This is a genomic window from Ochrobactrum sp. MYb379 (assembly GCF_037479515.1).
GTDB lineage: Bacteria > Pseudomonadota > Alphaproteobacteria > Rhizobiales > Rhizobiaceae > Brucella.
This window is the reverse complement of sequence record NZ_JBBGYW010000024.1, coordinates 1-57,671: the sequence shown is the minus strand read 5'-3', so window position 1 is coordinate 57,671 and position 57,671 is coordinate 1. Positions and strand designations below refer to the sequence as shown.

Genomic DNA, 57,671 nt, shown 5'->3' with positions numbered 1-57,671 from the left:
ATGAGGATACGATCTGCCGTTTCTGCTACGAAATCGAGCTGTTAGCCTTCACGCCGTGCGGGAGGCGCTTGGCGATGAGGCAGCGGAACGGATCGCGGGCAAGAAGAAGCCGGAGATGGCCGAAGCCGCAGAACAGTTTCTGGCAGGAACCGGATGGCTCCCGCCGATCCTGCGCACCGAGCGGCCCGCATGGCTGGTGGTGTACGAGCAGCGGCCATCGTGGCGATTGCATGCAAGGGGGTGCCGTCAGCAAAGGTGAAACATCATGGTCGTCGTCATGTTCATGAGCGTTGCCCTGGGCGCGCTTCTCTGCATCCTCGCCTACAATCTCGCCGTCTATGCGCTGCCTTTCACGCTTGGGCTGACCGCAGCACAATTCGCCTACGGGACAGGTGCGGGCCTGATCCGTGCGGGACTCGTCGGCCTGTGCTCGGCTGGTGCCGCCTTCGGCATTCTGGCCGGACTGTTTGAGACGATCCGTTCACCTGTCATCCGCTTAATTGTTGCGCTGATCTTCGGCGCGCCCGCCGCCGTCGCGGGCTATGCGCTGGTCTATCGCGTCACCGGGGAAGCTGTGCCGTCAGACATCTGGCGGCACTCTTCAGCATCGTCGGCGGCACATTCGTCAGATTCTCTGCATTGGCGCGTCTGGCGGCAGGTGTCGGACATCCCGCGAACTAAGGGCGCCGAACCGGGCGGCGGAGCAAGGCGACGGCCAATCTTGACACAATAAGGAATATTCCTTACATTCCGTTCGACCGATTTATGGAGGCCCGCCATGGGAGCCCTGCTGAAAGAAGAAAGCACTATCACCGCCAAGGGACAGACCACTGTGCCGAAATCCGTTCGGCAGGCCTTGGGCGTTGACTATGGCGGACGCATTGCCTTTCTCATCGATGAACAACACCGCGTCTATGTCCAGAAGGCCGAGATTGAAGAAACCGCTGATCCCGTGATCGACCGTTTTCTCGAATTTCTTGCGCGCGACATGGCCAGGCAGCCCGAGAAATCTGTTCTCCCGTTCCCGCAATCCTTACTTGACCGGGCTGTTGCCCTGACTGCGGGCATGACGGTCGATCTCGATGCCGAGATCGAGGGGGACGTTTCGATCTGATATGCTGACGTTCAATGGCTGGACCGTCCTCGCACACCCTCTCTTTCTTGATCAATGGGAAAAGCTGATCGAAGCGGTCGACGCGCTCAAAGCAAAGAAACCGGACGATTATCAGAAATCCGCCGACGCTAGGTTGCTCGCGTCCCTGGTACAACTCGTCACCGTCAATGTGCCATCGGACCCGACAGCGTCCATCTATCGTCAGGGCGCGACCCTTGGCGACGACCGCAAACACTGGTTTCGAACCAAGTTCGGCAATGGTCGTTTCCGACTCTTTTTCCGCTATAGCAGCACTGGCAAGGTCATCATCTTCGCCTGGGTGAACGACGAAAACAGCTTGCGAACCTACGGCTCCAAAACGGATGCTTACAAGGTTTTCAAAGGGATGCTGGATGACGGCAATCCGCCCGACGACTGGGACGCGCTGCACAAGGAGGCTTCCGATCCCAAGGCCGTTGCACGGCTGGATAAAGCCTCGCCTCCGAACCCATAACGAATGGTATTGAACGTCACAGGATTGGGCGTTGCCCTACGGGCCGTCCTTTCGCGGCACACCGCGCGCGGCTGGCCCAGCCGGACACGGCCAGCGTCGGGCAAGCCAAGTGCTAATCCGTAATCGGGGGTCAATATTGGATAAGTAAACGCGGTGAATATTCCGTTCCGATTGACAGCTTTCATCGCAAGAGAAAACTTTCAGGTAGAACCGGACAAGCGCTTGAAGCTCATCCGGTTCCTGATTGACTAAGCCGAACCGCACGGTGAATTCACACAGGAAATTGCAGAAAAATATCTGAGCTCAGCGATATGAGTAAATCGAGCTTCGAAGAGCAGATAATGCAGGGCGCCTCCGCCCTCTGCCGTCAGCGCGATCAATTGGCATCCGAAAAACGAAAATTGGCAAGGCAATTGCACTACGCCAGGCATTCGGCCCGGCTCAAGAGCCTTTCAGAGCAATATGATTTCGGGATGGTCTTCTTAGCTGCAATGGGAGCCGTTTCGCTCATCTTGTTCGACGCAAACAGCGGCTCCGTAGCCTGGATGAAACCGCTTAGCCTGTCGCTCATCCTGTTCGCGTGCGGCAGTGCATTGCCCGGCCCGAAGATGGTCAGCCGGATCGGAATCTTCAATGACCATTTTGGTGGCCGGCAGTTCTGACGGTAATTATTCAACCCACATTGATGGGTTGAATAACGTTGAGTAATGCATTATTTGAACCATTAAAAGGGTCAATTCATGCGCTTAACGCTCCAAACCCATTTTGACCGGAAGTGGCATCACGCTGCGACGTTGGAACTCAATGACGACGCGGCCGGCTTCCAGGGCGCGTCGATCGTCGATTACGATCTCGACTATTTCGTCACCGTGGCATCGGCGGAGTTTTCTGCTGGAAAAACGGTCCGGGGCCATCGTGCCTTATCCGTCCGTTGCCCCGTCGATCTGGAAAATCGATTTAGCCGCAAGTGGCCGCCCTTCCTCCTGGATCTTATGCCCCAGGGGCATGCACGGCGAAGGCTTGCCGGGCACCTCGGCCTTATTGAAGGCGCGCGCGCTTCTGATCTGCCACTGCTTCTCCGATCGGCGACTGGCGGCATAGGCAATATCCGCATCAAAGAAGCGGCAGCCGCCGAAGCGGAACGGCTGAGCGGTGTTGAGCGCCAGGGAGTTACAGAGGCGGAAATCCTTGAGCGGTCGGATCGCTTCATGGAAGTCGCCGACCGCTTTGGAATGCTGGCCTCCGGCTCAAGCGGCCTACAAGGCGAATGGCCTAAGGTCTCTATGACGCAGGCGAATGACGGGCTCTATTACCCCGACAGCTTCGTAACCGATGATGAGGCCGTGCGCCACGTCATCGTCAAGCTGGTACGCAGCAACGAGCCCGTGGACCGCCTGATCCTCGAAGGCGAAGCCCTCTATTCGCGGATCGCTCAGGAGATCGGTCTGAATGTCAGCGAACCTTCGACCTATACCGAAGGTATCCTTATCATTCCCCGTTTCGACCGGAGGACGAGAGAAGGCGGCGGAACCGTCCGGCTGGGGCAGGAAAGCCTCGTGTCCGCGGTCGGCGTTGCCGATTTCGGCCATGTCGGCACGCATGAGGCCTATATCGACGTTCTGCGCCAATATTCGGCCGATCCCTTTGCGGACATTGTCGAATACCTGAAGCGCGATATTGCCAACCTTGCGTTTGGCAATCTCGACAATCACGGCCGGAATTCGGCACTCAGCAAGTATCAGGACGGTACGATCCGCCTGTCTCCTCTGTTTGATTTCGCACCCATGCGGCTCGCCAAAGAGGGGATTGTTCGCTCCACCCGATGGGCGATGATGCGTGACGGCGGTGGCGATCATTTTCCCGATTGGAAGCACATTTGCGGTGAACTAATGCCTGATCCAGCTGAGCAGGAAGCGCTGGCAGCCAGGCTTGTCATGTTTGCCGAATGCCTGCGCCAGGCTCCGTCCATGGCGAAAGATATGAGCGCGCCTCCGGACATTCTGGATCGCGCGATGGGGCGCTGTATCGCGATAGCGGACAGTGTTCTGGCAGCGTGTCAGTGATGCGGGAGGACAGCTAAATGGCTCGCTGGAAGAAACCCACGAAAGACGAAATTCTTGATAATCGGCGAACACTGGCGGAGCGTGCTCGAACAGGGGATTTGAGGCTGCCTGAAGCCGTTGCAGATATCCGTAAAGGGTTTGGCATGACACAGGAGGAGTTTGCCAGGACGCTTGCACTTACAAGGCGTCAAATCGCAGAGATAGAAGCTGGCACAGCAAACCCCACGCTCGAAACATTGGCAAAAATAGGCAGATTATTTGGATTTGGAATTGGTTTTGTCCCGAGAGAGACGGATACAACCCAGGGGTATGGCTAATTAACCACCAGATCTTCCAGGATTCGCGTTCAAATCTTTTTTGCCAAGAGCGATAGACCGACAAATATGGGCACTGAAAATTGACCAGTCCTGACATTGTTGATTTTTGGGGGGCGGACGAAAACTTGGACTATCAGGGAGTTAGTTCATGTATTCCTACGAAGACCGGATGCGAGCCGTTGCGCTCTACATCAAGCTGGGCAAGGGACCAAAAGCGACTATTGGGCAGCTGGGCTATCCAAGCAAGAATGCTTTGAAGGGCTGGCACCTGGAATATGAGCACCATATTGATCTGCGTTTAGGATTTGGACCTCGAACCCCCAAGTTCACACAGGCGCAGAAGGAAGCGGCTGTTGAGCACTACCGCACGCATGGTCGTAAAGCCACTCAAGGATGACCAAACTTTTCCACTTTGTCAGCTCCCAGCTTTAAAGCTGCCATTCCGCTGTCGGCCCTTAAATGTCTTTCACGTGTTTGCTTGAACATCGGCAACTATACTAGCAAAAGCCTTTGCCGCAGAATTTTGAGCGTTCACCATAAGGCAAAGATCGAACGTCGATTCTGCTCCTTTGATCTCGCGGTAGACGATCCGATCAGGTCGGAAGCTCGCCATGCTTTGCGGCACGATAGACACGCCAGCTCCGACCGCAACCAGCGACAGCACGGCATGCATGCCATGAGCTTCCTGAGCTATCTGGGGCGCGAACCCAGCAGCGGAGCAAATCCGGATAACCTGAAGGTGGAAACCGCGCCCCTCGATCATCGGCCAGAGGATGAACGGTTCCACTGCTAGATCAGCCACCGTCAACCCACCTTTGTCAGCAAGAACATGGTCGACGGGCAGCGCCATGCAGAGGCGATCCCGGTCGAAGCTGTGCAACACAATGCTTCCCGCATCCGCCAGTGGCGGGATCACCACTGCTGCATCAAGTGTTCCATTGCGAAGGCCGGTTATCTGACTGGCCGTTGTGGCCTCGCGCAGTTCCAGCCGCACTTTGGGGCGCGCCAGGCGGAACGCCCGGATCGCGTCCGGCAGTCGCCCGTAAAGTGCACTCCCGACATATCCGAGCCGCACGAGACCTGTGCGACCCGCTGCCGTCTCCCGCGCCATGAGGATCGAATGGTGCGCCTGTCGCAGCGTCTCGCGCGCTTCGCGAAGAAATGCGCGACCGGCATCCGTCAGGCCGGTAATCCGGTTGCCGCCCCGCTCGATCAAGGCCACGCCCAGATCGGCTTCCAGCCGCTGTATCGCCACCGTCAGGGGTGGCTGCGACATGCCAAGGCGATGCGCGGCGCGATGGAAATTTTCTTCTTCGGCAACGGCAACGAACTGCTCCATCTTACGCAAGTCGATCATCCCGCGCGTGACTTCTGATACATCTGTCATATCATGGCTCCATCCATTCAGTATTGGACGTATCATAAGGGTGTCGCCATCTTCCGCTCAATAGAGGATGCCACAATGAACCAACAAGATTTCACCGGACGCACGGTGCTGATCACCGGCGCGGGCCGAGGCCTTGGACTTGCTTACGCGCGCGCGGTCGGCCAGCTTGGCGCAACGGTCCTGCTGCACGATGTCGGTGCCAACACAGACGGAACGGGAACGGACACGATGATCGCCAAAATCGCGGTCGCGAACCTGCGTCACGACGGGATCGACGCACATTCGTTCCACGCCTCAATCCACACCCGCGATGCCTGCCATGATCTGGTGCAAGACTGCCTTGCATTGAACGGATCCCTTGATGCCGTGATCCACAATGCCGGGTGGGTCGGCTACGAACGCGTCGAGGATGTGCAGGAGTCATCCTTCGATCACATGATGACGGTCATGGCGAAGGCACCGCTGTGGATCGCCCAGGCGGTATGGCCCGCGATGCGCGAGGTCGGATACGGCCGGATCGTGCTGACGACCTCCTGCCGCGCGCTTTATCCGCAATATGTCCAGAAGGGTCTTGTCTCCTACGCCGCTGCCAAGATGGCCGCCGTGGGTATCGTGAATGTACTCGCAGATGAAGGGGCCGAACACGGCATCGTCGTCAACGCGGTATCCCCCGTAGCAAAGACGCGGATGTGGGGAGTAGAAGGGGAGACGGAGGACCTGAAGCCCGAGGCGGTTGCTCCGGGTGTCGCCTTTCTGGCGTCGGAGGCTTGCACCGAAGGCGGCTGGATCTTGCGGGCCGCCAATGGGCAGTTCCATGCCACCCGCGCGGCTGAGGCCGAAGGGGTGGACTATCCGCGCGACCTCCGCGCCGTTCGGGCCGGCTCGCCGGCGGCAGTGGCGGCAGCATGGGACCGGATTGCCTTGATGGCACGGGAGCCACGGGCATGACCGGCCAGATCAGGATTGCAGCCGCCACGCAGGCAATCATCGGCGAAAGCCCCGTCTGGAGCGCGCGGCGTAAGCGCCTGCTCTGGATTGACATCCTTGGTGGACACCTCCACAGCTATGATCCGCTGAGCGGACAAAATACTGCTACCCCTGTTCCCACGCCTGCCGGACTTCTGGCGGAGGATCCCGAGGGTGAAATCGTTCTCGGCCTCGGTTGCGATCTCGCGCGTCTTGATGCGAATGGTGGAGTTAAGCTGTTTGCACGTGCGCCCCAGGCCGATCCCGCCTTCCGGTTCAACGATGGCAAGTTCGACAGGCAGGGCCGCCTGTGGACCGGGTTGATGAACATGGAGGGAAAGAAGGGGCGCGGAACCCTCTATCGGTTTGATCCGGACGGAACATGGCATGTTGCGGACACCGGCTTCGATTTGCCCAACGGCTTGGAATGGAGCAAAGATGGCAAAATCCTCTATTTCACGGACTCGCACAAGGGCGAGATCTACGCCTATGATTTTGACCCGGCCACAGGCGAGATCGGCAACCGCCGCCTGTTCTTCGGTATGGACCCAAGGGATGGAAAGCCCGATGGCCTCACGCTGGACCGTGACGGCCACCTTCTCAGCGTTTTGTTCGATGGATCGGCCCTCGCCCGCATCGAACCGAATGGCTCTCTCGAACGGCTGATCCCGCTGCCGGTGCCGCGTCCGACGAGTTGCGCCTTTGCGGGCGACGACAGAGCTTTGTTCATCACCACTGCGCGAGTGGGGCTGAGCGAAGATCAGCTTTCCTGCGCGCCGCAATCGGGGGTGCTTTTCGAGATCAATTACGACATTGCAGCGCAACAAAGACGTATTTCAGGATAATGTGAGGGTCTGCTTTTGCGCACAACGCGGATTGGCTGCTTCCCGGCTTTTTCCGAGCCGTGAGGGCGATCACAATGATTTGGCCATGCCGGGTGCGTAGGTTATTGAAGAGGCTCTTGCCAGACGGGGCGGTGTGTAACCCGTGGTGATTGGCACACCGGAACCTTTTTTAAACATTGGTTGGAAAGAAGAATTGGATGCTGTATTGCAAGCACTACGGCAGGTTCGGGAACGGTTTGAGGATGTCTTAACAATCGGTGCTGTCTCCATTGCTGCGACAAGTCGCTGTGCTGTCGCGCTGGCTACCCTTCCTATCATCGCGAAATATAATCCGTCCGCATGTGTTGTGTGGTTTGATTCCCATGGTGATCTGAACACCCGGCGGTCACATCAACTGGCTATCTGGGTGGACTGGCCTTTGCCGGCCCTGCAGGCCTCTGGGATTCAGGCCTGAGATCGGCCTTGAAACTGGATCAGATAGTGCTTGTTGGCTAACGCGATCTGGGCCCTTACGAGCAGGAACTGATTGATAGGAACGGCATCCCTCACATCAAGCCAAATGGTAATCAGGCCTCCGAACTTCGCGCCGCGATGGGAGGGCGCCCGGTCTACGTTCATCTCAATTGCGATGTGCTTAATCCGGGCGTCGTTCCGACCGACTATGTGCATGAAGGTGGCTTCTCCCTCAATGATCTTAGCATTTGCTGCGACGTTATTGCGGGATACCCATTTATAGGCATAGAGATTGCCGGGTTTCAGAATTCCTGGGAAACAGGTGGCGAACCGGTGTCACCAAATCTGTTGCTGGACGCGCTAGAAGCTCTTTTAACAGTCAAACCACGACGGTTGCAGAAGGCGGAAATTCTGCAACAGGCGCAAAAATTGTCAAATATCAGGTAGATTTTTGCGGCGAAAGCCGGGTGTCAAAGTTCGGCTTATCCTCTTTTGCTTTCACGTAACAAACAACTGCGTTCTCATCGCTGATCCACGCTAAGTTTTTAATTTATTTACATATTGAAGCGGGACATATCCTAAAAAAACAACTATCAGTCCGCCTATCGCTGTATCGACGAGACGCTGAACTCCATAATCAATATTGGCAGTTCCTGGAACTATGACATCAACAAGCATTAAAATCAGTGGTGTTAGAAAAACGGCTTGCAGAATGTAAGAACGCTGCATTGCCCACGGCAACATAGCGCTCAAAGCAGCCATCAGAGCAATGAACAAAGCGCCTTTTGGAACGGCTGCTAAGATTACAGCCCCGATTATGACGCCAAGGATTGTTCCGATGGTGCGTTGAATTGCACGGTCTCGAATTGATCCAAACTCTGGCTTCATTACCAGGCCAACTGTGAGGGGGATCCAGAACCAATGGGCATCATGATCAAACCAATGGGAAGAATAAGAAACACCAAGGCAGACCGAAAAAGCGATTGCGGTTGCTACAATTGATCGTTGAGTTGCAGCACGAGTTTGGGCTGAGGAATTATGAGTTACCTTTTTTGATTGAGCATCTTGTGAATGCCAACCGCGTATCAACGCTTCCAAACCGAGGACTACTGAATAGAGAAGAGTACCCACCAGATAAAGAGCCGCAGGCTGCCAAAATGGTTTAATAGCAGGAACTCCAAGTGCGATTGATGCTAAAAGTAGTGCCTGGAGCGTGCCGATGGATAATGTGCTGCTTTTGTTACTCAAATATGCTGCGCAAAAGCCGACAAGCATCATTGCAAAAACAACGAAAGCCCAAGGCAATATCCCAAGATAACCGAGGAGGTAGCCTGAAGCGCCGATTGGCGCAGAAATCAGCATTTTTTTAAATATTGAACTATAGCTGCCTGAGCCTTCGCCGGTCGCCATCATCAGGCACCCCATCGCGACCCACATGCCGGTCATTATATCGTTAAAGAACAAACCAACAGCAAAAGGAAATCCGATGCAAAAGGCTGTTCTTATCGCGCGCCAGGAGTTCCAGGTTGCTGGCTTCAATTCAAATAATTCTGAAGCAATATTATTTCTTGCTGATGCCTGATCCATGTCCCCACCCCAAAGCTAACTTAAAATAACTAATTATCATGTCACGGCTGAAATAATAAACATTCAGAATGAATTTTGTTTAAGAAAATCTTCGCACATTGAAGAGCATGCAACATAAGAGAAAACGGCTCATGTTCAGAATATTACGTTGAGCCAGGAATGGGCTTCCCCTTCAAAAGTGAAGGCTTCTGTTAGACAAGATTGACAGGAGACTTAGAATTGAAGCAGCGAGAATTTAAAGAGTAATTCAAACGCGAAGCCGTTCGGATTTTAACGACGAGTGGTCGCAGCATTTTATCGGTCGCGGCCGACCTAGGCATTGGCAAGTCAACGCTTGACCGCTGGCGTAGCATTTTTGCTGAGCAAGATTTGCTCTCTGGTCCGCATGAGGACATGAGCCAGGAACTTGCTCGCCTTCGCAAAGAAAACGAACTCCTGCGCCAGGAACGAGATTTATTAAAAAAAATAGCGACGGCCTTCTTCGCTCGGGAGACAAGTCGATGAAGTTTGCTTTCATCGATACGGAGAAGGCCCACATGTCTCTGTCGCGGCTGTGTACTTTTGCAGGCCTCAGCATCAGCGGTTATTATGCATGGAAGCATCGGCGCCCCAGTCGCCGTCAGCTTGATGACATGATTATCCTGGCTCATATTCGCAATCAGTTTGCGCTATCACGTGAAACCTACGGCAGCCCTCGTATGCATGTCGAACTGAGCGAAGAAGGCATTCGAGCCGGACGCCACCGCACAGCACGACTGAGTGCCAAGAAAATGGTTTGAAAGCTCGGCAGAAAACGCGCTTCAAACGCACGACCGATAGCAATCATGGTGAGCCTGTCGCTCCCAATGTTCTGGATCAGGACTTCACTTGTGACGGACCAGATCAGAAATGGGGTGTCGATATCAGTTACATATGGACCGCAAAAGGATGGCTGTGTCTGGCAATCGTTGTCGATCTTTTCTCTCGTCGTATTATCGGCTGGGAAGCACGGGACCGGATGAAAAGGATCTTGCGATTTACGCTTTGAAGAAGGCTATTGCAATCCGGCAACCAAAGCCGGGACTGATCCAACACTCGGACAGGGGAAGCCAATATGCCAGTTATGAGTATAGCAGAATTCTCGAAGCGTACAGCATGCTTCCATCCATCAGCGGAAGAGAAAATTGCTATGATAATTCGATGGTGGAAACCGTCTTCAAGACGATCAAGTCAGAACTGATATGGCGAACTGTGTTCTACACACGTAAGGTTGCCATCAACGCCATTGGTGAATACATTGACGGCTTCTATAATCCTGTGCGCAGACATTCTGCACTCGGGTATAAATCACCGATCCAGTTCGAGATGATAAACCGTATATTAGTGACAGAACCTCTCCACTAAATCAGGGCAAGTCCATGACTGCGTTAAGTGCGAATTTATTCAGAGAATACTCCCGATGACGAGTCGAGAAGAGGTATTCACGATACTCTCATGAGCCTGGCTTGAACGTGATGGCATATCGACTAAATTGATAGCATAGATGTCGATCTGCAGGAGGTGCTATCAGATGCCCGCCGTCACCATTCGAAACCTTTCCGAAAAGACCCACCGCGCCCTCAAGGTGCGCGCGGCACATCATGGCCGCAGCGCCGAGGCGGAAATGCGCGACATTCTGGATGCGGCGGTTCGCCTCGCTAACCGCACACGCATCGGTTCCGCTCTTTCGGCCTTGAGCCGCGATGCCGGGCTTAACAACGCCGATTCCGAGGTGCTGGAACAGGCTCGCGACCGCAATCCCGCCAAGCCATTGAGCTTTGAATGATTGTTCTCGACACGAATGTCGTTTCCGAGGCTATGAAACCGGAACCGGCTCCCGTCGTGCTTGGCTGGCTGGACGAGCAGGCCGCACTGACCCTTTATCTCTCCAGCGCCACCGTTGCGGAACTTCTTTTTGGCACCGGCGCATTGCCTGAAGGGCGACGGAAGTAAAAGTTCGCCGCCGCACTCGAGGGATTGCTTGATCTGTTTGAAGGCCGCATCCTGCCCTTCGATACTGAAGCCGCTCGTAACTACGCAGACCTGGCGGTCACTGCGCGCAAGGCCGGCAAGGGCTTTCCGACGCCGGATGGCTACATCGCTGCGATAGCCACCGCTCATGGTTTCTCCGTCGCCACACGGGATGCTAGTGTCTTTAAAGCAGCGGGTGTCCCCATAATCGACCCGTGGACGAACGAACACTAAAGACCGGGATAAAATCCTTCTCCAAAAAGCCCAGCTCATGCCTAAGGTGATCGTTCAGGACTTCATCAAGCCGGAAGCCGTGGAGATCGTTGTGCCGCTTTACCACGAGCTGGTCGAGAAGACTCGGCAGGAAGAGCTTTGCATCGCCTAAGATGTTGATTGCCATCCCATAGCTTCTACGTTGAAATCAACAGGAAGATGTTGGAAAGGCCGACGTCGACACCCCACGCCGTGCTCTTGGTGGACTTTTAGGGAATAGCGTCCGTTTCAATTGTTCAGATCGAGCCCTCACAAGAGAAATAGACCGACAAACAAGGGCCCTGAAAATTGAGAAGTCCTGACATTGTGACGTAAAACCAGTCCAAGTTTTCGTCCGCACCCCCCTTCAGTCGTTTCTGCTACAACGAGTAAATTTCAATAAGCAACTGCATTGTTCGGAACAAGCAATCTTATCAGTTTCTACAAATGCCCCGTTGACTGTACTGGCGGAATTTTATCGGTGGTAGAATGCTATTTTTGAAAATAAGTAATTAAATCTCTTCTCTAAAAATTGGTGTTTTTTGCCAATTTCCATTCATCGGTCGCGTCTAATTCTACTCGCTTATTGCCGCGATAGAAGATCGGCAATCCGGTTTTTCTATCCAATGAGAAACGAGTTGGTGCGAGTTTATCGTCTTCGTGGCCATTAACGGCAAGAGCGAGGGCTTCCTTGAACTTCCCTGCCTTACACAAGCTCTTGAATAGGGGCTGGTCCATAATTGTTATTTGTATCCTTCTTAACCACTTCAATGACCTCTTCTAACGGTTATTCCAGAATTAAGCCATATTGCCGATGAGTGGATCGGTTTGTTGACACTTCTACAGCTTTATCGGGATGCATTCTTACCTTGCTTATTGAAGCACTCACCCTGTCATTATTCCGATGTCTCCCAATATGGAAGTTTGCATTGTAAATACCCCTGTAGGTTAAGGTTGTGTAGGTAGGCTTTGACATCCTTCTTACTCCAACTCTGATCGGTTTCGTCCCAATCAATGCGGGAGGCATCATCGCCAATCAGTAGAACCGATGGCGCTTGGTAGATCGCCGTCACACTCTCCTTCGGCGTATACGCAGTACTGAACGGTTGCCATAAAGAAACCTAGTAGAAGGCAGGATAAACAGTACAACGAGAATAGGCCGAAAAAGTTTGCTAAAGTACCGAGCAGCGCGCCAATTAGACCCACACAGCATCCAGTTATGAATGTAGTCAGCCATCCATACTTATGAATAAGATATTACGTCGGCTAAACGGATATAAACGTGCCAAATATAGTTAATGATGACGCACTAACGACTTTTGCGTTCAACCAGTGTCATGGCATCGGTTTCGTCAAGATCATGATCAAAGATAATCAAATCACCGTCCCAATTTCCAAATTGGTGGTGATTACCAATAAAAATCAAACCGTTATGAATGCGAAACGCTTTTGGAATGCGGCAACTGCTCGATCGCCTGGTGCCACGTGGGCAGCACTTTGTTCGCATCTCGGCCAGGTGTTCATACAGCTTTAGCCCATATTCTTCCTTGGAATAGATGAAGTGATAGATGGTTTCTGCGCATAGACGTATCGCGCTCAGGCCATGGCTAATGAGCTGGCCACAGATCTGTTCCGGCGACCAGTGTGCTTCCAATTGTTCTATGACACACTTGCGCGGCTCTGGATAACGTCTGAGCTTGCGCAACCGTGTTCTGCGGTCTTTGCTGATATTGTCGGCAACAACGTTATGATAACGGTGCCAAGCCGCCAACACGGCCTGACCAATCCATCCAATTTGGTTTCTTGGGCGATAATTCAGGACGGGGATACATTACCATACAAATAAAATCGTTCTCATTTTGGAAAGAATAAAACCTTGTTTCTATTGTCTTATATCATGCCATGTAAGGCTTTTTTTGATTTACTACCATTATGGTTCCATTTTCGATAGATTAATTAATACTACGGCTTATTTTGCAGAAAAATTCATGAAAGCGGGTAAGCACATGTCAAAAATCGTTGGTTATCAAAAGATAATTAAAAAATACAGTAAAGAATACATAGCTTCATCTGCATTGTGTGGATTTTTATTCTTTTCTGTATTTCCAAGCACGTCATTTTCACAAGTTTTTGTAAATGATGGTAGGGATGACAACTGTTTTGTAATTGTGGATAATGGTCTGAACACGCAGATCACTAATACCCGTTCTTCTTGCAATAAGAATCTGACCAGTCAAACGGATCACTCAACATTTTTTGGTAATGTAGGATCCAAAGGATTATTGGGCTCAGCTAATCAATCTAAGAACTTAAGTCTTGGTGGCGTTCTCTATGTTAATGGCGGGGGAATAGGGCTAACTGACCAACAAGACAAATCATTTGCCACCCGAATTGGTAGCGTAGCCACGTTAAATGCTCGTGCTGGTCTTAATGCTATCGCGATTGGAGGATTCCAAACCTCTGTCAATGACATTGAAAATGCAAGGGCTACGATTGCGTTGGGTGATAGGTCAATTGCAGTGGGCTCGGGTGCAAGTGCTTTAGGTAAGTACTCATTGACTTTGGGAATGTACTCTACCGCTAAGGGTAACAATTCCATTGCAATTGGAAGCAATGCAGTATCTCAGTTGGATAATAATGTCGTTATAGGTGCAAATTCAACTGATAAGGCAGCAACTATTATTGATAATGTTACAATTAACTCGAAAACCTATAAATTTGCAGGTGTTTCCAAAGCTGGGGATGGAACATTCAGCGTCGGTTCTGCCGGTAAAGAGCGTCAGATCGTTAATGTTGCGGCCGGAGAAGTTAGTAAAAAATCAACAGATGCTGTAAATGGATCCCAGCTTTTCAGTGTAACTTCTGCCGTCGATTCTCTTGGAGAATCCGCCGTAAAAGTCTTTGGCGGCAATGCTGCTGTAGGCGCTGATGGCAGGATCAGCATGAGCAATGTTGGTGGAACCGGCAAAAACAACGTCAATGATGCCATTGAACATGTGAACCAGACAGCGAATGCGGGATGGAACGTTAAGGATGGCGCGGGCCATTCAGCGAATGTCGGTGCGACTGGCAATGTGACGTTCAAGGGCGACCGCAATGTTACAGTCAAACAGTCGGGCACAGATAATAATGGTAAGATCGATGTTGCGCTGAACAAGGATATTGATCTTGGCAAGGATGGATCTGTTACCACTGGTAAGGCATCTGTGAGCGATGCGGGCGTGCAGGTTGGCAAAGATGTTAAACTCACCGATAAAGGCCTGGAGTTTGGAGGTGGAGTAAAAGTCACCACCGACGGTATCAATGCGGGCAACAAAAAACTTACCGGTATTGCGTCTGGCGAGGTTAGCGCGACATCCAAAGATGCGGTTAATGGTTCGCAGCTTTTCAGTGTAACTTCTGCCGTCGATTCTCTTGGAGAATCCGCCGTAAAAGTCTTTGGGGGTAATGCTGCCGTGGGCGCTGATGGCAGGATCAGCATGAGCAATGTTGGTGGAACCGGCAAAAACAACGTCAATGATGCCATTGAACATGTGAACCAGACAGCGAATGCGGGATGGAACGTTAAGGATGGCGCGGGCCATTCAGCGAATGTCGGTGCGAATGGCAATGTGACGTTCAAGGGCGACCGCAATGTTACAGTCAAACAGTCGGGCACAGATAATAATGGTAAGATCGATGTTGCACTGAACAAGGATATTGATCTTGGCAAGGATGGATCTGTTACCACTGGTAAGACATCTGTGAGCGATGCGGGCGTGCAGGTTGGCAAAGATGTTAAAATCACCGATAAAGGCCTGGAGCTGGAAGGCGGAGTAAAAGTCACCACCGACGGTATCAATGCGGGCAACAAAAAACTTACCGGTATTGCGTCTGGCGAGGTTAGCGCGACATCCAAAGATGCGGTTAATGGTTCGCAGCTTTTCAGTGTAACTTCTGCCGTCGATTCTCTTGGAGAATCCGCCGTAAAAGTCTTTGGCGGCAATGCTGCTGTAGGCGCTGATGGCAGGATCAGCATGAGCAATGTTGGTGGAACCGGCAAAAACAACGTCAATGATGCCATTGAACATGTGAACCAGACAGCGAATGCGGGATGGAACGTTAAGGATGGCGCGGGCCATTCAGCGAATGTCGGTGCGACTGGCAATGTGACGTTCAAGGGCGACCGCAATGTTACAGTCAAACAGTCAGGCACAGATAATAATGGTGCGATCGATGTTGCGCTGAACAAGGATATTGATGTTGGCAAGGATGGATCTGTTACCACTGGCAAGACCTCTGTGAGCGATGCGGGCGTGCAGGTTGGCAAAGATGTTAAACTCACCGATAAGGGCCTGGAGCTGGAAGGCGGAGTAAAAGTCACCACCGACGGTATCAATGCAGGCAACAAAAAGCTTACCGGTATTGCAGGCGGCCTGGTCGCCGATGGTAGTCTGGATGCAATCAATGGCGGTCAGTTGTTCGGCGTTTCAAGATCCGTGACGACAGTGTTGGGCGGCAATGCTGCTGTAGGCGCTGATGGCAGGATCAGCATGAGCAATGTTGGTGGAACCGGCAAAAACAACGTCAATGATGCCATTGAACATGTGAACCAAACCGCGAATGCGGGATGGAACGTTAAGGATGGCGCGGGCCATTCAGCGAATGTCGGTGCGAATGGCAATGTGACGTTCAAGGGCGACCGCAATGTTACAGTCAAACAGTCAGGCACAGATAATAATGGTGCGATCGATGTTGCGCTGAACAAGGATATTGATCTTGGCAAGGATGGATCTGTTACCACTGGCAAGACCTCTGTGAGCGATGCGGGCGTGCAGGTTGGCAAAGATGTTAAAATCACCGATAAAGGCCTGGAGCTGGAAGGCGGAGTAAAAGTCACCACCGACGGTATCAATGCAGGCAACAAAAAGCTTACCGGTATTGCAGGCGGCCTGGTCGCCGATGGTAGTCTGGATGCAATCAACGGCGGTCAGTTGTTCGGCGTTTCAAGATCCGTGACGACAGTGTTGGGCGGCAATGCTGCTGTAGGCGCTGATGGCAGGATCAGCATGAGCAATGTTGGTGGAACCGGCAAAAACAATGTCAATGATGCCATTGAACATGTGAACCAAACCGCGAATGCGGGATGGAACGTTAAGGATGGCGCGGGCCATTCAGCGAATGTCGGTGCGAATGGCAATGTGACGTTCAAGGGCGACCGCAATGTTACAGTCAAACAGTCAGGCACAGATAATAATGGTGCGATCGATGTTGCGCTGAACAAGGATATTGATCTTGGCAAGGATGGATCTGTTACCACTGGCAAGACCTCTGTGAGCGATGCGGGCGTGCGGGTTGGCAAAGATGTTAAACTCACCGATAAGGGCCTGGAGCTGGAAGGCGGAGTAAAAGTCACCACCGACGGTATCAATGCAGGCAACAAAAAACTTACCGGTATTGCGGATGGTGAGGTTAGCGCGACATCTAAAGATGCGGTTAATGGTTCGCAGCTCAACAATGCTATGGAAAAAGCTGACGAAAATAACGAAGAGATAAAGAAGCTTGATGATCGTGCAGTCAAATACGATCTTGATGAGAACGGGAAAAAGTCCAACAAAGTAACATTAACTGGTGGAGATCCAAATAGCCCCGTTATTCTTTCCAATGTGGAAGCAGGGGTTCAAAAGAATGATGCGGTCAATGTTGGTCAGCTTAAAGAAGGCGTCGCCTCATCTGTTAAGAATTCGTACTCTTATACAGACCAAGTTTCTGTTAACACAATTAAGACGGCAAATAGTTACACCGACCAACAGTTTACAAAATCAAATTCCTATACTGACGAGAAGTTTGGAGAAGCTCAACAGTATACTGATGAAAAATTCGGTGTACTCAATGGCAAAATCGGTGACGTTAGAAAGGAAGCCAGGCAGGCAGCGGCTATTGGCCTCGCGGCTTCATCGCTTCGGTATGACGACAGGCCTGGAAAATTCAGTGCGGCAGTTGGCGCTGGGTTCTGGCGAAGTGAAGGTGCCTTCGCTTTCGGTGCAGGCTACACTTCGGAAACTGGTCGTCTTCGTACCAATTTGACAGCAACAACGGCGGGGGGGCACTGGGGTGTTGGTGCAGGAATGAGTTGGACTTTTAACTAAGGAAAATACTATGGGTAGCGAAACTAAGATTGCTAAAATTCTACACATAATCGGATGCATTGTAGGGTGCATATTTATCAATATCGCACAATCCGACGCTTCCTCTTATAGGATAAAGCAATCAGAAGTTTCGCTACCAAAGGGAGCTTCATACGGATTATACAGACGAACGATTACCCCATTCGAGTTTTGGACGTTGATATGTGACGAAGATGCCATGAAAAAGCAACGCATATGTAATGTGACCCAAAATATTGAAGATGCGGAAGATTCATTTGTATTTAGTTGGTCACTCGTTGGCACGGAGGGCGGAAAGCCAGTATTTATTCTTCGTGCACCGGCAGCACTTGGTGCTAACCGTGTCATTCAATTAAGACTTACCGGAGAGAAGAAGCCTGTAGATATTAAGACGACCGCTTGTGATGAAAACATTTGTTTGGCCACGCAACCTGTCGGGCCAATCTTGAGAAAGCACCTTGAAAAAGGTTCTGAAGTGGTAATATCTTTCAAAGAGGCAGGAAAGAAAAATACGACAATCAATACAACTCTTCAGGGTGTAACGGACGCGATGTCAAATATTCCCAGATGATTATTTCTATATTCAATCCATAAAATTCCATTACGAAAAAAATATCAATATTACGGGGTGCAAAAAACCAAACACCCATGAGCGTAAGAGAGAGACTGCAAAGATTTACCGCTATATTTTTTTGCGATCGCTGCAGGTAGATGATCGCAACTTCTGGCAAATTTACTCTCTTCCCTCTCAGCTGTGAGTTTTCCAGAACAGGACTTCATACCATTTATTGTTGTTGGAAAAACGACCGAAAGATGCATGGTGATGTTGTCTCGGCACCGTTACCTTAATCTTGGCTCTCTGCTCAAGGCTACGCACTATAGGTTATGGTCACCTACAAACTACGTCCTTACGCCGTTGCCAAACGTGAATTGGGTCTTAGTGTCTGCAACCAATTGATCTGTGCGGATCATCGTGCCTTACGACAAACCGCCAACAACATGTGGCGCGAATTCGCTTGTCTGAAATCTGCACAGAAACTGTGGTAAAAACCATGTTACGTCGGCACTCACGTTGAAGTAACGGTGCCGGTCAAAGAAACGATTCAGTCCTTCATCGAAAGCGGTGATCCGCTGACAACATTTATAGGGTTCATATTCTGGCCAAATTCAGCCACCAGAATCGTTAAATCCGCTTTGATGGAAAATTATAATGGGCTCGAATTAAGTCGAGCTAAAATGCATTTTCATAAACAAAATAAGGTTGATCAGATGGCTCGCATTCAAATTTGCATGACCAAAAACGGTGAAACTGATGAACAAGCTTTCATCGGATATTATGCACCGCTGCGCACGTTTTTCTTGCAAGGCTTTCTTCGAGATCATGTTGATTATGAGGACTTTGATATTTGGCTTGGAACTCTTTTAGAGCAATATCCAACTCTGGAAGGGATAATTGAAGCTGCCCAATCACAGGGATATGAAGTTCAAAATCTCAGCCATGAGGACCACTTGCGAATACTTTTAGCCGCCGGGCAGCTTAAAGAACCAAATCTGGTCGAGCGCATGGATCTCTCTAAATAGGCGGCTTTGTTTTTTTTATGTTTCTTGACGGAAAGCACGTATGCACCGGCTTGATTTATCTGCGTTGATTGCCAGAGGGAGAGAAGGGCCGGGGAAGAGTGGCTTGCTGGACTTAGAGAGCGTCCGGCATGGCCGGTCCTTATCCGCTCTCGATAGGATTTCCCATGATCGTGATCTCTTCTCCAAGGTTAAGCGCCGTTTCAAACCAAGCCATTTCCACCGATTACGCTGCGCGCGCGGATAAAATCATCCGTGCAGGCCATGTAATTTTGACGTTTCTCGACGGTGGCAAGAAGATACGATCGCATCAGTTACGCGATGTCCGGATTGATTGCTTTGGCGGATCGGATTCGCAGGGCTTGTCGTCAGACCCGTTATTATTGATGTGACGGGTCGAGTATGATGACCAACAGTTCAGCTCAGGAACTTGCAGATTGCCTCGCGCGTGATGCCGAGGCGGTTTGCCGTCATTATTTGTCTGCAGGCCATAAAGCAGGCAATTACTGGATCGCGGGTGATATTAGTAATAATAAAGGCCGATCCCTCTATGTGCACCTGACGGGTAAAAGGAGGGGTCGGTGGGCAGATGCAGCAACGGCGCAATATGGCGACATGCTTGATCTGGTTCGGGAAACTTGCGGCTTGGTGGATTTTCATGATGTAGCGGATGAGGTGAGGCGCTTTCTCAACCAACCGAACTTTGGGCCACATAAGCTGCAACCAGGATTCACCCAAAGTAGCGATATAATAGCCGATCAGCGCGTTTTCATATCGGCAGATGAGCGCGCGCGTCGGTTGTACGGCCTGACACAGCCGTTGTCCGGCACTATGGCTGATCGTTATCTATGTCAACGCAGCATTTTTCGTGGATCGACGCATCCAGCCTTGCGATTTCACCATGCTTGTTATTACCGGGATTTTGCAACGGGGCGGACGAGCAGCTATCCAGCATTGATCGCGGCCGTAACCAACCATGCCGGGACAATTACCGGCGTTCACCGTACCTATCTTTCCCAAACTGGATTGGGTTCAGATGACGTTGGAAAGGCTGACGTCGACACTCCCCGCCGCGCTCTTGGCGGCCTTATAGGCAATGGCGTCCGTTTCAATTGTTCGGATCGAAGCCCAAGGGTGGTCATGGCCGCAGGTGAGGGCCTGGAAAGCATTTTGTCCCTCGCAGATGTCATGCCAGGCATGCCAATGGTTGCAGCGCTCACCGCCAATCACCTCGCTGCATTCCAGCCCCCAGCTGAATGCGTGCGTCTCTATATTGCAGCAGATGCTGATGCTGCTGGCAGGCACGGTATTCAAGGGTTGAGCCGACGCGCGCAGGAATGCGGGATACTGCCGCTTGTCCTGCAATCTGAACTCGGCGATTTTAACGAAGATCTGCGCCAGCTAGGTGCGGACCGTCTAATAGCAAACCTAAAAGCTCAACTCGCCCCTGAGGATAGAGACGCTTTTCTGCCTGAGTGACTGTTGTTTGTTGATGAAACATGGTGGCGCCCTCCATAGCCGAGAAGGGAGCTTCTTCTGTTTCTCACGTTTGGCGTTAAGCGCGCGCTTGCGATCTGCCAGAAGGCGACCCTTACCATGCTGTGGGTTGGCCTTCAGCGGGTCAGTCTGGTTTCTTCCCCTGTCTGACTGCTTTGCAGTCAGCCATTCCTCGCGAAGCAAGAAACCCTCCTTCCGCCGCCCGGCGCTTTGCTAGGCCGCAGCGCTTTGCACTGCGGTTCCGGCCACCCACTGCATGGAGAGGGATCGCTGTCAGGCCGCGAGAAGCGCGGCGCCAACCCCACGGAGATCATCATGAACCTTTCCCTTCCTTTCAACGATGCATTTGAGCCTAACCATGCATCCTCACCGACCGACCGCGTCATTCATGAGATGCAGATTTACGGCTATCGTCCTCACCAGGACGAACCTGACCCCCGGCCTTTGCCCGAAGAGCACGTCGTCCATTCAGCACTGGCTACGATGTTCGATGCATTCGCCGGGATGGTCGGGGACACGCGGTTGGAACCCGATCTCGATGACCTGCTGTGGTCGACGGTCAATTTGTTTCATCGCGCCGGAGAACGTATCCAACGTGAGCTACAGCGCAATGAGGATGCGCAACGCAACGCTCAGGGTGAGCAGGACGGCTCGGAAGTTAAAAGCGTTGAACTTGAGCGCCTTATTGCTGAGGGCATGACACATCTTGAGCGCCGCAACGCCTTTGAGTTCATGCGTGATCATGCAGCTGACCTGTTTGAGGCACAAACCGGATCAGCCTGGCGACCACGGACCGGTTCAAAGGTCAGTCATGCCAATATGACAGCGGCAATGATCGACAGCCGGGACTTTTTATCTGCCAGACGTCGAGCTGAAACCGAAGTTCTGATCCCTGCCGGAACGAAAATCGTCTTTGGCGGAGGCATGGATTATAATGATCACGAGCGGATCTGGACAACCCTCGATAAGACCCGTGAAAAACATCCAGACATGGTGCTGCTCCATGGCGGATCAGCAAAAGGCGCAGAGCGCATCGCCGCTTGCTGGGCCGATGCGCGCAAGGTGACACAGATTGCTTTCAAGCCGAATTGGAACCGTCATGCCAAAGCCGCTCCCTTCCGCCGCAATGATGATATGTTGTCGGTCATGCCAGCGGGCGTCATTGTCTTTCCGGGTTCAGGCATCACCGGTAATCTCGCCGATAAAGCGCGTCAGTTTGGCATACCGGTTTGGCAGATCAAGGGAGATGGCGCGTAAGCGCCATTTCTCCTTATCAAACTAATCCAAAGGATCAATTTTCACCTAAGGTGACGTTTTAATAGCTGAGAATGGTGTTATTCCTTAGACCGCACGGTTACCTTTGCTATTCCATCGTCCACCAACACGACAGGCACCTTCGCCGCTATACCATGTGGGTGCGCGAATTGCCTCATCAAGCCGCCATGCCATAAGCTCACTCCCACCGAGCGTGAGTGGTAAAGGCGTCATGCATAAACGCCACATTCGATGCGGTCGAGGTAATCTTCAACAAGGTCAAACCCGGCAGGCGTGCTCAGAAGATTAATTTGCAAGCAGCCAAGCGAATGTGTCATCTTCATTGAACAAGCAAAATGGCGATCTGGTGCGTCAGGACACTCAGACGCGGAATGGCCCCGTTCATCGTGTCTCTATTTGCATATCTGATCATTGAGGTTTCTATTCTCATTCAGTAAATGGAGTATGAGCTTAGAGCAGCTCTTGAAGTGCCGTCAGGTAATTTTTACACCAGGTGAAGACATTATTCTGCTCAATTGTTTTGAACATTGTGGTATGCCGTTCTTGTCTCTGATCCAATGGCATAGATACCGCTCGACCGATAGCATCAGCGATACTTTCCACATCATAAGGGTTAACCAGCAAAGCGCCGCCTCGCAGTTCATGTGCGGCGCCAGCAAAGCGCGATAGAATAAGCACGCCGGGGTCTTCAGGGTTCTGTGCGACAACATATTCTTTTGCGACAAGGTTCATACCGTCCCGCAAAGGTGTCACAAGACCTACTTTCCCCATACGGTAGATAGCCGCCAAAACACTTTGACTAAACGCGCGGTTCACATAGCGGACGGGGGTCCAGTCCAAACGTCCCATTGTACCGTTGATATGTCCGGCGATCTCGGCGACTTCACGTTGCAGGGCGTCATATTCATCAACACCCGATCGGCTTTTGGGTGTTACTTGCAGGTAGGTTACCTTTCCATGCCAGGCGGGGTTCACTTCAAGAAAGCGTCGATAGCCTGTTAAGCGTTCGGGAAGCCCTTTTGTATAATCTAACCGATCAACCCCAACGATGAGATCGCGGCCTTCGAGCGAAGTGCGAAAACGCTGTAAAGTAGCGCTGTTATTGAGCGTTTCAGCGGTTCGTTTGAAAGCATCCGTATCAATACTGATTGGAAAGGCACTGATACGGAAACGACGATTGGGATTTTCGAACACACCAGGGGTGCCGTCTACCGGCTTTGCGAGACCTCCCCGCTTGAGGCATAGAGCGAAGTTTTCCGCATCATCTTCTGTTTGAAAACCTATAAGGTCGAGCGCGGTCATTGCGCGCAGGATTGTGTCCTGAACGGCAAGCGTGAAAAAGACATCCGGGGACGGCCACGGGATGTGCATGAAAAAGCCCATGCGATTTTTAAAACCCATCTGCCGCAGTTCAGCGGCAAGCGGTAACAGATGGTAATCATGTATCCATATAAGATCATCATGTTTTATAAGCGGTGCCAGACGCTCGGCAAATAATCGGTTTACCCGAAGATATCCCGCCATATCGCGCCGGGCATAGTCAGTCAGATCAATACGGTAATGGCAAAGTGGCCACAAAACGCTGTTCGCAAGCCCCTTATAATATTCCGCCAGATTGCGGTCGGACAAATCGGTGAGGGCATAGGTGATCGGGCCTGACTGACGTGTCGTCAAGGGACCGGGACTGTCCTCACCGCTTGATTTGCCGGACCAGCCCATCCAAATGCCGCCGCGCTCACTCAGCGCTGCATGAAGAGCAACAGCGAGCCCTCCTGTTGGTGGTTTGTCTGGATCTGGTACGCGGTTTGAAACGACAATCAGTCTGCTCACAGAACCTCCTCCCATGATCTTGAAAGTGCCATCGCCGCATTGATCAGCCCGACCATCGAATAGGTCTGAGGAAAATTACCCCATAATTCGCCGCTCTCGACATGCACGCCTTCAGACAGAAGACCTAAGTGATTGCGGCGCGCAAGAACGTCAAAAAATATCTCCCGCGCCTCGGCCTTGCGGCCAGTTCGGACAAGCGCGTCGATCAGCCAGAATGTGCAGGCTGTAAATGCAGTTTCCGGGGCGCCAAAATCGTCTGGAGCACGATAGCGATAGAGGTGATTACCAAAGCGCAATTCGCTCTCACAGGCAGCAACCGTTGCGAGGAACCGTGGATCATCTGGTGGTATAAAGCCGGTTTCTGCCATCAAGAGCAGGCTGGCATCAAGCTCAGCGCCTCCGAATGTGGAAACGAAACTGTTGCGCTCTGCGCTCCATGCATTTTTGAGAACGCATTCGCGAATATGTTGTGCGCTGGCAGACCATCGCTGAAAGGATTCAGCCAGATTGAGTTTTTGCGCAATACGCGCAAGCCTGTCACAGGCTGCCCAGCACATGAGCGCGGAATGCGTATGAACGTCGTTTCGCGTGCGAAATTCCCAAAGCCCAGCGTCAGGTTTGTCCCAGCGCGCTTCGGCTTCTGCGCCCAGCCGCTCTAACCGACGGAAAAGCTGGACTCCACCCATATTGGGCAAGCGCTCATCAAAGAAGTATTGTGTTGCTGCCAGAATGACGGAGCCATAGCCATCATTCTGAATCTGGGTCCACGCCGCATTACCGCGTCTGACAGGGCCAAACCCCTTGTAACCGCGCAGGCTGGAAACAGAATATTCGTCAACTTCACGCTCCAGCCCAAGCCCGAACAAAGGCTGCATATAGCCATCAGGCGATCCTGTCACGATGTTGGAAACATAGGTGAGATAATCTTCCATAGTCAAAGTTGCATTAAGACTATTGAGCGCTTTCACAGTGAAATAAGAATCCCTTAGCCAGCAAAAACGATAATCCCAGGTGCGCTCGCTATCTCCATATTCGGGAATTGAGGTCGTCAGGGCAGCGACAATCGCCCCGGTTTCTTCATTTGAACAAAGCTTGAGAGTTATCGCCGCGCGAATAACGATATCCTGATAATCCGCAGGCAATGCCAGGCTGCGAACCCATTCTGTCCAATAGGTTTGCGTTTTTTGCTGAAATAAGCGCGCAACGCTCATCACGCTGTCTGTCAGTTGCTCATCGGGTCCAAGAATAAATGCCAAAGGGCGATCGAGAAGAAATTCGGTTTCGTTAAGCACATACTCCACGGGCGCATCTGTGGTCATTCTCAGAACTTGATTGCCCAGAATGTAGCGCACATGACTGGTGCCTCTTGTCGTCTCCGGTGCTTGCGCACCATAGTCATAGCGGGGTCTGAGCGATACCTTGATAAAGGGTGAACCGGACAACACTTCGACAATGCGCACAAGGGTGAAACCACGAAAAATGCGCCCTCCCATCTTAAATCTTGGCGCAAAATCTATGATTTTTGCCTGATTGCCATGTTTGTCTGTCAATATTGTTTCCAGAATAGCGGTATTGCGAACATAGTGCTGTTCACTGCTCACCTGATCAGCCAACCGAAACTGCCATATACCGTCTTTTTCATTGCCAATTGGGTTGAGCAGACCGCAAAAGACGGGGTCGCCGTCCATGCGCGGCATGCACATCCATGAAAGGCCAGCATCGCGATTGATAAGTGCTGCAAGCGAAGAATTTCCAACCACGCCGAGATCGAGAGACTGCGTGGCTTGTAAATCTGTATCTGATCTGTTCATTCAACGAGTTTCCTGATCCAGTTACGCAAAGCCTGCGGAGTTTCAGCCATCAGAGTGGCGCTTGTTTCAAAATGCTGATTTGGAGGGCCAACACGCAAGCTCACGCCATTCAGTCGATTGACCGCGCGAAACATGGCTTCGTCCGTATGATCATCACCCGCAGCAACCGGGCGCCTGCCTTTGAATGGATGCATGGTCATCAACGTTTCAACGGCAGTGCCTTTGTTGCTCGCAGAAGGTTTGATCTCGATGACAAATTTACCTGATTGCAACTCGAATTCCGGGCCTGCAATCCGAATTGCATCAGACATGAGCTGCCCGACGAGTGGCTCGTGATGCGGGGCTTGTCGATAGTGAATTGCGAAGGCCCGACCTTTGTCCTCAAAGACAAGGTCATCTATCGCATTGGCAGATTGTCGCGCGGTTTCGCGGGCTTTTTTAAAAGCTGATGACGCATTTCCAGTGAAAGTCGCAGTGTATCCATGCGATCTGACTTCTGCGCCGTGCAAGCCCGCTACAGCTAAACTATGTCCGGGAAGCAGCCGATCAATAAACTCAATTGACCGACCGGAAACAATTGCAACGGCGCCATCTGTTTGTTCGGCCATTTTCTGCAACGCGGCTTGAAGGCCCCCTTCAACCGACACTGCATCAGGCGTCGGCGCCAGATCCAGCAAAGTCCCGTCCAGATCGAAAAAGAAACAATATTCACGCAAATCCATGAGTTAGCAGATAGGCGACACGTCGCCGCTGGCAACCCGCTTTTCAAAATTACTGTGGCTGCGTTCATAACAGTATCGCGAAATGCTGATCGTCCTCCCTGAAGATTGCGCGCCTACGGATGATCAATGGCTTTCTAAGCGTGGTATCCGGATTGGTCCGTGATGTCACGACTGCATTTTATTCGCCAGGGCAGTTTCGAACGCGTGCGGATAAAAATCTCACCCGCCCGGATCATTGGGCTGTCAAGTCGCGGGGGGCGTTTTGCATGTCGGTGATGCTACCGAACGCGTGGCCAGATGACTGACAGGCTTGTGAATTGGACGGCCAGAATGATTTGGTTATTTCAGCGGTTTCTCTCAACCATTCCCGTTTTATGTCACTCGTATAGACGACCGACTGCTTTTGCGGCCAACCCCTGACGGGGTAAGACCCACCCGAAATTTTTAAAAAATTCGATTTAAGTTTTTTCATGCAAGGGCAGGCATTTTTTACCCGCAAACGGCCAAAAGATGCGCCCTTGCCGGTGGCTGAAAATAGAATTTTTAATAATTGCGGGCGAGCTGACCGCAGCAGATCCGCCGTCTCTTCGTGCGCCATCGGGAATGGTCCCGAGCAACCGAAGGAAACAAAATCATGGCCACCACAATCGCAACTCTGACGCAGAAGACCGACGGCACTTTCGAAGGCATCTTTGCTACCATCCGGGTCAACGCCCCAATCGCAATCGTCCCCAACGCCACAAAGGCGAGTGAAGAGGCCCCTGATTTCCGCATCGTACACCGCCGCACTGGCTTTGAAATCGGAGCAGGTTGGAACCGCATCGCGCGTCAGACCGGGGAAGAATACCTCTCAGTCAAGCTTGAGGCACCGGAGATTGGCGTAATCTTCGGAAATCTTGCTCAGGCTCCAGGTGGCGATCCCTCCAAGAAAATCATCCTCTGGAATAATCCGAGCTGAATGGCGATTAAGCCGACCCCGCACCGGGGTCGGCTCTTCTGCTTAAGGAGTAGAAACTCAAGCAGGTATCGAACTTGCTTGAGCTCTTTTTTGATCGCATGCCAAACTTACAAACGGCTCACGGCTCATCGCTTCAGCGTTGTGAGCCGATCGTGACAATTGCCGAGGAACGGAACTGGACGATTGAATATTCGAGCTTATTTCGCAACCACAACGCTATGACGTTATTTGCGGCATCGTTTCTATCGAGTTCATCAGGGGAACCCAGGTGTTTTGACAAACTGTCGAGTAGGCCTGCAGCGTCCGGCTTTCTATACCAACACGTCATGAGATGAGCTGCATTGGTGGCGAACCAGAGGAACTCAGGGCGTCAGGTTCCGCTGCGGCGCCAACCCACAATTTCGATCGAGCTTGCATTCCCTAAAGATATACGGGGTTCGTCTTAGCTCGGAATGCCGTCTTGGGTCTTTCTTTTAATGGCAATTATCTTTTGTGCGATTTCTATGGGTTACTCCAAATTTGTCGATTAGTTTGCGCCGCCCGATGCAGAAGATCCGGCAAATCGTTACAAACGAGCTGACTGGCACTGAGCATTTTCGTTTTTATCTTCTATCTGTTTTGACAAAACGGTTCGCTTTTGCCGCGTTGTCCATTTCCTGCCGCCGGAAATAGATCGCACGGCCACATCGTATCGGGCTATGTCCCTGCACGATGATAATTTGCTCGTCTTTGCGCATAGACTGAGTGATTTCATGCGGCATTATCAATGGTCGCCGTTGAAAAGTGACATTCTCTGATTTTCGAGAAGCTGTGTTCTTTGTATCCCAGCCTATATTGCGTGAACTGCTTTTCACAATGACGGTCATTTCTCCGCATTGAGCAGAAACATCTCTTGCGGTGTCTAAAGCCTTAATTGCTGCATAACTTGCAAATGCGCATCCGTCGATCCATGACACTGCACCATCCTTGCCAAAATGGCGCTCAAGCTGGCCAACAGATTGATACATTAACATCATGCTGATCCCGTATTTTCTGCCACGATCGCGAGCTTCTTCAAGCACACGCATGTAACCAAGGAGATCAACCTCATCGAGCATAAACAATGCCCGGCGCTCAAAGGCACCATCGGCTTCGATCATTGCATTGAGAAGAGAACCAATGATCACGCGGCCTATACCTGGATAGGAGCGCAATATTGAAGCGGGAATGTTTAAAAACACATCCTTCTTGCCTGTTGCGATATCTGCGGATTTGAAACTGTCGCCACATACCAGTGCTGCATAATTGTCGAGTGATAGCCATTGTGTATCTTTGGAAGCGGTGGAATAGACGCCAGAGAAAGTTTGCTCTGTCATATTAACGAATACGCCGAGCGTTTCGCGAATAAAGGCTGAGTCTGAATTCTCCTGAACGTCGCGCAACATAGCGAGCACGGATGTCTCTGGACCAGAAACTATCTGGCGCAAGCTTCGTAGATTGCGTCGACTTATGAATTCTGGTGAAAGCATAACATGAGCCAATAGGCCGGTTAGCAGATTATGTGCCTGGTTCTGAAAGAACGATCCCGTTGAGCTTTCAAAGCGTACGCTTTCTGAAAGTAACATATGGGCAATACCGACAATGTCCTCTTCTTTTTTGGTGGAGTTCTTAATTCCATCAAGCACATTAAAACCCATCACTGGATTGGTGGGATCGAGCACCATCACATCACGCCGAAGTTTGTTTCGCCGATGCTCGATGACCATGGGCGCAACTTCAGTTGATGGATCGAGACAGATAATTGGTCCTGTGTAACGTAATGCGGTTGGAACGACGTTGCTGGTTGTTTTATATCCCCCGGAACCTGCAAAAAATAGCATATGTGTTGAATCAAAGTCTTGCTTATATGTGAGAAGCAAGGCCTTGCCGCCGCGTCCCCATGTTGATTTATCGTTTGGATCAAATGGTAGTTGGTGAGTAAGTTCTTTATCGACACGATAGCGCTCGCCAATAACGATCTCGCCATCTGAAGGAAAAATGCGAGCAGCCGATTTCATCGGCAACCAATCAGCATCACCGAAAGTGCCTCGTCGTGCGCGTGCAACGCGCTCAGGCACAACACTCGAGATCCTCGCTGAAACTGCAATCGCCATAAAGCCAATGGCAGCACTAACGACAGCAATCATATCGAGATATGAGAGAGCCTGTTCCCAGTGCAGCGTGTTGCTTTTGACAAAAGGTGACAGACGCGCAAATTCACGCAATCCATAGAATCCCGTTGTTGTTAAATAGCAAAGGAGACTAGCGATAGCGATTGGTCGTCGCCTGTGTAGCGGTAACGCCCAAGTGACCATGAGCCCTGCTAGCGGACCAATAACAAGTGCAGGGAACGGCGATGAGCGTAAGAACCAATATTGAGTTCTTCCTGATAATTCGAGAGCCAATTCTGGCCAACGCCAGTTGGCAACATAAAAGACAGAGCCGGAAACAATCATTGGCACGACAGCAATTAATTGGCTGGGATGTAGTTTTCCTGCCTTTGTCATCTGGTGTCTTCCAATACTGCGTCGTACCCAGTGGAAGAAACTTTAAGCTTGAACGCCCTCTCGCCTATGGAACGCAAGCGCAGATATTGAGATGCGTCAGGCGAAAGCTGCGCCAATTCGATAAGTCCTCCGAGCAGAAACGCTCTATCCGCTTTCGATAGTCCAGCTCGAACGACAAGTCCGCCAAGCAAAAACTTCGCACGAGCATCTTTCTTGCGTTCAGCGGTCATCAGGTATCTCCGCCGTCGCTCCAGTGTCTTTATTGTTCTGTCTATCGGTTGCATCGCGCTTGCCTTGATCGGCCTTTTTCCTCTTTTCATGAAATCGCGCAGCTATTTCGGTGAAGATCTGGTCGACCTCTTCATCTGCGACTTCCATTTCAGCCAGGCCTGCTTTTGTCGCCGCTCGTACAAAGCGTTCGGCTGATTTAACTATCAAAGTCTTCTTACGCTCGCGAAGTTTCTCAATTTGCGCGTCGATGTCGGTGAGTGACGTCTTGATCGCCATAAGTCGGCTCCTTTTCATGAAATATACTCGGCTTCCGTATATTTAACTGACTAGAAAATAATAGTTAAATAAACTACCATAGGCAATACCCTAAAGATCGATGCCGAATTCCGGCCAGAGCCGGTTTCCAGAAAAGCGGCATCGGGCTTTCACCCCGATCGATTTGAGGGCGCAATATACGTCGCTCACGCGACGTGCTTGTCATTAGGGAGGCAGTCGTGGCGATCATGTTTGTCAGAGCGCAGGTGATCAGCAGAGGAGCGGGACGTAGTGTCGTCTCAGCTGCAGCTTATCGTCATCGTGCGCGGATGATGGATGAGCAAGCCGGAACATCGTTTAGCTACCGCGGTGGAGCGGCTGAGTTAAAGCATGAAGAACTGGCCTTGCCCGATCATATTCCAGCCTGGTTGACGCAAATTGTCGAAGGCAAGACTGTCGCTCAAGCAAGCGAAGGATTGTGGAATGCTGTTGATGCCTTTGAAAAGCGTTCGGATGCGCAGCTTGCGCGTGAATTTATCATTGCATTGCCAGAAGAGTTAACACGGAAGCAGAATATCGAACTTGTTCGGGAGTTCGTCAGGGATAATCTGACTTCAAAAGGCATGATTGGTGATTGGGTTTATCATGAGAAAGAAGGTAATCCACACATTCATCTGATGACAGCTTTGCGGCCGTTAAAAAACGAAGGCTTTGGTCCCAAGAAGATACCGGTTTTAGGAAGTGACGGCGAGCCATTGCGTATAGTCACGCCGGGTCGGCCGAAAGGGAAAATCGTTTATAAGCTTTGGGCCGGCGATAAGGAAACGATGAAAGCGTGGAAGATTGCCTGGGCAGAAACAGCCAATCGGCATCTGGCACGTGCAGGCCATGATATTCGACTGGATGGCCGCTCTTACGCTGAACAGGGGTTGGACGGTATTGCGCAAAACCATCTTGGCCCGGAAAAGGCGGCGTTAGCGCGTAAGGGTATAGAGATGTATTTTGCACCTGCCGTTCTTGCACGTAGGCAGGAAATGGCCGATCGCTTGTTGGTTGAACCCGCGCTTCTTTTAAAACAACTTGGTAATGGGCGCTCCACCTTTGATGAGAAGGATATCGCGAGGGCGCTTCATCGCTATGTGGACGATCCAGCTGATTTTGCCAATATCCGTGCTGCGGTGATGACGTCTGATAATCTGGTATTATTAAAGCCCCAAAAGATAGATCGACAAACTGGAAAGGCGCTTGAAGTTGCAATCTTCACCACCCCCGACATCCTGCGTGTCGAATTTGACATGGCTCAGTTGGCGGCAATTTTGTCAAAGCGTCAGGGGTTCAGGCTTTCAAAAGCATCCATTGAAACTGCAATTCAAAGTGTCGAGATGGCTGTTCCGAAAAAGCCTTTTAAGCTCGACCAGGAGCAGATTGATGCTGTGTATCACGTCACTGGTGATCAGGCGATTTCCGCAGTAGTGGGACTTGCAGGCACAGGTAAGTCAACGCTTCTAGCTGCTGCTCGTATCGCGTGGGAATGCGAAAGTCGCCGTGTCTTTGGGGCCGCCCTTTCGGGCAAGGCTGCAGAAGGTCTGGAAGATAGCTCGGGTATCAAGTCGCGAACACTCGCATCTTGGGAGTTAGCCTGGGAAAATGGACGCGATGATCTCAAGCGGGGTGATGTTTTTGTTATCGATGAAGCGGGTATGGTTTCATCACAGCAAATGGCTTGTGTGTTAAAGGCAGTCGAGAGAGCTGGCGCAAAAGCCGTTCTTGTCGGTGATGCGATGCAGCTACAACCAATACAGGCGGGTGCTGCATTTCGGGCAATAGTGGAGCGTATCGGTTCTGCGGAGCTTGCGGGCGTGCGTCGACAACGAGATATCTGGGCGCGTGAGGCTTCACGTATGTTCGCGCGTGGGCAAGTCGAAGATGCGCTTGATGCTTACGCGCAACACGGCCAGATTCTCGACGCCGATAAGCGGACTGATGTCATGGAGCGCCTTGTTGCCGACTGGAGGGATGCGCGAAGGGCACTGATTGATCACTCAATCTCAGCAGGAAATGATGGAAAATTGCGTGGCGATGAAATGCTCGTACTGGCCCATACCAATGACGACGTGAAGCGCCTGAATTCTTCTTTGCGCGGGATCATGAATTCAGACGGAGCCCTAACAGATGCTCGTGAATTTTTAACTGATCGTGGAATGCGTGAGTTTGCAGTCGGTGATCGTGTAATCTTTCTTGAGAATGCCCGTTTCTTTGAAAGGCGAGTAACTGAGCTTGGCCCACAATATGTCAAAAACGGCATGTTGGGCTCGGTCGTTTCAACTGGTAATAAGAACAGTGAGCCTCTTCTTATTGTCCACCTAGCTAATGGACATGACGTCGTCATTAGCGAGCACAGTTACCGCAATATCGACTATGGTTATGCTGCGACGATCCATAAATCACAAGGCGTTACCGTCGATCGAACCTTCATACTGGCCACTGGCATGATGGATCAGCATCTGACCTATGTGTCCATGACGCGTCATCGAGATTCTGCAACTCTTTATGCAGCACGCGAAGACTTCGAAGCAAAACCTGAATGGGGCAGGCGATCACGTGTCGATCACGCGACAGGTGTTACGGGTGAGCTGATCGAAACAGGTCGGGCAAAGTTTCGGCCACAGGATGAAGCTGCTGATGAGAGCCCATACGCTGATCTGAAAAGAGATGATGGAACGGTTCATCGCGTCTGGGGTGTCAGCCTGCCGCAAGCTTTGAACGACGAAGGTGTTGTCAAAGGTGATACGGTTCGGTTGACAAAGGATGGCGTTGAGGTAGTGACGGTTAAAATTCCTGTCTTAGATAAAGAAACAGGTCGCAAGATTTTCGTGGAACGCGAGGTTGAGCGTAATATCTGGACGGCTGAACAACTTGAATCCTCTGGGAGGCGCCTTGAGCGGTTGCAGTGTGAAAGCCATCGTCCCGATGTGTTCAAAGAGATGGTGGAGCGTCTTGGACGTTCTGGTTCAAAGACCACGACACTTGATTTTGAAAATCAAGCTTCATATCAGGCGCATGCTCGAGACTTTGCGCGCAGGCATGGCATCGACGCATTCTCTCAAGCGGTCGCTGGCATTGAGGAATATGTTTCGCAGAAAATGGCATGGCTCCATGAAAAACGTGGACAGATCGCACGACTATGGGAGCGAGCCAGTATTGCTCTCGGCTTTGCTATCGATCGCGAGAAAAGCGTTGCATATGACGAGCGCCGTATCGAGAACCACAGCCCGGAACTTTCTAGCAACCGCCAATACCTCATCGTCCCGGTTACTGAGTTTGCGCGGAGCATTGAAGGTGATGCGCGACGTGCGCAGCTTCATTCAGATCGTTGGAAGGAGCGGCAAGATATCCTCCGCCCGGTGCTTGAGAAAATCTATAAAGATCCTGCGAGCGCTTTAGCCAGACTGAACGTGTTGGCTTCAACCAAACAGATAGAGCCACGACGTCTTGTTGAAGATCTTGTGTCCAAACCGCAGCGTTTGGGACGCTTACGGCAACCGGATCGTCAGACAACAAGGTTCAGGCAAACAAAAGCGACTGATGCATTAACCGAACTTCTGCCTCTTGTACGAGCCCATGCAACAGAGTTCCGTCGCCAAAGTGAGAACTATAATTTCCGCGAAAAACAACGCCGTGAATTCATGCATCTATCAATTCCGGCCCTCTCAAAACAAGCGATGGCACGTTTATCAGAGATAGAGAAGGTGCGGGAAGCTGGTGGGCCGGATGCGTACAAGGCGGCGTTTTCTTATGCTGTGGAAGATCGCTTGCTCGTTCAGGAAATAAAAGCCGTTGATGAGGCTCTGACGGCACGCTTTGGCTGGTCCACATTTACGGACAAAGCAAACGATGCAGCTGAGCGAATTATTCTCCAGCGGATGCCAGGTGATCTTAACGCTGAACGACGTGAGAAACTCACACGTCTTTTTAAAGCTGTGCGCCGCTTTGCTGATGAGCAACATCTTGCTGAAAAGAAGGATCATTCCCAGGTGATTGCAGCAGCCAGCGTACAACCTACTTACGAAGCACAAGGGGTGTTGCCGATACTTGCAGCAGTGACCGAGTTCAAAACGCTGATTGAGGATGAAGGTCACAGGCGGGCGCTTCTTAATGCTCATTACCTCTATAATCGTGGAGGCCTTGCAGAAACCGCATCAATGATTTGGCGTGATCCGTCGAGTGCCATTGATAAGATCGAAAGCCTGATTTTCAAAGGAAGAGACGGCGAGCGTGTCGCGTCAGCGGTTGCCAATGACCCTTCAGCCTATGGAGCAGTGCGTGGCTCTGATCGCATTTTAGATAAGCTCCTTGCATCAGGGCGAGAGCGCAAAGAGGCCATGTTAGTGGTTCCAGAAGTCGAAAGTCGTGTGCGGTCGCTAAGCGCTGCCTGGGTGACGGCGCTCAACAACGAGATCAAAACGATTACCGAGGAAAGACAGCGTATGGGAGTTGTTATCCCTGGTTTGTCACCATCTGCAGCGGATGCTCTTCGTGAGATAACGGCCGAAATGAATAAAAAGGACGCTAATCTGCGTAGCGCTACGGGCCACCTTAGCGCGTCTGTTCGTGAAGAATTTCAAACCGTCAGTCGTGCACTGGATCTTCGGTTTGGGCGAGACGCGATCATCAGAGGTGATAAGTCGATCATGAATGCAGTTCCGCAGTCGCAGCGCGATGCATTCAATGCGATGCAGAAAAGCCTAAGGATATTGAGCCAGACTGTTCGTATTGGAAGCACCCAACAAATAGCCCAGGAACGTCAGCGTCGTGCTATTGGGCAGAGCCAAAATTATAATCACTCGACGACCGTGCAGATGAGCGCGGATCCCAAGCAGTAAAAGCACTGCAGCGGCGTGATAGTTGTTAATTGATAACAAAGAGGAGTGCTACGTTTGCTACTTCTTCGAAAGATAACACTTGACGGGCGTGATGCTAAAGTAGGGTAGATCGTGCGGGGATCTGGATATCTTAATCGTGATAAGAATAACTCAGGCGATTGCAATATCGACTGATTGCGCGTAATGGGCGCAAACAAGGTGTTTCTATTTCTGATTGGTTTGGGGGCCGTTTTGCGATTACCTTCGCCATTTGTATTGCGAAAGACTGCGGCCGTTTCTTGCATTTCGGCGGCGATTTCGATTTCTGTTTCTACCGGAATTCGGTATTTATTTGATGTTCACTCTGATACGATCACGATCATTGTTAGATTGATTTTGCCTTTCGTCATTGCAATCCCGCTCGCATTAGTTTGGTTTACGCGGTTAGAAAGTCTTCAAAACGCCTATCGGCATTTGGTTCGCCACTCTAACGAATTAGCCAGAACTGCCAGTTCTGATCCATTGACTGGCTTGTTAAATCGCAGAGCATTCATTGAGCAGTTTGACGGTGCCATGCAACTCAATGTCAGGGGTTGGTTTCTTATTGCGGATGTCGACTTTTTAAAAAAGATCAATGACTCATTCGGTCATCCGGCTGGCGATGATGCTATTTTAGCTGTTTCAAAGGCAATGCAGAGCCAATTGCCCCCTGAAGCGTTAATAGCTCGTATCGGAGGAGATGAATTCTGCGCTTTCGTTCCAAAAGAAAGCAACCAGGATATCAAGGCGATAATTCATCAAATTAACGGTGAAGCCGCTGAGGTTTTCGCCAGCATCAGAGCTGGAATTTCGCAATCTTTGTCGATCTCAATAGGGTTCTTATCGGTGAAGCCTCATCAGACATTTGCTGAAATAATGTCATTAACGGATGAGCGGCTTTATCGAAAGAAAAGAGAGCGGTCTAAGGAATAAGCTTTGTGAGTTAACCTTGCAAATTGGAGCTACTTTCCAAGCCGATTTGCAGAAGGCATTTGTTCCCAAGCAATGTGACGAGGTCTATGGCCTTCACGTGAAGGTGCAAGCCGTTTTTAGTGGTACGTAAAGTGGCGGAGCCGTCTCCAAATTCCAGTCGCTTTTTGTGCACTCCATGATTTATGGACAATATATGTGCTCGGTATGATGTGCAGAAGTCTTTACTGGCCTCACAAGGATTGACGATTCTAAGAAATGACTGAGTTTCGTACTTATAGCTTCTCATGATCCGAGTACTCCAAAAAATGCTCCATTTCCCGTCGCTCAAACGTTGAAACTGAGTAAAATAAGAAAAATGGTGTCTGATGAGCGGCGAAACGATTTGAAGATGATGATCTAGTCTCAGATGGGATATTGGACTTCGAGCGTACGAGTTGCTGTCGTTCGTACGGAAGTGAGATTACCTAAAGGAAACTATCTTTTATCGCGGTAATCGCATCACAAAGTTCCTGAATTTGTTGCTCTGTATGAGATGCCGTCATGCATACGCGTAAGCCTGCCTTTCCACGTGCAACCGTTGGAAAGAAAATGGCTGACGTGTAAAAGCCCTTCAAAAGCAGGTGTCGGGCCGCCGCAATGGATGCTGTTTCGCCACCTAATATAATTGTACGAATGGGGAGCTTAGTTCTGTCTGCGTCCGGAGTTTCCATTAATTGATCGAACAGTTCAATCCGTTTTTGGAGAGTGTCTTGGCGTAAGACCAATTCCTGCGTTTGATGGAGTTGTGCAGACGCCATTGCCGCACCGATCGCGGCCGTGTTCAGCGATGCGGAAAAAGCGTGGGCAATTGCAAACCGACGGAATAGAATTTCCTGGAGCGCAGTTCCAAGCATTAAGATGCCGCCTGATGCGCCAAATCCTTTGCCAAGGGAGGCCGCTATGATCGTGCGCGAACCCAGGTCAGGGATTTGAGACTTTGCGAAGCCTTCACCATTTTCGCCGAACAGAGAAATGCCATGCGCGTCATCAATATAAAGAAAGAGGCCGTATTGTTCCTGTAACCGCAATAATTCTTGAATGGGTGCATGCCCGCCCATCGAGTAAACGCCATCGCAAACATATGCGACGCATGGATTTTGCATGCAAATCTGCTCTATTTGCGCAATGTCGTTATGAGCAATTGTTTCTACGCGTGTTTCGGCGGCGACAGTCGCCTTGTGATAAGCCAACGTTGCATGGGCAAGTTGATCAAAAACGACAACAGGTTTTACACCTTCAGTCAGATGCCCCGAAGCCAATAATGGTAGCGCACTCATATTGGCGGCAAGAACAGTTGTGAATGTGATAATCTGAGCATCAAATAATGACGATAGCGTCTCTTCTAATGCGCCAAGCGCATAGAAATTCAAACGCGTTCGGGCGCACGACCAGTGAAGCGTATTTGCGTCTTTGATCCCTTGAAGAGCACCTTCCACAATCAAGGGATGGTTATCCAGTCCTAAGTAGGAACACCGGACGAAATCTACAATATTTGTACCGCTTTCGGGCAATTTGACTGTTCTTCCTTTGTTGGGCTGAACGTAAAGAGCCATGATGCCTTCGATATGGGCGGTGTCAAAACTCGAAGCGGCCCAAGAAATCAGAGACGACGTATTGCGGTATTTTCGATCCGAAAGGGACTGGTTACCGTTGGATATTGCTTCAACCATTTTCAGCTCCTCCTAAAAATTAATGGGCTGAGTTGAAGATGGATCGCGTTATTATTCAACGAAGATTGGTGAAAACTTTTAAGAACAAAATGCAATGTACATTTTTATCCGGTCGCTTTTTCAAGACGTGCAGTTATTAATCCCATTCTAATGCATAGCCAGCAGATCGAACTGTGCGGATGACGGGTTTATTAAGAAGTTTCGTAAGCAGGCGGCGCAAATGCCCCATATGAACGTCCACTGTGCGTGACTGAACGTATTGATTTGGCGGCCAGCCAGCCCTGATCAGTTCACTTCTCGAAAAAACACGACCTGGAGCGTCTATAAGGCGTGAAAATAGTTTAAATTCGATCAAACCCAGTTGGGATATTTTGCCATTGAATTCAACCTCCCGCTTTGTTGCGTCAAGGGTTATTTCGTGGAACTTCCGCAGGGCTGTCTCTGATTTTAAATCTGGTACCGCGCCCACTTGCATTGGGCTATCGACGAGTGTGTTAAGGTAACTAAGGATACGTGCAGGCGAAAGCGGACGCACAAAACATTCGTCAATTCCTGCTTTCAATAAATCCAGATACAAATCATCATTGCCTGCTGGGATCATGGCGATCAAAGGCAGAAAAGCGTTTTTCTTATCATTCTTAATAGCTTCGCAAAGATTGCAAACCTCGGTTGTTTGTTCTTCAGCGTCGAATAGAATGCTGAATGTTTCGTTTTCTCTAATTGCGGGTAGCAGGCTTTGCGCATCGACAAGTTTGCTTTTAAAGCCTTCCTTTCCAAGTATGTGATCAAACCAGAGAAAATGATCTGGATTACGCGACCAGAACAACACCGTAAGGTTCATTGCGACTCTCCGAGAAATTTTGGCTTCCACCAGCATTTTTGTCGTAACAAAAACTTTCAATCAATATAAAAATTATGTAATATGAACCAAATGTGATTGATTAAGCAAGGTTGCTTTGCCAACTCATTGAAAATCAGTATTAAAATTGTTGCAACAAATTTAAGTGTTTATTGCTGCCTCGGAGCGAATATCTGGATAGTATCTGGAATTGGAGTTATGCATTGCTGATGTCATTTAAAAATTATGCGTCCCTTATGAAATCCAGCATTGAACATTTGCCACTCGCGAAACAAGAGGAACTTCATCGAACAGTTCAGATCTTGTTGGAGGAGCTTGAAGATGCGTTGAAGCCTGGGTCAGCAGAGTTTAAAAAGCGTGGGCGTATTTTGAAGATCATTCTCTTCGGATCATACGCTCGCGGCGACTGGGTTGATGAGCCCCATACATCCAAGGGATACCAATCTGATTTTGATCTTCTGATTATTGTCAATGACAGGCGACTAACGGAATTTTCAACATATTGGAATAAGGCGGATGACCGGCTCATCCACGCACAGGATTTGAAGACCCCTGTTAAGTTCATCGTTCACTCGAGACGAGAGATCAACAATGCGCTTAAGCAAGGACAGTACTTTTTTGTCGATATCAGGCGCCAGGGAATTGTGCTTTATCAACTCGATGATGAGCCATTGGCCGAACCGCGGCCAATATCAGATCGTGACGCATATCGAATTGCAAAAGACTATTTTGAGGATCGTTTGCCGCATGCTCGGTTCTTCGTCAAAGCTGCAAGAATGGGCATTGAGGAAAACAGCCTGAAAGAAGCTGCTTTTCTTTTCCACCAAGCCATTGAGCAAGCGTATTCCGGTTTGCTTCTCACGTTGACCAATTACACGCCTGCCTCGCATAACATTAAGTTCTTACGGAGCATTGCGGAAAGCCAGGCGCCAAGTTTGGCGGATGTTTGGCCGCGAGATCAGCAGCGCTATTCCGCATGGTTCAATGTGGTAAACGAAGCTTATGTCAAAGCGCGGTATTCAAAGCATTTTGAGATTAGCCAGGAAGCTTTGGAGTGGTTGTCAGCGCGTACGCAAAAGTTGATCGACGAAGTCGATATTATTTGTCGAGATCATCTGCTCAAGTTGAGCCAGACTGCAGAAGGACCTCGAGCGAATGCCGAAATCACGGATATGTCCAGAAGATAACCCTGATTTTTGTTATTCTGCACTTTTTAGAGCTCGAATTCACGTCCAGGTGATTGATTACGATTAAACTCGAAATCAGTTGGAACGGACATTAGAAATTCCGCAAAATTTGGCTTTTGTGGAACAATCGGTGCCGCCAAATCAAGTGGTATAATAACCGCTGCAGGCTTGCCATGATTTGTAATTGTGACGGTGTCACCACGTTCAACGGCATCCACTAACGCAGAAAATCCTGCCTTTGCTTCTCTGATATTCATATGTCTCATGCGATCACTCCGTCCTTGTGAATTTCATGGGTTGAGTTACGTGATTATAGCATGCCCGCAGTTGACGCCTCAGTGCGTAGCGGTCAGAGAGTTCGATCACTATCGCGACAAGCATCTTCGCATCTTTCGGAATCTGTGTGCTGTCTTAATTCGACGGCGGGCATTGGTTTGCATCGGTCGCGAAATACAAACTATTTAAAGCCTTTCTATTGCCCATTTTCTTAGTCTGGACTACCTTATGTGTAGGTTCAACATTCAGAAACCTGCCAGGGACGACGCGCGGTTTTGACTCTCAACAAGAGTTGCGTGACTCAATTGAGGACCTAACGTCCGGCGAAACATTTTAGGTAGAGTGTCGGGCGGAGGAGGTTCCGCTTGTATCAACATGTTGTCTCGACTTTGCGCAATATCGCACTGGAATTGGGTGAAGCGTATAGTGATAATACCAAGCTAACATTGCGACAGTACGCAATTGATATCTATGGACACGATGCCATAACAGCTGTCGCCTATTGTGCGATGTCAGCATGGTGTGAGTGTCGCCAGTCAGAATACCAGTTCTGGTCTGATTTATTCAATGAAATGCAAAGAGATGTCCACCTGCACTAGCAGTTTCAGTTAGCGATTAATATCGACTGCATAACCATGCCCTCTCACAGTCCGGATTATATCTGGACCGTGAGAGGAGAGTGAGCGACGTAAATGTCCAATATGAATATCGACCGTTCTTGGTTCCACCTCGCATTCGCTCGGCCAGCCTGCACAAATTAACTCATCTCTTGTGTGGATGACGGTAGGACGCGTCATCAAAAACTGAAGAAGTCTGAATTGCAGAGCAGTTAATGAAATGTCCTGGCCCTTCCTCCGGACTTTCATTCTCCCAACATCCAGTTCTACATCAGCATATGTCATCAATTGCTGTTGATCTGGTAACTCGGCTTTAAGCGGGTTGCCACGGCGGATGTTATCTATCAATTGCACTATCAGAATTGGATCAAAGGGCGAGGCGATGCTTAAATCTACGATTTGGGATGTCAAAGAATGCGTAGCTTCTTCTTCATCTCCGTTCGACAGAAGCGCGATAGCGACGCTACCTGCAGCGTCTTTGCAGGATTTGCATAGTGAGACTGGATTGGATGATTGCAACGAACTGTCGATGATGACGAACTCAACGGCCTTTTGTCGACACAGCTTGATCAGATCGTCACGTTGTGTGATGAGGCGTGCGATTACGCCTTCCTGCCCCAGTATGTGACGGAGCAGAAGATAGAGTTGAGCATCATTGGTATAAATCGCAGCTCGCAAATTCATGCGGTTTCCTCCTAAACAGGCGCAAATTCTCCCCCATTCACGTCAAGGATCGCTCCATTTATAAAACCGGACTGTTCAGAGGCAAGAAAGCCTACAACATTGGCGACGTCGTCAACTGTTCCAATGCGCCCAACTGGAATACGTGCGAGAGCGGTTTTATTATGAGGACTGTCTATATCTCCGGCCATCTGTGTTGCTATCCGGCCGGGGGCAATAACATTTATTGTTACGCCAAAATGAGAATATTGGCCGACAAGGGATCTGGCTAAACCTGCAAGGCCCGCTTTCGAAGCAGCATAAGCGCCGCTAGCAATATGGGGTATTGTGCGTCCTGCCACTGATCCGATAAAAATTATGCGCCCGAAACCAGTTTGCTGCATATGGGGGAGTGCACATTGACAGCAAAGCATAGCTCCGGTCAGGTTCACGGCGATAACCCTGTCCCATTCCCGTATAGTCAGGTCTGTCAAAGGCAACGCTAAACCTCGCGGTCCTTTTGGCGAAATTCCTGCCGAACAAACGAGTATCTCCGGGTTCCCCAGAAGTGGCACCACCTCTTGAAAGAAGTGTTGGATCGCCCCCTCTTCAAGCATGTCAACCGTAAGGCCGAGGAAGCGTTTGGCTGAATATAGTTGAGAAATTTGTTCACACGCTGCCTCGACATGTTCAGGGCTCTGGCCAAAGAAGGCTACACGATGACCCAGCGCGAGAAGATGAAGAACACTCGCAAATCCGATGCCGGAACTGCCGCCGCTCACGACGGCAGTCTTGGAGTTGAGCGAAAGCATTATGCTGCGTCGTCCATGTCCGCAAAAAGCGATAGAGGAGGATGAGCCTGAGGGTCAGTTATGACTTCGATGAGTAATGGCTCACCGCCTTCGATGCCCCTTTTAAGAGCATCGTGGAGCTCCGCTGGATCGCTAATACGCAGAGCAGCGCAGCCACAGGCGATGGCAACAGCTGAATGGTCGACAGGTTCGAAGTGACAGGCTGATGTGTAAGAACCAAATTTAACAGTCTCTGCGTCCCGTTGAAAACCAAGAATCCCATTATTGAGGACTATAATAGTCACCGGTAGTTTCATACGGATCATTGTTTCAAGTTCCGCCCAGCTATGGGCAAAACCACCATCCCCTACGACCACTATAACAGGTTTGTTAGGTGCTGCAGCCTTTACGCCTAATGCGAGGGGGAAGCCCCATCCAAGACCTGCCAATCCGCGCGGGGTGACAAATCGTTGGCCAACATGTTGAGAGCGTAATTGCCCGAGTATCCACATGGAAGAATAGCTAGCATCGGCGACAATAATTGCTTCTGTCTTTTCGAGAAATTGTTGGAGTTCAGACATCACCCGTTCCGGCCGAATAGGAGAGTGATCCGATTTTGCATAAACCTCACGCGAATTTTCAAATTGTCGCCAGAAATCAGCAATGCGCCTTTCAACGGCCTCTCGTTTCTCGTATCGCAACGAGAGGCTGCGCGCGTTCAGAGCAATATTCAACGCGTCAAGCGTAGCGCGAGCGTCACCGGCGAGGCGCAGAGATTCGTAATTACGGCCGATCTCAACAGGATCGATATCGATATGTATTACCTTGGCATTTTGGGGAAGTTGTTTCCAGCTGTTCGTGCCATTTTGATTAGTGCGTGTTCCGACTAAAAGAACAAGATCCGCATCATCCATCAGATGTTGGCTGTAGCGCCCCAGTGAACGAGGGCCCGTAAGAGAGCCAAGAACGCCAGCGGAGAGAGGATGATGTTCATCCACGGTGCCCTTTCCCATGTTTGTTGTGAACACAGGCAGAGAGGCTGTTTCCTGGAGCCTTGCTAGTGCCTTAGATCCAGCTCCACAATGCACGCCACCTCCAGCAACCACAACTGGATTTGCAGCGGTTGCAATAAGATGTGCTGCCGTTTCAATCGCCTCGCGTTCGGGTTGAGTGCGATCTAATGGCCAGTTGCCCAGATTGAAGGATCGGGCATTTGGCGTATTTGGCACTTGTGCTCGCAAAAGATCCGCTGGCAAAAGTAAAGCGACCGGCCCAGGTCGTCCCGATGTTGCTGCAGTGAAGGCTGCATCCAGATAGTCATCAACCCGGTCTGCAATATTTAGTCGTCGCACCCATTTGGTGCAGGGTTGAAATAAAGAAATCTGGTCGAAGTCCTGGAAAGCATTCCGATCTGTTTGATCTCGCTCTACATCCTGAACCAAAGCTACAAGCGGAATGCTGGCTTTCAGGGCTTCTGCAAACGGAGGAACGAGAAGTGTCGCTGCGGGGCCGTTTTGAGCAGCGACCACTCCGACTTTTCCGGAGATGCGCGCATATCCATCCGCCATTGCTCCGCCCATATTTTCCTGGCGATATGCAACTTGTTCAATTCCGATCGCTTCTGCGGCAAGAATAACCGCAGATGGCAGGCTTTGTGCAAATATTCTCTCTACACCGTGGCGTTTTAAAGCGCTCGCAATGCGTTCGGCCACGGTTTCGCTTAGTCTGGCGGATTTCATATGTTCGCTCCTCAGTTCGTGCGACTTTGCGTTTCAAGGAAACTGTCGAACACGCTTACGATTTTACTCATATCGTCATCGGTCATGGGAGTTGAGAGACAGGCTGCTGCTCCGAACGGCAAGATAATTCCTTGCTGCAAGAAAAAACGTGTCAAGGATGTCATTAATGCCGCTTCCCGGACGTCCATGATTGCATTCTTGTAGGATGAGGGAGCTGTTGACTTGGGGTGAATTCGAAAAAGCGACGCTGCATTTGTTACTGAAAAAGGTGCACCCCATTTCTCAATGCATTGGCCCAGGCGGCCACAGAGTTGCTCACCAAGCCGATCCAGGTAAGAAAACTGCTGTCTCGTCATCGCTTCCATTGCGATTTTGCCTGCAATCATTGAAACGGGATTTGCAGAAAATGTTCCGCCTTGCGCCACAAGCGGTGCTCTGCCCGTATCATCAAATACGGACATAACGTCAGCCCGGCCCCCAATTGCGCCAATAGGGAACCCGCCACCTATGACTTTACCGGCCGTTATGAGATCTGGCATCAGTCCGTATCTTGCTGAAGCGCCATTATAAGCCTGGCGAAGGTTGAGTACCTCGTCTGAAATAATCAGAATGCCATGTTTCTTCGCATACACATTCAACGCCTCGATAAACAAAGGATCGGGCTTAAGCAGGCCTGCACGGCTAGGCATTGGATCGATCAGGATCGCGCTCAACTTATGTGCGTGTTTATTGAGTGAACGTTCAAGATATTCAATATTGTTGAATTCCAGAAGGAGGACATTTTCGCAAACGCTGGTCGGACATCCCGCGTAGGCAGGTTTTGCGAGAAGTGTTCCATCCTCTGATGTTGTGCCCGATTGACCAGCTTCTGCCCAATCATATGCGCCGTGATACGCCCCTTCGAACCGCGCGATCGCAGGCCTTCCAGTAAATGCCCGCGCTGCTTTAATGGCAAACATCACTGCTTCGGTGCCGCTGTTTACAAACCGAATGCGTTCGACCGCAGGTATTCGCTCAATCAAGAGCTCTGCCAACCCTAGTTCATGTTCTGTGGGGTTGGCAAAGCAAGTCCCCGATCGCAGTATTTGAACTACGGCCGCTGTTACAGGTTCAAAAGAGTGCCCGTGTATTAATGTCGTGAAGTTATTGTTCAGATCGAGAAATTTATTGCCGTCGGCGTCAGTTAGGTAAGCTCCGTGCCCATTGAGCGCGTACATTGGTATAGGGTCGCGTTCAATCGTGGAGCGGCTGACGCCAGCTGGCAATAAGTTTTGTGCGCGGGAAAATAGTTGACGAGACTGCGCACGAACGGGTTCACACCCATTCACATGAGTTGTGTACAAATGCATGAGTCCGGCTTTCTGCTGCGTGTGAAGCGTGGATCTTTATCCCAGCCTCATATTTTGTTGCAACAAAAATGTCTTTCGTCAAGGGCAATGCAACAAATTTATGTAATTAGTTTGTGTCCGCTTTACTTGCCGTTCGACGCAGGCGGCGATAGCCTTCACGAATATCATTTTCAAATGCCGCCCGTAACGCAGCGCCATCCCGTTCGTTTAACGCGTCAAGCGCCATCTCATGATTACGGACGCCAGATTTTTCTGACGCGAATTCTGGATAAAGATTGTAAAGAGACGGTCCTATTCGAAGCCATAGACCTTCAATCATAGAAATAAGATGGGGCATTTCTGCCAGTCGATAGACGAGAAAGTGAAACTCTTTGTTGTGCCAAAGAGCAGTGCGGTAATCACCCGCATCGAGGGCTTTATTAATAAGTGACTGTATTTGAATAAGATTTTCAATCAGAATGGGGGTTGCGTATGGCGCGCTTAGTTCTGCTGCCAGCCCCTCGAGCGCAATCCGGATAGCTGTGATTTCTTTGAGGTCCCTATGGGTTAATATGGGCACAACTACGGTTTTTGGACCTGTATAGGCCAACGCACGGTCGGCAATTAAACGATTGAGTGCATCGCGCGCCGGTGTTGAACTGACATCTAAATCTTCAGCCACGGCCCGTACTGTCATTTTGTAGCCAGGCTTGTATACACCGCGTATGAGCCGCTCCTTCATTTCATTATAGGCACTGTCGCCCAATCTCGGGACGTGTTTTTCGCCTTCTCCTGCGTCCATTTCATTTGATGTCATATTTTGATCCATGCGTGTTGACAGCGGGTATTTTTGGTGCAACAAAAACTTATTGTGAAGTTTTCACAAAGCATTTGTCACATCAAGCAGTTTTACCAGTGTGCCGCCCTTCTGTCACGGCGGCATGAACGACCGTGTTTGTTGCGAATATAAAGTCATTCGATTTTGGTTGATAAGAACACTGGTATCTTTGCTTAGCAGAGGAGGGCGCAAGCTTGATTGGCCAGAAAATGAGCCTCACAGGAATACAAAAGCGCTATGGATCGGCCTGGGCCGTTCGAGATATCAACTTGGAAGTATCAGAAGGAGAGTTTCTCTCGATTGTCGGCCCTTCGGGCTCCGGTAAGACTTCACTGCTCACCATGATTGCTGGATTTGAAATGCCAAGTGCAGGGCAGATAATGATTGGTGGAGAAAGGGTGACGCATCTTCCACCCAATAAGCGGCAAATCGGTATGGTGTTTCAGAAATACGCGCTCTTTCCTCATTTGACCGTGCGCCAAAATGTTTCGTTTCCTCTTGAGATGCGAACCAAAATGTCGCGCATGGAAAGAGAGCACAGGGTCTCGGAAATATTAGATTTGGTGCAACTGAGTGACTTTGGCGAGAGACTACCAGGCCAGATGTCGGGTGGTCAGCAGCAGCGCGTAGCAGTGGCGCGCGCCTTAGTCTTCAATCCACCTGTCATTTTGATGGATGAGCCGCTCGGGGCGCTTGATAAGAAACTGCGGGAAAGTATGCAATTGGAAATTAAACGCATTCAGGAGCGGCTGGGCGCTACCGTTATATATGTGACGCATGATCAGGAAGAGGCACTCACGATGTCTGATCGTGTGGCGGTTATGAACAATGGTCAGCTGGAGCAAATAGATACCCCCGAGGGCCTTTATCGAAATCCTGAAAGCAGCTTTGTCGCGGATTTTATTGGCACAATGAATTTTGTGCCGGCGGTAAAAATCGGAGAAAAATCGAATAGTGCGGTTCTTCGTATAGGAGAGCATACGGTGATTGATCTCCCAATCGACAGCCGCAATACCTCTCTCTTAAATCATGTCATCGATACTAAGCTCAGTCTGGCATTCAGGCCTGAGCATGTTGCGTTGGAACAACGCGTATGCACGACACCCGCAGTGATACAGGCAGAAATTGAAGCTGACATCTTCATGGGATCGACGCACACATATGTTGTGAGGCTTGACGATTGTCCTGGCCTGAAAGTTCGAGTTCAATGTGATGCCAACGCGGCTTCAACATTCAAGCGCGGCGACCGCGTTTCACTGCGACTGAACAGCGAGTCTGTGCATGCGTTCGCATCTGGCGGAAGGGACGCAGCATGACAGTTGTACAATCGAATACGCAAGAGGACGTTCTTTTTAACAAGGGGTCCTGGCGGACACCACGTTCGGCGCGCACTTATTCAGGTGTTTCCTCCTGGCTTCTGACAATGCCGTTATTATTCTTTCTTACTGTCGGCTTCATATATCCAATAGTAACGTTGATCAAACTGAGCTTTTCGAAAGGGTTTCTTGCTACCTACGGGCGTATTTTTGTAGAACCATTATATCTAAGTGTTTTATTCTCGACAGTCACTGTTGCGTTGATTGTGACTATCGCAGGCGTTCTATTAGGATATCCTGTTGCATTTGCCATGGCACGTCTGAATAAGCGATGGGCATTTGTGGTTGCAGCCTGCGTTTTCATACCATTGTGGACTTCTATTCTAATTCGCTCTTATGCCTGGATTGTTCTTTTGCAGCGCAATGGTTTGGTCAATTCTTTGCTTAAAACAACGGGACTGGCTGATCAGCCGGTTAAGATGCTTTATACACAAGGTGCGGTCATCCTTGCCATGACCCACGTTTTGCTTCCTTTTGTCATTCTTCCGATTTTCTCGGTCCTCAGAACTGTGCCAAATGACTATCTTCGAGCAGCCAGGAACCTTGGGGCAGGTGCGGTCTCGACCTTTCTGCGCATCACGTTGCCTCTCAGCCTTCCGGGAGTGTTCGCGGGAGCAACGATCTGTTTCGTGTTGGCTTTGGGGTTCTATATTACCCCAGCGCTTGTTGGTGGCCCAGGTTCGATGTTGATGCCAACGTTAATTGCACAACAAACCACCGTGGTTGTCGACTGGCCTTTTGCGGCAGCACTCTCGACCGTCCTTCTGGTCATGACACTGGTCTTCATAGCACTGTTCCGAAAAGGATTGTCCTTTCAGAAGGGGTTTAGCAATGTCCGTTGATCTGATCGCTATACGCTCTCTTCATGTCATCGATAAATGTAAGCTAAGCACTGCATATAGCAAAGCTTTCGTGTTTTTTGCGAAAGCTGTAGGGCTATGTGCAATTGCAGCAATTCTATTTTTTCTGATCCTTCCGACGATATTGGTTGTCCCAATGTCTCTCAGCCAGACCGATTATATTAAATTCCCTCCTGACGGGTTCACGGTGCGATGGTACTATGCCTATTTTACTGACCCGGACTGGATGTCTGCTACCTGGTTTAGCTTTCGCATTGCCGTCATGACAACGATCGTTGCGACAATCGTCGGAACAATGGCAGCCCTTGCTATTGTAAGAGGTGATTTGCCGTGGAAAAATGGCATCCAGGCGCTTTCGATAGGACCGTTGATTGTACCTAATGTTGTGTTGGGAGTTGCATTGTTTCTGGTGTTTGCGCCTTTGCAACTGACTGGCAGTTTCACCGGTTTTCTAATTGCTCATACAGTCCTTGCTGTTCCTTACGTGTTGATCACAGTTATGGCGTCATTGCAGCGCTTTGATTCAGAACTTGAACTCGCCGCACTTAATTGTGGAGCTAATCGCCTTCAAACATTTTTCAGAATTGTTCTGCCGAATATTATGCCTGGAATCGCGTCTGGCGGGGTGTTCGCCTTTCTCGCTTCATTTGATGAAGCAACGGTTGCTTTCTTCATTTCCGATACTGGTGGGAAAACAATTGGTCGAAAGATGTTTGAAGACATTGATTTCAACCTCACGCCGGTGATTGCGGCAGCCTCAACGTTCATGATTGCAATCGCACTCGTTTTCATGAGCATTGCTCATTTTATGACCCGCAGCGCTTCTTTAAAATAAACTCTCTATCATAGAGGAATACTGACGATGATGATCGGTAGATATTTGTCCGCGGTTTGCGGAGGTGTAATCATCTGCTTGGCTGTTGGAATTTCAACTGACAATGCGGTCGCAGCGGAGCGTGTCGTGATCGCCTCTACAGGCGGCATTTATGACAAAGTATTGAAGGAAGCCTGGTTCGATCCTTTCACAAAGGAAACTGGGATTGAAGTCGTGACAGTGGTTGCCACGAATGCAGAAATGCGGGCCAAGGCCTCAGCTATGGTAAAAGCCGGCAATGTATCTTGGGATCTCTACCTCGACGGCGAGATACAGTCGGCTTCTAAAGCCCATCAAGAAATCACTGAAGACTTAAGCCGATTTTGCGAGCAATTTAAGGGTAAAGCTGGTCTGGTTGAGAATGCTTGTGAAAGAGGAGGCGCTTTACTACAATCAACTGCAACGCTTCTGGCGTATCGATTAAATGATGGGCCGCAACCACAAACCTGGGCAGATATGTGGGATGTTAAAAAATTTAAGGGAGGACGTACTTTCCCGAACTTTGATGATCCCTGGCGCGTGTTAGCAGCAGCTTTGCTTGCCGACGGTGTCAAAAAAGATGAGCTTTTCCCTTTGGACGTTGATCGTGCCTTTCGTAAACTCGATGAAATAAGATCTGACGTAACACTCTGGTGGAGGACGGGCGACCAAAGTGTGCAGGGCTTTAGAAATAAAGATTATGCGTTGGGTGAGATTTGGCTCACGCGGGCAAAAGCAATGAAAAATGAGGGATTGCCGATCGGCTGGTCTTACAAGGCTTCTTTTCTGGTGGGTGATCGCATTGCCGTCGTGAAGGGCGCTCCCAATCGTGAAAACGCGAAAAAGCTGATCGCATTTTGGCTGAACTCGCCCCAGGCTCAGGCACAGGCATGTGAAAAACTATCCTGCACTCCGCCAAGTACCTATGCAATTGCGCTTATGTCTGATGAAGCTCGGCAAACCATGCCCAGCGCAAGTGATCTTGAGGAAAATATCATCATACCTGATGCAGACTGGATCAACAAGAATTCAGCATCACTGCTTCAACAATGGAACACCTGGGTAAGGGAATAGATGCGTTCGGTTACATTATTGGCAGGACTGTCAACCTTAAGTCAGAAAGAGGGCTGTTAGTCCTACCAAACTTTCAAATCGTATATTTAATACAATCGACAGTGGTTCCTTAATTCCGCCTTTGCCCATCGAAATGCCGTTGGCAGGTGGTCTCCACACAATCGCTTCTGGGGAGAAATCAGCAGCGATTGATCGTGGTGTTGGTTCCATGGTTGATTCAGACATGAACACTGAATCGGCGAGCCTTTTAGCTCTTCAGGTTCAGCAGCAGCTTGGCGTAGAGGCACTGTCGATTGCTAACTCCAGCACTCAGAACATCCTGTCGCTCTTCCGCTAATAAAATCTTCTGGTTGAAAGATTTAGGTCTGCATCTAGGATTTTTAATGAGCATCATGATCAAATTAAGCCCTCAGAAATGGGGGCTTTTTTGTAATCTTTAATAGCGGTATTTATAATGAGATAAGGGCAAAACTAACGGATTTGATATATTGATTAACTACCTCAGAACGTAATCCAAGGTAAGTCAGATTTTCTCTCATAAAAATTACGCAGGCACTTCGGATGTCGATAGACACAAATATTACATTTTCAGATGGATCAATTTTCGAGTCTAATGCTCTAAAACTGCATTTCTCTGGCGATTTTGTTCAAGTTATAAATTCCGAAAGCAGTACGGGACAACTCTATAAATCATCCGATATCCGCACGATAACTGAAATCTGCAGCGAGAAATCTATATCTAAAAAATCGGGCAGACAGGCACGCATTTCAATCAGCGGTCAGATCATCGATACTTCAGGCTCGATCTCATTCGGCGGAGGCTCCTTTATCTCAATTAAAGATGGCAGCACGACAACCTGGATTCCGCATCAGATGTTCGAAGAGATAGAGGTTTATGATGATACGACTTCAGAAGAAACAGCTAAGCTTACTAAATTACTGCCAATAACCCTTGCTAAGGGCTTAGATAACGCTTCTATCAAGCGCGGCGACAGCTTCAGTGTAAAGACCAGAAATCGCTTTATCAAAGTGGCTGCGGGTTGGATAAAGCCAGAAGGCAATTTCTTATTTATTAGAGATTACACAATGAACACCGAGTATTGGATACCGAGCCGCTTCGTTCTCGATATCGATTTCAAACGCTAAGAGTAATTAAGTGAGAAGATCGGGCAGGACATCAATAAATAACATTGGTGCCGGCACAAGCAGCCTTCTTCGAGAAGTCAGTCATTCACAGCTTTGTCATCTCAAATTGTAAATTTTTGCAACCATAAATAATTAATTCATGCTAAGTCGCCCGTAAGTTGGAGGACTTAGTTTTCATATGATTAGCACGCTTTGTAAAACTAGCAGGAAACCGTTTATATCGATGCTGGCAGCAGGCTTGTTTCTTATGTGTTTTGCTGGGGCTTCTATTGATGTTGTTTCCATCGATTATGGATAGGGTTTCGATCAGTTTGATATGATGACCTCGGTATCTCCTTGTGATCTCACACTTATTGAGTTGATGACAGAGTTTACTTTACCAGTCACGTTTGTATTTGGTTTATTTTTGGCAGCAGGTGGATTCAGCGGCTGGCTGCTGATTGAGCGTCAGAAAACTGATGATTATCGATTGCTTGTTTGAATAGAAGTGTGGATAGCAAAAAGCCCTGATGTTTGAATTCAGGGCTTTATTTATTTGATCGGATATCCCGAAATATTCGCCGGGCGTTACGCGGCAGGCTTGCGACCGAGGCCTAATTTAAGCGCGATATCTGATCGTTCTTTTGAGTATCCTGGCGCAACCATAGGGTAATCGTGCGGAAGAGAGAAGTGCGCACGGTATTCATCCGGAGTGAAGCCGTGTGAGGTGCCGATATGACGCTTTATAGACTTGAACGATTTCCCGCAGCAAAGGCATGTAATCTGATTATCGCTAACCGATTTCTTTACACTTACAAACGGCTTTGGAGCTTCAACGGCGGTAACTTCTTCAGCTTTGATATTAAGCGTGCTGTTTTGCAAGCTTGCGATAGCTGTGTGAACCGACTTGATGGTTTCAATAAGATCGTCAGGTCGTACTGCGTTATTTGATACCCATGCTGACACGATCTTAGCCGTAAGTTCTGCGGTATTGAAATCAGAGTTTTCTATTGAAATGGAATCCGACATTTTTGAATGCCCTTTTTTATTGTAATAATTTTCTATATAAGCCAAATTTTTCAACATGCAATATAATTAAAATAAAAATCATCGGCCTATTGTCGCATGCATTCGTTTACATGATACTATTACATATAAACGAAATATATCGATGGCCTTTTTTATAAATATTATTAATATGGGTTGTCATAGATGGCATTTAGCGTAACAAAATATAGATTTGATAATAACGAATTTGATATTACCTACCTTTGAAGGGCAAACATTTATAAATATTTCATGGGAGTTTTTGTAAATTCGGAACATCAAACATATAATTTAAATATCGATTTTGAAACAAGGAGATAATAATGGAAAAGATTACGATATGAGGACGATTTTACAGCGAGCCAGATGAAGCAAAAAAGAAGCCGCCTAATAGATGGCTTCATATATCGATTACAACCGGCCTTATTTTGGAGCGATACAAGGGGTTCAAAATGAAGACCTTCGCTTTCTCACTGACACTCTCTGCAATCCTGTTCTCATCAGCTTTCGCTTCGTTGCGCTACGCCGTGGCGGGATCTTCCGCCCAAATACGGCAGTTCGATACGATCTATCGACGCTTTCGGCGCTGGAGCGAAGTGCGGGTCTGGGAGGCTGTTTCAGTCACCCTTGCCGGGATCATGGCTGACAATGGCCACTACAGCATCGATAGCACCACGGTCCGTGCCCATATTTCGGCAGCGGGCGGAAATGGGGGATTCATCGACGTGCTCTTGGCCTCTCGCGGAGGCGAGTTCACCAGTAAACTTCACCGTCTGGCTGATGCCAGAGGAAGATCGCTTGCCTTCCACCTAACGGTTGGCGAGACGGCAGATTGCAATGCTCATGACACACTGTTTAGCTTACCCGAGCAAGCGCCACGGCGCTCCTTGCTGATAAGGGCTACGATGCGGATGCCCTTCGTAAGGGTCTCGCCAGCCGCATTATCGAACCCGTCATTCCTGGCAGAGCAAACCGTAGCGTGAAGATAGGATATGATCGCACGCTGTAAAAACAGCGTAACTTAATCGAACCGATGTTTGGCCGAATGAAAATCAACCGCGCCATTGCCAACCGATACGACCAACTCGCCGAGAGTTTCATCACCATGGTTCATATTGTCACCGTAAGATACTGGCTCAAATTCGTCCACGCTGCCTGGGTAAGGCAGATGAACAGTTAGATTTTTCCATTCAAATAAGTTTGATGTCAATAAATGAAAAACCCGCTGCTCTCTTCCCGGAAAACAGCAGGCTTCTTTGTTACATCTTATATTCAGAAGATACGGAGATGTGTTAGTATCTTCAAAAATATTGATACCGATGTCAATAAAAAAGGCCGCTCACAACCGGCGCGCAACGAGTGGACTATTCATAACTTTTTTAAGGCAGGTACATGAATAGGAGAATTGTCGATAAAATTAACGTGTGATGATTTCTATCCACAAGTGACGGTGTGGGGGTGCGGACGAAAACCTGGACTATTAGCGAGTTATTTCATGTATTCCTAGGAGACTGGATTCGAGCAGGAAAATGATAATAAGCCTGTCGGTGTTGTCAGCAAGGCGTTGCTTGTGCAGTGCTTCCTGATGAAGGTGGAAGACCGAGACACCGTTCACCGCAGGGCGGCTTGTTCGAGCTATGTGAAAAAGGCGCCCTACCTGTCGTTTTTTGTTTAATATTCTTTAATCATAATAAAGCGCTACTCGATTAAATGTCCCAATTGCATTAGGTGTGGCTTATTTACTACAGACTTTTTAGCGTGGTGGCCTATTTTGATCTCTAGAGTTTTTCTAAAGGGCTTGGAGAGATTAAAATGAAAATTTCAGCGATTTTGTTTGCTTCGGCAGCTATGTTTGCAGGCGTTTCGGCAGCGAATGCAGCTGACGCCATCGTTTATGACGAACCAGCACCGGTTGTTTCTGCACCTGTGTTCTCTTGGACTGGTGGTTATCTCGGCGGTCAGGTTGGTTGGGGTTGGGCGAAGTCCACCTTTGATCTAAACGGCTACAATGTCGGCCACATGAAGCCAGATGGTTTCCTTGGCGGTCTTTATGCAGGTTATAACTTCGACCTCGGCAACAATGTCGTTCTGGGTCTTGATGGTGATGTAACCTTCAACAATCAGAAAGACAGCATTTCTGAGACCTTTACTGATGGCGCAGACAGCCTGACCCTCGGCGCTGAAAGCAAGCTTCGTACTTCCGGTGCCGTTCGTGCACGTGCAGGTTATGCATTTGATCGTTGGCTTCCATACGTTGCCGCAGGTGTTGCGATTGGCAGCGTTAAGAATACCGTATCAGCTTCGGGCGACATTGATGGAACGGCTTTTGATGTTTCAGAATCCAAAAGCAAGACCCACGTTGGCTGGACTGCTGGCGCTGGCGTAGATTACGCTGCAACGGATAACGTCATTCTCCGCCTTGAATACCGTTACAGCGACTACGGCAAAAAGAACTACTCTGTAGTAGACGACGTGCTGACAGCTCGTAACAAGTTTAAGACCAACGAAGTTCGTCTCGGCGTTGCCTACAAGTTCTAATAACTGGTGACGTCCAGTTTAATTAAACCGTTCAGAGAAATCTGGGCGGTTTTTTTGTCGCTTAAAAGGGCCTTAATCGACTAAACTTATTGTTAACCTAACACTATCTATCTTGAAGCGAAGTTCTATATTGTTAATTAAATTTGCAGTAAATAAATCTTGTTTCTCCTGCTGACTAGGCTCAGGCCTCATTGTTTCCGAGCCAGAATATAACGGCTGCTGCGAGATCTATTGCTGCACGGAACCCGACCGGGCAGCGGTCATAACGGGTAGCAATTCTTCGCCAGTCTTTCAGTCTGCCAAACATGATTTCGATACAATTACGCCGCTTGTATCGGCGTTTGTCATACCTGATAGGCTTCTTACGGTTTTTGCGACCCTGGATGCACGGCTTTATCGCTTTGTCTTTTAACCGTTTTCAGAACCAGTCAGCACCATATCCTCTATCGGCAAGAAGATAATCGACCTTCGCTAACGTCTCAATTAAGGCTGTAGGTCCGGTGTAGTCGCTGAGTTGTCAGGCAGTGACGTTTAATCTGATGGGTTGCCCTTTCGCGGCAGTGACGGCATGCAACTCGGTAATTATGCCACCTTTTGTCCGGCCGATCAGTCGTCCATCGCCCCATTTTTATCCGTAGGCTTGAAGCCGTACGGCAAGCTTTCAAATAGTTCACATTCATCATCGTAGTCTTTCCAACCGACGATTTGGACGGCAGCTCTTCTAATATTTGAGAAAATATCCCCTTTTGACACCAACGGTCTCAACCATCATAGAGAGTTTTATAATGCCCATATTTCCGAGAGGCATCACACCACCGTAATCCATTGCGAAGAATGAAGATAATTCCACTCAAGACACGTCTGTCATCAACGCGTGGTCGTCCATGGCTCTTAGGAAAAAAGGGCGAAGGCCTGACATCTGTCCTTCGCTCAGCGAGAAAAGATTGCTCATCGTTCAGTCTCCTCAAGCGAAACTGAATAAGTTATTCATTCTCAAATCAATGGGTCCTGAGCCTGGGTATCATAAAATACAAAGCCATCAACTTTCAGCTTGCCTTGAATGATCATCGATGGTCTTTTTCATAACCCCAGGCACCGTTTGACCTCTGGCGGACAGGATACGGTGGGTTAAATAACGTATCGGTGTTGAACCAGTTTATTCTCCGCCAATCAATTTACATCCCGGTTTCGCGGTTGTCGCCCATATCGGGCTTTTTGCCGGTGACCGATGCAAAGAGCATCTTCGCCGTGGCCGTGATTGCACCGGGGCCGTCCCAAAATTCGGCATGGCTCGGAGATACAACAATCAGACGGATATTTGGATCGTTCTCAGATTCCCAGAACGCCTTAGCGAAAGGTGTCCAAACATCTTTGATTTTCGCGCGATCATTGGACACCTGAGCATTGCCTTCAATAAAGAGATAATCATTGGCAGACTCATTCGAAAAAGTGAGCTGCACAGTTGATTGTCCTTGAATGTCGGTGACCTTATCGCCTTGCGCGTCCGTGAGGAAGTAAATTGCACCCTCGTCTTTGCGAACGATCGGAGACATTGGAACCTGTTTTCCATTCCAGCCATAAAAGCAGACGCGGTTATCTTCAGCTATCTTCCAGGCTCTCTGTGGATCTGAATGGGACATTGGTTTTACCTCTACTGTGCGTATGGGGTTTAGATGTATTTAAAGTTGTTTATCTATCGGCGACAACGACCCAGCATCATGCCAGTAAGCAACCCGATGATGCCAACTGTTGCCAATGTTGCGGTTGCTGCGCCAGGATTTTCTCGAGCCGCGTTCAGTACTCTTTCGCCATGGTAGCGAGCGTTCGACGCAACGTCTTCAAATGCGGACGATGCGGACGATAAGGCGTTATCAGCCTTGTCAGAAGCGCTCCCAAGGCGTTCAGCAAGCTGTGAAGAGAGGTTGCTCAGTTGGCTACGAAGTTCGCTGATCTGGTCCGCAACTGTATTTTCTGGTTCGTTTGCCATTGAGGTAATTCCTTCTTTAATAAATTGGTTGACAGCATAGGCTGCGTTGCCATTTGAGAACGTATTGCACCGCCTTTTGTTTCACTGAAATAAAAAAAGAAATCTTATCTGGGTGTAGCTCAGCGGGACGAGCACTCGGTTTGGGCCCTGGAAGCCGCAGTTTCAAACTCTGGCACCCTAACCATATTCATCAGATCATTCGCCACAAGATTGATTAAGGCTGCCACTTCAGATGAAACCCAAAATGAGTCATTTACCCAATGCCTCGGGGATATTTTTGACTTTTAATTTGGATAAGAGGGTATTGGTGCGCGTCGAGTTTGATGCCAATTTACATGTTGTTGAGAGGATATTCTCGCGCTGTGCTAAGTCAGGATGACGGCAAGTATTCGCACTTATACTAATTTATCGCGATAGTTGAAAAGGAAAAGTCTAGGGCGAAGGAGTAAGAGTATGTTGGCATTCTCAATACAATTGTTGATTGATACCTACCAGCGACGTCGTCTTGGTGCAAAATACAGCAACAAAAACGTTGCGATGATGGGTATTGCTACGCCGATGAAATATTGCCCCATGGTAAGCGGTGTCTCACTCACACCGGGCCGGTATAATTCCATGGTAATAGTTGGTCGATTTGGCTCTGCTTATGGCCATTGACGATTGCGGTGAGGGTAGCGGT

51 protein-coding genes and 6 pseudogenes are annotated in these 57,671 nt (G+C 49.6%); 33 read left to right on the top strand and 24 right to left on the bottom strand.

The window, feature by feature from the left end; translation table 11 throughout:
• Positions 1-265 precede the first annotated feature (265 nt).
• From WH356_RS23375 to WH356_RS23345, 7 genes are all read left to right on the top strand, one after another.
• A complete protein-coding gene (locus WH356_RS23375) occupies positions 266-733 on the top strand; it encodes a hypothetical protein (RefSeq protein WP_339515192.1) in 468 nt (155 codons plus the stop codon).
• Positions 734-778: 45 nt separating this feature from the next.
• Complete coding sequence (locus WH356_RS23370) at positions 779-1,114, top strand: type II toxin-antitoxin system PrlF family antitoxin (RefSeq protein WP_339515190.1); 336 nt, start codon at positions 779-781, stop codon at positions 1,112-1,114.
• A 1-nt stretch (position 1,115) separates the two neighbouring features.
• The gene (locus WH356_RS23365; RefSeq protein ID WP_339515188.1) at positions 1,116-1,607 is read left to right on the top strand and encodes a type II toxin-antitoxin system YhaV family toxin; all 492 of its coding nucleotides are present in this window, start codon (positions 1,116-1,118) and stop codon (positions 1,605-1,607) included.
• 311 nt (positions 1,608-1,918) lie between these two features.
• The gene (locus tag WH356_RS23360; protein WP_339515186.1) at positions 1,919-2,269 is read left to right on the top strand and encodes a hypothetical protein; all 351 of its coding nucleotides are present in this window, start codon (positions 1,919-1,921) and stop codon (positions 2,267-2,269) included.
• A 78-nt stretch (positions 2,270-2,347) separates the two neighbouring features.
• On the top strand, positions 2,348-3,670 hold the full coding sequence (locus tag WH356_RS23355) for a type II toxin-antitoxin system HipA family toxin (RefSeq protein ID WP_339515184.1): 1,323 nt from the start codon (positions 2,348-2,350) through the stop codon (positions 3,668-3,670).
• A 17-nt stretch (positions 3,671-3,687) separates the two neighbouring features.
• A complete protein-coding gene (locus WH356_RS23350) occupies positions 3,688-3,987 on the top strand; it encodes a helix-turn-helix transcriptional regulator (protein ID WP_339515182.1) in 300 nt (99 codons plus the stop codon).
• Between the two features lie 148 nt (positions 3,988-4,135).
• Positions 4,136-4,384 (top strand): hypothetical protein, encoded by a 249-nt coding sequence (locus WH356_RS23345; protein WP_421566584.1) that lies wholly within the window; start codon positions 4,136-4,138, stop codon positions 4,382-4,384.
• Between the two features lie 69 nt (positions 4,385-4,453).
• Here the strand turns inward: WH356_RS23345 and WH356_RS23340 are convergent, their stop codons facing one another.
• Entirely contained in the window at positions 4,454-5,374 is a 921-nt protein-coding gene (locus tag WH356_RS23340; protein ID WP_339515180.1) for a LysR family transcriptional regulator, read from the bottom strand.
• Positions 5,375-5,449: 75 nt separating this feature from the next.
• Between WH356_RS23340 and WH356_RS23335 the strand changes: the two genes are divergently transcribed.
• The 3 genes from WH356_RS23335 (at position 5,450) to WH356_RS23325 (ending at position 8,085) form a co-directional block, all read left to right on the top strand.
• Positions 5,450-6,322, top strand: a complete 873-nt coding sequence (locus WH356_RS23335) for an SDR family NAD(P)-dependent oxidoreductase (protein WP_339515178.1) — start codon at positions 5,450-5,452, stop codon at positions 6,320-6,322.
• On the top strand, positions 6,319-7,185 hold the full coding sequence (locus WH356_RS23330; protein WP_339515176.1) for an SMP-30/gluconolactonase/LRE family protein: 867 nt from the start codon (positions 6,319-6,321) through the stop codon (positions 7,183-7,185). The genes WH356_RS23335 and WH356_RS23330 overlap by 4 nt, the downstream gene beginning before the upstream one ends.
• 591 nt (positions 7,186-7,776) lie before the next feature.
• On the top strand, positions 7,777-8,085 hold the full coding sequence (locus WH356_RS23325; RefSeq protein ID WP_339515174.1) for a hypothetical protein: 309 nt from the start codon (positions 7,777-7,779) through the stop codon (positions 8,083-8,085).
• A 90-nt stretch (positions 8,086-8,175) separates the two neighbouring features.
• Here WH356_RS23325 and WH356_RS23320 read toward each other — a convergent pair whose 3' ends face one another.
• Positions 8,176-9,225: an FUSC family protein gene (locus tag WH356_RS23320; RefSeq protein ID WP_339515172.1), complete on the bottom strand. Its 1,050-nt coding sequence runs from the start codon at positions 9,223-9,225 to the stop codon at positions 8,176-8,178.
• Positions 9,226-9,471: 246 nt separating this feature from the next.
• Here WH356_RS23320 and WH356_RS23315 point away from each other — a divergent pair.
• The 3 genes and pseudogenes from WH356_RS23315 to WH356_RS23305 form a co-directional block, all read left to right on the top strand.
• Positions 9,472-10,608 (top strand): annotated as a pseudogene (locus tag WH356_RS23315) (IS3 family transposase); the annotation flags it as partial.
• 166 nt (positions 10,609-10,774) lie between these two features.
• Positions 10,775-11,029, top strand: a complete 255-nt coding sequence (locus WH356_RS23310) for a FitA-like ribbon-helix-helix domain-containing protein (protein WP_339515170.1) — start codon at positions 10,775-10,777, stop codon at positions 11,027-11,029.
• Positions 11,026-11,448 (top strand): annotated as a pseudogene (locus WH356_RS23305) (type II toxin-antitoxin system VapC family toxin). Before WH356_RS23310 ends, WH356_RS23305 begins: the two are co-directional and overlap by 4 nt.
• A 543-nt stretch (positions 11,449-11,991) precedes the next feature.
• Here the strand turns inward: WH356_RS23305 and WH356_RS23300 are convergent.
• Positions 11,992-12,204, bottom strand: a complete 213-nt coding sequence (locus tag WH356_RS23300; RefSeq protein WP_339515168.1) for a hypothetical protein — start codon at positions 12,202-12,204, stop codon at positions 11,992-11,994.
• Positions 12,205-12,775: 571 nt separating this feature from the next.
• Complete coding sequence (locus tag WH356_RS23295; RefSeq protein ID WP_339515166.1) at positions 12,776-13,240, bottom strand: IS30 family transposase; 465 nt, start codon at positions 13,238-13,240, stop codon at positions 12,776-12,778.
• 85 nt (positions 13,241-13,325) lie between these two features.
• On the opposite strand from WH356_RS23295, the gene WH356_RS23290 reads away from it, so the two are divergent.
• From WH356_RS23290 to WH356_RS23265, 6 genes are all read left to right on the top strand, one after another.
• Positions 13,326-17,594 (top strand): YadA-like family protein, encoded by a 4,269-nt coding sequence (locus WH356_RS23290; RefSeq protein WP_339515164.1) that lies wholly within the window; start codon positions 13,326-13,328, stop codon positions 17,592-17,594.
• Positions 17,595-17,604: 10 nt separating this feature from the next.
• Complete coding sequence (locus WH356_RS23285) at positions 17,605-18,183, top strand: invasion associated locus B family protein (protein ID WP_339515162.1); 579 nt, start codon at positions 17,605-17,607, stop codon at positions 18,181-18,183.
• A 512-nt stretch (positions 18,184-18,695) separates the two neighbouring features.
• A complete protein-coding gene (locus WH356_RS23280) occupies positions 18,696-19,193 on the top strand; it encodes a hypothetical protein (RefSeq protein WP_339515160.1) in 498 nt (165 codons plus the stop codon).
• A 128-nt stretch (positions 19,194-19,321) separates the two neighbouring features.
• Entirely contained in the window at positions 19,322-19,582 is a 261-nt protein-coding gene (locus WH356_RS23275; RefSeq protein ID WP_339515158.1) for a hypothetical protein, read from the top strand.
• A gap of 10 nt (positions 19,583-19,592) precedes the next feature.
• Positions 19,593-20,669 (top strand): DUF7146 domain-containing protein, encoded by a 1,077-nt coding sequence (locus WH356_RS23270; RefSeq protein WP_339515157.1) that lies wholly within the window; start codon positions 19,593-19,595, stop codon positions 20,667-20,669.
• 333 nt (positions 20,670-21,002) lie between these two features.
• A complete protein-coding gene (locus tag WH356_RS23265; RefSeq protein ID WP_339515156.1) occupies positions 21,003-21,944 on the top strand; it encodes a DUF2493 domain-containing protein in 942 nt (313 codons plus the stop codon).
• A gap of 87 nt (positions 21,945-22,031) precedes the next feature.
• Here the strand turns inward: WH356_RS23265 and WH356_RS23260 are convergent.
• From WH356_RS23260 to WH356_RS23240, 5 genes and pseudogenes are all read right to left on the bottom strand, one after another.
• Positions 22,032-22,175 (bottom strand): annotated as a pseudogene (locus WH356_RS23260) (RES domain-containing protein); the annotation flags it as partial.
• Between the two features lie 237 nt (positions 22,176-22,412).
• Positions 22,413-23,792, bottom strand: coding sequence for an alpha,alpha-trehalose-phosphate synthase (UDP-forming) (otsA, locus tag WH356_RS23255; RefSeq protein ID WP_339515155.1), 1,380 nt, complete (start codon positions 23,790-23,792; stop codon positions 22,413-22,415).
• On the bottom strand, positions 23,789-25,603 hold the full coding sequence (locus tag WH356_RS23250; protein ID WP_339515153.1) for a glycoside hydrolase family 15 protein: 1,815 nt from the start codon (positions 25,601-25,603) through the stop codon (positions 23,789-23,791). Before WH356_RS23250 ends, otsA begins: the two co-directional genes overlap by 4 nt.
• Complete coding sequence (gene otsB, locus WH356_RS23245) at positions 25,600-26,325, bottom strand: trehalose-phosphatase (protein WP_339515151.1); 726 nt, start codon at positions 26,323-26,325, stop codon at positions 25,600-25,602. Before otsB ends, WH356_RS23250 begins: the two co-directional genes overlap by 4 nt.
• Before the next feature lie 232 nt (positions 26,326-26,557).
• Positions 26,558-26,923: a hypothetical protein gene (locus WH356_RS23240; protein WP_339515149.1), complete on the bottom strand. Its 366-nt coding sequence runs from the start codon at positions 26,921-26,923 to the stop codon at positions 26,558-26,560.
• Positions 26,924-26,959: 36 nt separating this feature from the next.
• Here WH356_RS23240 and WH356_RS23235 point away from each other — a divergent pair, with 36 nt between their 5' ends.
• On the top strand, positions 26,960-27,283 hold the full coding sequence (locus WH356_RS23235) for a DUF736 domain-containing protein (protein ID WP_339515147.1): 324 nt from the start codon (positions 26,960-26,962) through the stop codon (positions 27,281-27,283).
• A gap of 602 nt (positions 27,284-27,885) precedes the next feature.
• Here the strand turns inward: WH356_RS23235 and traG are convergent.
• The 3 genes from traG to WH356_RS23220 are packed head-to-tail and all read right to left on the bottom strand — an operon-like array spanning position 27,886 to position 30,315.
• On the bottom strand, positions 27,886-29,808 hold the full coding sequence (gene traG / locus WH356_RS23230) for a Ti-type conjugative transfer system protein TraG (protein WP_339515145.1): 1,923 nt from the start codon (positions 29,806-29,808) through the stop codon (positions 27,886-27,888).
• A complete protein-coding gene (locus WH356_RS23225; RefSeq protein WP_339515143.1) occupies positions 29,805-30,038 on the bottom strand; it encodes a conjugal transfer protein TraD in 234 nt (77 codons plus the stop codon). Before WH356_RS23225 ends, traG begins: the two co-directional genes overlap by 4 nt.
• Positions 30,028-30,315, bottom strand: a complete 288-nt coding sequence (locus WH356_RS23220) for a TraC family protein (protein ID WP_339515141.1) — start codon at positions 30,313-30,315, stop codon at positions 30,028-30,030. The genes WH356_RS23225 and WH356_RS23220 overlap by 11 nt, the downstream gene beginning before the upstream one ends.
• A 218-nt stretch (positions 30,316-30,533) precedes the next feature.
• Here WH356_RS23220 and traA point away from each other — a divergent pair, with 218 nt between their 5' ends.
• On the top strand, positions 30,534-35,177 hold the full coding sequence (gene traA / locus WH356_RS23215) for a Ti-type conjugative transfer relaxase TraA (protein WP_339515139.1): 4,644 nt from the start codon (positions 30,534-30,536) through the stop codon (positions 35,175-35,177).
• 231 nt (positions 35,178-35,408) lie between these two features.
• A complete protein-coding gene (locus tag WH356_RS23210) occupies positions 35,409-36,128 on the top strand; it encodes a GGDEF domain-containing protein (RefSeq protein WP_339515199.1) in 720 nt (239 codons plus the stop codon).
• A gap of 464 nt (positions 36,129-36,592) precedes the next feature.
• On the opposite strand, the gene WH356_RS23205 is transcribed toward WH356_RS23210, so the two are convergent.
• Entirely contained in the window at positions 36,593-37,837 is a 1,245-nt protein-coding gene (locus WH356_RS23205) for an aminotransferase class I/II-fold pyridoxal phosphate-dependent enzyme (protein WP_339515137.1), read from the bottom strand.
• Between the two features lie 136 nt (positions 37,838-37,973).
• A complete protein-coding gene (locus WH356_RS23200) occupies positions 37,974-38,678 on the bottom strand; it encodes a response regulator transcription factor (RefSeq protein ID WP_339515135.1) in 705 nt (234 codons plus the stop codon).
• Between the two features lie 227 nt (positions 38,679-38,905).
• Between WH356_RS23200 and WH356_RS23195 the strand changes: the two genes are divergently transcribed.
• Complete coding sequence (locus WH356_RS23195) at positions 38,906-39,883, top strand: nucleotidyltransferase and HEPN domain-containing protein (RefSeq protein WP_445253728.1); 978 nt, start codon at positions 38,906-38,908, stop codon at positions 39,881-39,883.
• 26 nt (positions 39,884-39,909) lie between these two features.
• On the opposite strand, the gene WH356_RS23190 is transcribed toward WH356_RS23195, so the two are convergent.
• The 6 genes from WH356_RS23190 to WH356_RS23165 form a co-directional block, all read right to left on the bottom strand.
• Positions 39,910-40,149 (bottom strand): type II toxin-antitoxin system Phd/YefM family antitoxin, encoded by a 240-nt coding sequence (locus tag WH356_RS23190; RefSeq protein WP_339515133.1) that lies wholly within the window; start codon positions 40,147-40,149, stop codon positions 39,910-39,912.
• Between the two features lie 618 nt (positions 40,150-40,767).
• Entirely contained in the window at positions 40,768-41,460 is a 693-nt protein-coding gene (locus WH356_RS23185; protein WP_339515131.1) for a winged helix-turn-helix transcriptional regulator, read from the bottom strand.
• Positions 41,461-41,471: 11 nt separating this feature from the next.
• Entirely contained in the window at positions 41,472-42,248 is a 777-nt protein-coding gene (locus WH356_RS23180) for an SDR family oxidoreductase (protein ID WP_339515129.1), read from the bottom strand.
• Entirely contained in the window at positions 42,248-43,966 is a 1,719-nt protein-coding gene (locus WH356_RS23175) for an acetolactate synthase catalytic subunit (RefSeq protein ID WP_339515127.1), read from the bottom strand. Before WH356_RS23175 ends, WH356_RS23180 begins: the two co-directional genes overlap by 1 nt.
• Before the next feature lie 11 nt (positions 43,967-43,977).
• The gene (locus WH356_RS23170; RefSeq protein ID WP_339515125.1) at positions 43,978-45,315 is read right to left on the bottom strand and encodes an aspartate aminotransferase family protein; all 1,338 of its coding nucleotides are present in this window, start codon (positions 45,313-45,315) and stop codon (positions 43,978-43,980) included.
• Positions 45,316-45,421: 106 nt separating this feature from the next.
• Entirely contained in the window at positions 45,422-46,111 is a 690-nt protein-coding gene (locus WH356_RS23165) for a GntR family transcriptional regulator (protein WP_339515123.1), read from the bottom strand.
• Positions 46,112-46,326: 215 nt separating this feature from the next.
• Here WH356_RS23165 and WH356_RS23160 point away from each other — a divergent pair, with 215 nt between their 5' ends.
• From WH356_RS23160 to WH356_RS23130, 7 genes and pseudogenes are all read left to right on the top strand, one after another.
• Positions 46,327-47,448, top strand: a complete 1,122-nt coding sequence (locus WH356_RS23160) for an ABC transporter ATP-binding protein (RefSeq protein WP_339515121.1) — start codon at positions 46,327-46,329, stop codon at positions 47,446-47,448.
• Positions 47,445-48,350 (top strand): ABC transporter permease, encoded by a 906-nt coding sequence (locus WH356_RS23155; protein ID WP_445253726.1) that lies wholly within the window; start codon positions 47,445-47,447, stop codon positions 48,348-48,350. The genes WH356_RS23160 and WH356_RS23155 overlap by 4 nt, the downstream gene beginning before the upstream one ends.
• A complete protein-coding gene (locus WH356_RS23150; protein WP_339515119.1) occupies positions 48,340-49,203 on the top strand; it encodes an ABC transporter permease in 864 nt (287 codons plus the stop codon). Before WH356_RS23155 ends, WH356_RS23150 begins: the two co-directional genes overlap by 11 nt.
• Before the next feature lie 27 nt (positions 49,204-49,230).
• The gene (locus WH356_RS23145) at positions 49,231-50,295 is read left to right on the top strand and encodes an ABC transporter substrate-binding protein (RefSeq protein WP_339515117.1); all 1,065 of its coding nucleotides are present in this window, start codon (positions 49,231-49,233) and stop codon (positions 50,293-50,295) included.
• A gap of 178 nt (positions 50,296-50,473) precedes the next feature.
• Positions 50,474-50,632 (top strand): annotated as a pseudogene (locus WH356_RS23140) (flagellin); the annotation flags it as partial.
• A 224-nt stretch (positions 50,633-50,856) separates the two neighbouring features.
• A complete protein-coding gene (locus WH356_RS23135) occupies positions 50,857-51,441 on the top strand; it encodes a hypothetical protein (protein ID WP_339515115.1) in 585 nt (194 codons plus the stop codon).
• Between the two features lie 316 nt (positions 51,442-51,757).
• On the top strand, positions 51,758-51,922 hold the full coding sequence (locus WH356_RS23130) for a hypothetical protein (RefSeq protein ID WP_339515113.1): 165 nt from the start codon (positions 51,758-51,760) through the stop codon (positions 51,920-51,922).
• A gap of 86 nt (positions 51,923-52,008) precedes the next feature.
• Here the strand turns inward: WH356_RS23130 and WH356_RS23125 are convergent, their stop codons facing one another.
• A complete protein-coding gene (locus WH356_RS23125; protein WP_421566361.1) occupies positions 52,009-52,506 on the bottom strand; it encodes a MucR family transcriptional regulator in 498 nt (165 codons plus the stop codon).
• Between the two features lie 471 nt (positions 52,507-52,977).
• On the opposite strand from WH356_RS23125, the pseudogene WH356_RS23120 reads away from it, so the two are divergent.
• A pseudogene (locus WH356_RS23120) lies at positions 52,978-53,647 on the top strand (IS5 family transposase); the annotation flags it as partial.
• A gap of 632 nt (positions 53,648-54,279) precedes the next feature.
• Entirely contained in the window at positions 54,280-55,005 is a 726-nt protein-coding gene (locus WH356_RS23110) for an outer membrane protein (RefSeq protein WP_339515107.1), read from the top strand.
• A gap of 181 nt (positions 55,006-55,186) precedes the next feature.
• On the opposite strand, the pseudogene WH356_RS23105 reads toward WH356_RS23110, so the two are convergent.
• The 3 genes and pseudogenes from WH356_RS23105 to WH356_RS23095 form a co-directional block, all read right to left on the bottom strand.
• Positions 55,187-55,957, bottom strand: a pseudogene (locus WH356_RS23105) (IS5 family transposase).
• A 223-nt stretch (positions 55,958-56,180) separates the two neighbouring features.
• Positions 56,181-56,645 carry a pyridoxamine 5'-phosphate oxidase family protein gene (locus WH356_RS23100; protein WP_339515105.1) on the bottom strand — a complete coding sequence of 155 codons (465 nt, stop codon included), beginning with the start codon at positions 56,643-56,645 and terminating at the stop codon, positions 56,181-56,183.
• A gap of 53 nt (positions 56,646-56,698) precedes the next feature.
• On the bottom strand, positions 56,699-56,992 hold the full coding sequence (locus tag WH356_RS23095) for a hypothetical protein (protein ID WP_339515103.1): 294 nt from the start codon (positions 56,990-56,992) through the stop codon (positions 56,699-56,701).
• Positions 56,993-57,445: 453 nt separating this feature from the next.
• On the opposite strand from WH356_RS23095, the gene WH356_RS23090 reads away from it, so the two are divergent.
• Positions 57,446-57,649 (top strand): hypothetical protein, encoded by a 204-nt coding sequence (locus tag WH356_RS23090; protein ID WP_339515101.1) that lies wholly within the window; start codon positions 57,446-57,448, stop codon positions 57,647-57,649.
• The last annotated feature ends 22 nt before the right edge of the window (positions 57,650-57,671 follow it).

Excerpts from the sequence above, each read along its gene's own strand:
- WH356_RS23375 (WP_339515192.1), top strand. The coding sequence starts at position 266 with ATGGTCGTCGTCATGTTCATGAGCGTTGCCCTGGGCGCGCTTCTCTGC.
- WH356_RS23370 (WP_339515190.1), top strand. The coding sequence starts at position 779 with ATGGGAGCCCTGCTGAAAGAAGAAAGCACTATCACCGCCAAGGGACAG.
- WH356_RS23365 (WP_339515188.1), top strand. The coding sequence starts at position 1,116 with ATGCTGACGTTCAATGGCTGGACCGTCCTCGCACACCCTCTCTTTCTT.
- WH356_RS23360 (WP_339515186.1), top strand. The coding sequence starts at position 1,919 with ATGAGTAAATCGAGCTTCGAAGAGCAGATAATGCAGGGCGCCTCCGCC.
- WH356_RS23355 (WP_339515184.1), top strand. The coding sequence starts at position 2,348 with ATGCGCTTAACGCTCCAAACCCATTTTGACCGGAAGTGGCATCACGCT.
- WH356_RS23350 (WP_339515182.1), top strand. The coding sequence starts at position 3,688 with ATGGCTCGCTGGAAGAAACCCACGAAAGACGAAATTCTTGATAATCGG.
- WH356_RS23345 (WP_421566584.1), top strand. The coding sequence starts at position 4,136 with ATGTATTCCTACGAAGACCGGATGCGAGCCGTTGCGCTCTACATCAAG.
- WH356_RS23340 (WP_339515180.1), bottom strand. The coding sequence starts at position 5,374 with ATGACAGATGTATCAGAAGTCACGCGCGGGATGATCGACTTGCGTAAG.
- WH356_RS23335 (WP_339515178.1), top strand. The coding sequence starts at position 5,450 with ATGAACCAACAAGATTTCACCGGACGCACGGTGCTGATCACCGGCGCG.
- WH356_RS23330 (WP_339515176.1), top strand. The coding sequence starts at position 6,319 with ATGACCGGCCAGATCAGGATTGCAGCCGCCACGCAGGCAATCATCGGC.
- WH356_RS23325 (WP_339515174.1), top strand. The coding sequence starts at position 7,777 with ATGGGAGGGCGCCCGGTCTACGTTCATCTCAATTGCGATGTGCTTAAT.
- WH356_RS23320 (WP_339515172.1), bottom strand. The coding sequence starts at position 9,225 with ATGGATCAGGCATCAGCAAGAAATAATATTGCTTCAGAATTATTTGAA.
- WH356_RS23310 (WP_339515170.1), top strand. The coding sequence starts at position 10,775 with ATGCCCGCCGTCACCATTCGAAACCTTTCCGAAAAGACCCACCGCGCC.
- WH356_RS23300 (WP_339515168.1), bottom strand. The coding sequence starts at position 12,204 with ATGGACCAGCCCCTATTCAAGAGCTTGTGTAAGGCAGGGAAGTTCAAG.
- WH356_RS23285 (WP_339515162.1), top strand. The coding sequence starts at position 17,605 with ATGGGTAGCGAAACTAAGATTGCTAAAATTCTACACATAATCGGATGC.
- WH356_RS23275 (WP_339515158.1), top strand. The coding sequence starts at position 19,322 with ATGGCCGGTCCTTATCCGCTCTCGATAGGATTTCCCATGATCGTGATC.
- WH356_RS23270 (WP_339515157.1), top strand. The coding sequence starts at position 19,593 with ATGATGACCAACAGTTCAGCTCAGGAACTTGCAGATTGCCTCGCGCGT.
- WH356_RS23265 (WP_339515156.1), top strand. The coding sequence starts at position 21,003 with ATGAACCTTTCCCTTCCTTTCAACGATGCATTTGAGCCTAACCATGCA.
- WH356_RS23250 (WP_339515153.1), bottom strand. The coding sequence starts at position 25,603 with ATGAACAGATCAGATACAGATTTACAAGCCACGCAGTCTCTCGATCTC.
- otsB (WP_339515151.1), bottom strand. The coding sequence starts at position 26,325 with ATGGATTTGCGTGAATATTGTTTCTTTTTCGATCTGGACGGGACTTTG.
- WH356_RS23240 (WP_339515149.1), bottom strand. The coding sequence starts at position 26,923 with ATGGCGCACGAAGAGACGGCGGATCTGCTGCGGTCAGCTCGCCCGCAA.
- WH356_RS23235 (WP_339515147.1), top strand. The coding sequence starts at position 26,960 with ATGGCCACCACAATCGCAACTCTGACGCAGAAGACCGACGGCACTTTC.
- traG (WP_339515145.1), bottom strand. The coding sequence starts at position 29,808 with ATGACAAAGGCAGGAAAACTACATCCCAGCCAATTAATTGCTGTCGTG.
- WH356_RS23225 (WP_339515143.1), bottom strand. The coding sequence starts at position 30,038 with ATGACCGCTGAACGCAAGAAAGATGCTCGTGCGAAGTTTTTGCTTGGC.
- WH356_RS23220 (WP_339515141.1), bottom strand. The coding sequence starts at position 30,315 with ATGGCGATCAAGACGTCACTCACCGACATCGACGCGCAAATTGAGAAA.
- WH356_RS23205 (WP_339515137.1), bottom strand. The coding sequence starts at position 37,837 with ATGGTTGAAGCAATATCCAACGGTAACCAGTCCCTTTCGGATCGAAAA.
- WH356_RS23200 (WP_339515135.1), bottom strand. The coding sequence starts at position 38,678 with ATGAACCTTACGGTGTTGTTCTGGTCGCGTAATCCAGATCATTTTCTC.
- WH356_RS23195 (WP_445253728.1), top strand. The coding sequence starts at position 38,906 with ATGTCATTTAAAAATTATGCGTCCCTTATGAAATCCAGCATTGAACAT.
- WH356_RS23190 (WP_339515133.1), bottom strand. The coding sequence starts at position 40,149 with ATGAGACATATGAATATCAGAGAAGCAAAGGCAGGATTTTCTGCGTTA.
- WH356_RS23185 (WP_339515131.1), bottom strand. The coding sequence starts at position 41,460 with ATGAATTTGCGAGCTGCGATTTATACCAATGATGCTCAACTCTATCTT.
- WH356_RS23180 (WP_339515129.1), bottom strand. The coding sequence starts at position 42,248 with ATGCTTTCGCTCAACTCCAAGACTGCCGTCGTGAGCGGCGGCAGTTCC.
- WH356_RS23175 (WP_339515127.1), bottom strand. The coding sequence starts at position 43,966 with ATGAAATCCGCCAGACTAAGCGAAACCGTGGCCGAACGCATTGCGAGC.
- WH356_RS23170 (WP_339515125.1), bottom strand. The coding sequence starts at position 45,315 with ATGCATTTGTACACAACTCATGTGAATGGGTGTGAACCCGTTCGTGCG.
- WH356_RS23165 (WP_339515123.1), bottom strand. The coding sequence starts at position 46,111 with ATGACATCAAATGAAATGGACGCAGGAGAAGGCGAAAAACACGTCCCG.
- WH356_RS23155 (WP_445253726.1), top strand. The coding sequence starts at position 47,445 with ATGACAGTTGTACAATCGAATACGCAAGAGGACGTTCTTTTTAACAAG.
- WH356_RS23150 (WP_339515119.1), top strand. The coding sequence starts at position 48,340 with ATGTCCGTTGATCTGATCGCTATACGCTCTCTTCATGTCATCGATAAA.
- WH356_RS23145 (WP_339515117.1), top strand. The coding sequence starts at position 49,231 with ATGATGATCGGTAGATATTTGTCCGCGGTTTGCGGAGGTGTAATCATC.
- WH356_RS23135 (WP_339515115.1), top strand. The coding sequence starts at position 50,857 with ATGTCGATAGACACAAATATTACATTTTCAGATGGATCAATTTTCGAG.
- WH356_RS23130 (WP_339515113.1), top strand. The coding sequence starts at position 51,758 with ATGATGACCTCGGTATCTCCTTGTGATCTCACACTTATTGAGTTGATG.
- WH356_RS23125 (WP_421566361.1), bottom strand. The coding sequence starts at position 52,506 with ATGTTGAAAAATTTGGCTTATATAGAAAATTATTACAATAAAAAAGGG.
- WH356_RS23110 (WP_339515107.1), top strand. The coding sequence starts at position 54,280 with ATGAAAATTTCAGCGATTTTGTTTGCTTCGGCAGCTATGTTTGCAGGC.
- WH356_RS23100 (WP_339515105.1), bottom strand. The coding sequence starts at position 56,645 with ATGTCCCATTCAGATCCACAGAGAGCCTGGAAGATAGCTGAAGATAAC.
- WH356_RS23095 (WP_339515103.1), bottom strand. The coding sequence starts at position 56,992 with ATGGCAAACGAACCAGAAAATACAGTTGCGGACCAGATCAGCGAACTT.
- WH356_RS23090 (WP_339515101.1), top strand. The coding sequence starts at position 57,446 with ATGTTGGCATTCTCAATACAATTGTTGATTGATACCTACCAGCGACGT.